Source organism: Pseudomonas kielensis (assembly GCF_014236655.1).
Taxonomy (GTDB): domain Bacteria; phylum Pseudomonadota; class Gammaproteobacteria; order Pseudomonadales; family Pseudomonadaceae; genus Aquipseudomonas; species Aquipseudomonas kielensis.
In genome coordinates this window covers 1-57,671 of record NZ_JACMYG010000026.1, presented here as the reverse complement: position 1 = coordinate 57,671, position 57,671 = coordinate 1, and the positions used below count along the sequence as shown (strand labels likewise).

The 57,671-nt window shown below is 62.2% G+C and carries 47 protein-coding genes, 1 tRNA gene and 2 pseudogenes (1 of these 50 running past the window's edge); 20 read left to right on the top strand and 30 right to left on the bottom strand.

The window, feature by feature from the left end; all coding sequences use genetic code 11:
- The 12 genes and pseudogenes from H7995_RS21200 to H7995_RS21150 form a co-directional block, all read right to left on the bottom strand.
- A protein-coding gene (locus H7995_RS21200; RefSeq protein ID WP_166591980.1) for a BCCT family transporter crosses the window boundary here: on the bottom strand, positions 1-746 show its start. The gene continues 949 nt to the left of window position 1, outside the view; only the first 746 of its 1,695 coding nucleotides appear in the window; its start codon is at positions 744-746; its stop codon lies beyond the left edge, outside the window.
- 239 nt (positions 747-985) lie between these two features.
- On the bottom strand, positions 986-2,230 hold the full coding sequence (locus tag H7995_RS21195) for an MFS transporter (protein WP_185818807.1): 1,245 nt from the start codon (positions 2,228-2,230) through the stop codon (positions 986-988).
- Positions 2,231-2,269: 39 nt separating this feature from the next.
- Positions 2,270-2,641 (bottom strand): ethanolamine utilization protein EutQ, encoded by a 372-nt coding sequence (locus tag H7995_RS21190; RefSeq protein ID WP_166591981.1) that lies wholly within the window; start codon positions 2,639-2,641, stop codon positions 2,270-2,272.
- The gene (locus H7995_RS21185; protein ID WP_185818806.1) at positions 2,638-3,966 is read right to left on the bottom strand and encodes an NAD(P)/FAD-dependent oxidoreductase; all 1,329 of its coding nucleotides are present in this window, start codon (positions 3,964-3,966) and stop codon (positions 2,638-2,640) included. Before H7995_RS21185 ends, H7995_RS21190 begins: the two co-directional genes overlap by 4 nt.
- A 10-nt stretch (positions 3,967-3,976) precedes the next feature.
- Positions 3,977-5,155 (bottom strand): FAD-dependent oxidoreductase, encoded by a 1,179-nt coding sequence (locus H7995_RS21180; RefSeq protein WP_244647777.1) that lies wholly within the window; start codon positions 5,153-5,155, stop codon positions 3,977-3,979.
- 54 nt (positions 5,156-5,209) lie between these two features.
- Positions 5,210-5,374, bottom strand: a pseudogene (locus H7995_RS28515) (rubredoxin); the annotation flags it as partial.
- Positions 5,375-5,379: 5 nt separating this feature from the next.
- Entirely contained in the window at positions 5,380-6,825 is a 1,446-nt protein-coding gene (locus H7995_RS21175; protein ID WP_166591984.1) for an aldehyde dehydrogenase family protein, read from the bottom strand.
- A 12-nt stretch (positions 6,826-6,837) separates the two neighbouring features.
- Positions 6,838-8,025, bottom strand: a complete 1,188-nt coding sequence (locus H7995_RS21170) for an aromatic ring-hydroxylating oxygenase subunit alpha (protein WP_178117416.1) — start codon at positions 8,023-8,025, stop codon at positions 6,838-6,840.
- A 238-nt stretch (positions 8,026-8,263) separates the two neighbouring features.
- Positions 8,264-9,181, bottom strand: coding sequence for a LysR substrate-binding domain-containing protein (locus tag H7995_RS21165; RefSeq protein ID WP_166591985.1), 918 nt, complete (start codon positions 9,179-9,181; stop codon positions 8,264-8,266).
- A 163-nt stretch (positions 9,182-9,344) separates the two neighbouring features.
- A complete protein-coding gene (locus H7995_RS21160) occupies positions 9,345-10,589 on the bottom strand; it encodes a saccharopine dehydrogenase family protein (protein ID WP_166591986.1) in 1,245 nt (414 codons plus the stop codon).
- Between the two features lie 27 nt (positions 10,590-10,616).
- Positions 10,617-11,714 carry a carboxynorspermidine decarboxylase gene (locus tag H7995_RS21155; protein ID WP_166591987.1) on the bottom strand — a complete coding sequence of 366 codons (1,098 nt, stop codon included), beginning with the start codon at positions 11,712-11,714 and terminating at the stop codon, positions 10,617-10,619.
- A 248-nt stretch (positions 11,715-11,962) separates the two neighbouring features.
- Complete coding sequence (locus tag H7995_RS21150) at positions 11,963-13,000, bottom strand: Ldh family oxidoreductase (protein WP_182340898.1); 1,038 nt, start codon at positions 12,998-13,000, stop codon at positions 11,963-11,965.
- Between the two features lie 131 nt (positions 13,001-13,131).
- On the opposite strand from H7995_RS21150, the gene H7995_RS21145 reads away from it, so the two are divergent.
- From H7995_RS21145 to H7995_RS21115, 7 genes are all read left to right on the top strand, one after another.
- Complete coding sequence (locus H7995_RS21145; protein WP_166591989.1) at positions 13,132-14,007, top strand: MurR/RpiR family transcriptional regulator; 876 nt, start codon at positions 13,132-13,134, stop codon at positions 14,005-14,007.
- Positions 14,008-14,020: 13 nt separating this feature from the next.
- Complete coding sequence (locus tag H7995_RS21140; protein ID WP_166591990.1) at positions 14,021-14,776, top strand: transporter substrate-binding domain-containing protein; 756 nt, start codon at positions 14,021-14,023, stop codon at positions 14,774-14,776.
- Between the two features lie 111 nt (positions 14,777-14,887).
- Positions 14,888-15,607 carry an ABC transporter permease gene (locus tag H7995_RS21135; protein WP_166591991.1) on the top strand — a complete coding sequence of 240 codons (720 nt, stop codon included), beginning with the start codon at positions 14,888-14,890 and terminating at the stop codon, positions 15,605-15,607.
- Positions 15,604-16,314, top strand: a complete 711-nt coding sequence (locus tag H7995_RS21130) for an ABC transporter permease (protein WP_166591992.1) — start codon at positions 15,604-15,606, stop codon at positions 16,312-16,314. The genes H7995_RS21135 and H7995_RS21130 overlap by 4 nt, the downstream gene beginning before the upstream one ends.
- A gap of 51 nt (positions 16,315-16,365) precedes the next feature.
- On the top strand, positions 16,366-17,607 hold the full coding sequence (locus H7995_RS21125) for an NAD(P)/FAD-dependent oxidoreductase (RefSeq protein ID WP_166591993.1): 1,242 nt from the start codon (positions 16,366-16,368) through the stop codon (positions 17,605-17,607).
- Positions 17,608-17,624: 17 nt separating this feature from the next.
- Positions 17,625-18,413, top strand: coding sequence for an amino acid ABC transporter ATP-binding protein (locus tag H7995_RS21120; protein WP_244647775.1), 789 nt, complete (start codon positions 17,625-17,627; stop codon positions 18,411-18,413).
- A gap of 110 nt (positions 18,414-18,523) precedes the next feature.
- Positions 18,524-18,976, top strand: coding sequence for a hypothetical protein (locus tag H7995_RS21115; protein ID WP_166591994.1), 453 nt, complete (start codon positions 18,524-18,526; stop codon positions 18,974-18,976).
- A gap of 11 nt (positions 18,977-18,987) precedes the next feature.
- Here H7995_RS21115 and H7995_RS21110 read toward each other — a convergent pair whose 3' ends face one another.
- Positions 18,988-19,149, bottom strand: coding sequence for a DUF2986 domain-containing protein (locus tag H7995_RS21110; protein ID WP_166591995.1), 162 nt, complete (start codon positions 19,147-19,149; stop codon positions 18,988-18,990).
- 180 nt (positions 19,150-19,329) lie between these two features.
- Positions 19,330-19,809: a VOC family protein gene (locus tag H7995_RS21105; RefSeq protein WP_166591996.1), complete on the bottom strand. Its 480-nt coding sequence runs from the start codon at positions 19,807-19,809 to the stop codon at positions 19,330-19,332.
- Here H7995_RS21105 and H7995_RS21100 point away from each other — a divergent pair.
- The 4 genes from H7995_RS21100 to H7995_RS21085 all read left to right on the top strand — a co-directional run bounded on the left by H7995_RS21100 (position 19,799) and on the right by H7995_RS21085 (position 24,560).
- On the top strand, positions 19,799-20,116 hold the full coding sequence (locus tag H7995_RS21100) for a GNAT family N-acetyltransferase (RefSeq protein ID WP_306109759.1): 318 nt from the start codon (positions 19,799-19,801) through the stop codon (positions 20,114-20,116). The two genes, H7995_RS21105 and H7995_RS21100, sit on opposite strands and share 11 nt — an antisense overlap.
- A 118-nt stretch (positions 20,117-20,234) precedes the next feature.
- Complete coding sequence (locus tag H7995_RS21095; RefSeq protein WP_185818805.1) at positions 20,235-22,361, top strand: TonB-dependent receptor family protein; 2,127 nt, start codon at positions 20,235-20,237, stop codon at positions 22,359-22,361.
- A 436-nt stretch (positions 22,362-22,797) separates the two neighbouring features.
- Positions 22,798-23,613, top strand: coding sequence for a diaminopimelate epimerase (gene dapF / locus H7995_RS21090; RefSeq protein ID WP_166593109.1), 816 nt, complete (start codon positions 22,798-22,800; stop codon positions 23,611-23,613).
- A 332-nt stretch (positions 23,614-23,945) separates the two neighbouring features.
- Positions 23,946-24,560, top strand: coding sequence for a LysE family translocator (locus tag H7995_RS21085; protein ID WP_166593108.1), 615 nt, complete (start codon positions 23,946-23,948; stop codon positions 24,558-24,560).
- Between the two features lie 184 nt (positions 24,561-24,744).
- Here H7995_RS21085 and H7995_RS21080 read toward each other — a convergent pair whose 3' ends face one another.
- On the bottom strand, positions 24,745-26,403 hold the full coding sequence (locus H7995_RS21080; protein WP_166593107.1) for an arylsulfatase: 1,659 nt from the start codon (positions 26,401-26,403) through the stop codon (positions 24,745-24,747).
- A 488-nt stretch (positions 26,404-26,891) separates the two neighbouring features.
- Here H7995_RS21080 and H7995_RS21075 point away from each other — a divergent pair, with 488 nt between their 5' ends.
- Both H7995_RS21075 and H7995_RS21070 read left to right on the top strand, forming a co-directional pair.
- A complete protein-coding gene (locus H7995_RS21075) occupies positions 26,892-27,707 on the top strand; it encodes a transporter (protein ID WP_166593106.1) in 816 nt (271 codons plus the stop codon).
- Between the two features lie 242 nt (positions 27,708-27,949).
- Positions 27,950-29,029 (top strand): HAD family hydrolase, encoded by a 1,080-nt coding sequence (locus tag H7995_RS21070; protein WP_166593105.1) that lies wholly within the window; start codon positions 27,950-27,952, stop codon positions 29,027-29,029.
- Between the two features lie 188 nt (positions 29,030-29,217).
- Here H7995_RS21070 and H7995_RS21065 read toward each other — a convergent pair whose 3' ends face one another.
- Both H7995_RS21065 and H7995_RS21060 read right to left on the bottom strand, forming a co-directional pair.
- On the bottom strand, positions 29,218-30,486 hold the full coding sequence (locus H7995_RS21065; RefSeq protein WP_185818804.1) for an OmpP1/FadL family transporter: 1,269 nt from the start codon (positions 30,484-30,486) through the stop codon (positions 29,218-29,220).
- 130 nt (positions 30,487-30,616) lie between these two features.
- Positions 30,617-31,066, bottom strand: coding sequence for a hypothetical protein (locus H7995_RS21060; protein ID WP_166593103.1), 450 nt, complete (start codon positions 31,064-31,066; stop codon positions 30,617-30,619).
- Positions 31,067-31,822: 756 nt separating this feature from the next.
- Here H7995_RS21060 and H7995_RS21055 point away from each other — a divergent pair.
- The gene (locus tag H7995_RS21055) at positions 31,823-32,086 is read left to right on the top strand and encodes a hypothetical protein (RefSeq protein ID WP_166593102.1); all 264 of its coding nucleotides are present in this window, start codon (positions 31,823-31,825) and stop codon (positions 32,084-32,086) included.
- Between the two features lie 183 nt (positions 32,087-32,269).
- Here the strand turns inward: H7995_RS21055 and H7995_RS21050 are convergent, their stop codons facing one another.
- The 3 genes from H7995_RS21050 to H7995_RS21040 form a co-directional block, all read right to left on the bottom strand.
- Positions 32,270-32,836 carry a nucleotidyltransferase family protein gene (locus tag H7995_RS21050; protein ID WP_182340929.1) on the bottom strand — a complete coding sequence of 189 codons (567 nt, stop codon included), beginning with the start codon at positions 32,834-32,836 and terminating at the stop codon, positions 32,270-32,272.
- 164 nt (positions 32,837-33,000) lie between these two features.
- Positions 33,001-37,383, bottom strand: a complete 4,383-nt coding sequence (locus tag H7995_RS21045) for a response regulator (RefSeq protein WP_185818803.1) — start codon at positions 37,381-37,383, stop codon at positions 33,001-33,003.
- Between the two features lie 46 nt (positions 37,384-37,429).
- Positions 37,430-38,587 (bottom strand): response regulator, encoded by a 1,158-nt coding sequence (locus H7995_RS21040; RefSeq protein WP_166588992.1) that lies wholly within the window; start codon positions 38,585-38,587, stop codon positions 37,430-37,432.
- A gap of 256 nt (positions 38,588-38,843) precedes the next feature.
- Here H7995_RS21040 and H7995_RS21035 point away from each other — a divergent pair, with 256 nt between their 5' ends.
- Positions 38,844-40,331, top strand: a complete 1,488-nt coding sequence (locus H7995_RS21035; protein WP_185818802.1) for a DUF3300 domain-containing protein — start codon at positions 38,844-38,846, stop codon at positions 40,329-40,331.
- Positions 40,328-41,245 carry a DUF2950 domain-containing protein gene (locus H7995_RS21030; RefSeq protein ID WP_371927777.1) on the top strand — a complete coding sequence of 306 codons (918 nt, stop codon included), beginning with the start codon at positions 40,328-40,330 and terminating at the stop codon, positions 41,243-41,245. Before H7995_RS21035 ends, H7995_RS21030 begins: the two co-directional genes overlap by 4 nt.
- Positions 41,246-41,318: 73 nt before the next feature.
- Here H7995_RS21030 and H7995_RS21025 read toward each other — a convergent pair whose 3' ends face one another.
- The 6 genes and pseudogenes from H7995_RS21025 to H7995_RS21000 form a co-directional block, all read right to left on the bottom strand.
- Positions 41,319-42,734 (bottom strand): DUF2252 domain-containing protein, encoded by a 1,416-nt coding sequence (locus tag H7995_RS21025; RefSeq protein WP_185818801.1) that lies wholly within the window; start codon positions 42,732-42,734, stop codon positions 41,319-41,321.
- A gap of 231 nt (positions 42,735-42,965) precedes the next feature.
- A pseudogene (locus H7995_RS21020) lies at positions 42,966-43,249 on the bottom strand (type II toxin-antitoxin system RelE/ParE family toxin).
- Positions 43,239-43,481 carry a CopG family ribbon-helix-helix protein gene (locus H7995_RS21015; protein ID WP_166589165.1) on the bottom strand — a complete coding sequence of 81 codons (243 nt, stop codon included), beginning with the start codon at positions 43,479-43,481 and terminating at the stop codon, positions 43,239-43,241. Before H7995_RS21015 ends, H7995_RS21020 begins: the two are co-directional and overlap by 11 nt.
- Positions 43,482-43,634: 153 nt before the next feature.
- Positions 43,635-45,638 (bottom strand): peptidase U32 family protein, encoded by a 2,004-nt coding sequence (locus H7995_RS21010; protein ID WP_182340941.1) that lies wholly within the window; start codon positions 45,636-45,638, stop codon positions 43,635-43,637.
- Between the two features lie 121 nt (positions 45,639-45,759).
- On the bottom strand, positions 45,760-46,140 hold the full coding sequence (locus tag H7995_RS21005; protein ID WP_166588996.1) for a RidA family protein: 381 nt from the start codon (positions 46,138-46,140) through the stop codon (positions 45,760-45,762).
- A gap of 135 nt (positions 46,141-46,275) precedes the next feature.
- Positions 46,276-46,350 (bottom strand) — tRNA-Gln (locus H7995_RS21000).
- A gap of 354 nt (positions 46,351-46,704) precedes the next feature.
- Here H7995_RS21000 and H7995_RS20995 point away from each other — a divergent pair.
- From H7995_RS20995 to H7995_RS20980, 4 genes are all read left to right on the top strand, one after another.
- A complete protein-coding gene (locus H7995_RS20995) occupies positions 46,705-48,078 on the top strand; it encodes a glutamine synthetase family protein (RefSeq protein WP_185818800.1) in 1,374 nt (457 codons plus the stop codon).
- Positions 48,079-48,085: 7 nt separating this feature from the next.
- The gene (locus H7995_RS20990) at positions 48,086-49,477 is read left to right on the top strand and encodes an aldehyde dehydrogenase family protein (RefSeq protein ID WP_185818799.1); all 1,392 of its coding nucleotides are present in this window, start codon (positions 48,086-48,088) and stop codon (positions 49,475-49,477) included.
- A 3-nt stretch (positions 49,478-49,480) separates the two neighbouring features.
- Positions 49,481-50,641: an iron-containing alcohol dehydrogenase gene (locus tag H7995_RS20985; RefSeq protein ID WP_166588999.1), complete on the top strand. Its 1,161-nt coding sequence runs from the start codon at positions 49,481-49,483 to the stop codon at positions 50,639-50,641.
- 146 nt (positions 50,642-50,787) lie between these two features.
- Positions 50,788-52,353: an amino acid permease gene (locus H7995_RS20980; protein ID WP_185818798.1), complete on the top strand. Its 1,566-nt coding sequence runs from the start codon at positions 50,788-50,790 to the stop codon at positions 52,351-52,353.
- Positions 52,354-52,742: 389 nt separating this feature from the next.
- Here H7995_RS20980 and H7995_RS20975 read toward each other — a convergent pair whose 3' ends face one another.
- The 4 genes from H7995_RS20975 to H7995_RS20960 form a co-directional block, all read right to left on the bottom strand.
- A complete protein-coding gene (locus H7995_RS20975; protein WP_166589001.1) occupies positions 52,743-53,195 on the bottom strand; it encodes a YMGG-like glycine zipper-containing protein in 453 nt (150 codons plus the stop codon).
- Positions 53,196-53,266: 71 nt separating this feature from the next.
- Complete coding sequence (locus H7995_RS20970) at positions 53,267-54,676, bottom strand: purine-cytosine permease family protein (protein WP_166589002.1); 1,410 nt, start codon at positions 54,674-54,676, stop codon at positions 53,267-53,269.
- A 53-nt stretch (positions 54,677-54,729) separates the two neighbouring features.
- Positions 54,730-55,470: a TorF family putative porin gene (locus H7995_RS20965; protein ID WP_182340956.1), complete on the bottom strand. Its 741-nt coding sequence runs from the start codon at positions 55,468-55,470 to the stop codon at positions 54,730-54,732.
- 115 nt (positions 55,471-55,585) lie between these two features.
- A complete protein-coding gene (locus tag H7995_RS20960) occupies positions 55,586-57,328 on the bottom strand; it encodes an amidohydrolase (RefSeq protein WP_166589004.1) in 1,743 nt (580 codons plus the stop codon).
- Between the last annotated feature and the right edge of the window lie 343 nt (positions 57,329-57,671).

The window sequence follows — 57,671 nt, the reverse complement described above, 5'->3', positions numbered from 1 at the left end:
ACCAGCAAAGAAACACAGGCGATAATACTGACCACCAGGATAATGGATAACTGCAACCCGATACTCACCGGCACATCAAACACTTGATGTAAGCCGGTATTGATCTGCGCCACACCCAAGCCCAGCGACTGGGAAACACCAAAGGCGGTGATCACCACCCCCATAATATCGACCACATGGCCGATCCAGCCGTAGATGCGGTTACCGATCAACGGATAGAGCAACGAGCGCAGCGCCAGCGGCAAGCCCCGGCGATAGGCAAAATACGCCAGGCCCAGGCCAATCATGGAAAAGATCGCCCACGGATGCAGACCCCAGTGAAACAGGGTGATGCGCATGGCAATGCTCGCCGATTCATCGGTCAAGCCTTTGGAAAACGGGTTGTCGGCGTAGTGCAGCATGGGCTCGGCAACCGACCAGAAAATCAGGCCGATGCCCATGCCGGCGCTGAACAGCATGGCGATCCAGGAGGCGAAGCTGAACTCTGGCACGTCATCGTCGGCGCCCAGCTTCAGGTTGCCAAAGCGGCTGACGGCAATGTACGCCAGCACCCCGAGTACAGCGCTGATCAGCGTAATGTAGTACCACTTGAAGTTGTACAGGATAAACCCGGAAGCCGTTTCAAACGCCTTGGCGGCTTGTTCATCTTGAACGGCACAAAACAGTACAAACAGGATCACGGCAACTAATGAAGCCACCGTCACTTTCGGATTCAAACCTTTCAACATGCCAGATTGCGCACGCATTTTATTCCCCTTTTGTTTTTGTATAAGGGTGTAGAGAGTGTTCTGGAGTCAGCCGATTGACGGGTTATTTAAACCCGAAAAACAACGCTGTTCGTCCGATGAATATTCCAGGCGTGTTTATCCTAATGACCACTGGCAAGATGGTGGAAACCCCACCCGCCTTCAAACCATTTTTCGTCACCGATTCATGAGAAAAACGCATCGATCAAAATCACTGCTGCCTTCCCTGGCGACGGCCCTCAGTCCCTTGCCAATGGCTCTACCGGCTCCGCCACCGCAACCCAGTTCGAGCTCGCCAGACCATCCGGTGTCAACGGCTGATGCAAAGGCGCATCCGGGTTCAGGTGTTGCCCGCTGACTCGCCTCTGGGTCACGCACAAGGCCAGCAGCAGCGCACATCCACCGTGGAAAAAATACAGGCTGGAGGCGCCCGCATACTCCATCAATAAACCTGCCACCAGCGGCCCGATACAGGCTCCGACGCCGAAGGTGATCAACAGCATGCCCGAGAGGGACACCCGCAAACCTGCCTCCATATTGTCGTTGGCCAAGGCCACTCCCAGCGGGTACAGGCAAAACTGCAGGAAGCCGATCGCCGCGCCAAACAGCAACACCGTGCTGAACGAGGGTGACGGATTAAACCCCAGCGGAAGACTGACCACTAGCAGCACCACCGCCACCCCACGGATCAGGCTCGCCCGGGGCAGCCGATCCGAGAGCCAGCCCAGCGGCAACTGCGCCAGCAGCCCGGCGCCGATCGTCAAGGCCATGAACTGCCCGACCTGCGCCGTGTCGAGCCCCTGCTTGCTCGCATAGATCGCCGCCAGGCCGTAGAAACTGCCATTGATCATCCCGGACACCAGGACGGTCACCAACGACTGGGGAATGCGCCGCAGGAACAGCCGCACATCAATCGCCGCACTGGGCACCACGCTGGGGTGAGCGCTGCGGGTCAGCGCCACCGGCACCGAGCACAAGGCAAACACCATGGCCACGCCCAGCAAAGCCCGAATACCCAACCCGGTATCGAGGGTCAGGGCCAACTGGCCAAGCATCATGCCGACGTAGCTGGCAACCATGTACAACGCCAGCACCGCACCCCGTTGCTCGGTGCGGGCCTGATCGTTGAGCCAGCTTTCAATCACCATCAGCTGACACATCATCGCCAGCCCCACCAGCGCCCGGAGCACCAGCCAGAACGGCAATGAATGGCTGAACTCATGGGCCAGCACCGCCGCGGCAATGATCCCGGCGCACGCCGCGTAGGTACGGATGTGGCCCACCGCACCGATCAGCCAGCGCCCGACCCAGCCGCCCAGCACCATGCCCAGGGCATTGGCGGCCATCAGGGCACCGCCGGCCGCCTCGCTCCCGCCCATGCCGCTCAAGCGCAGCGCCAGGTACGTCATCAGCAGGGTCGAGCCCAATTGCATCAACAAGCTGGCCAGGTAAAGGGCCCCGAAAGTTCGCGTCAGTCCAAGCACGGTGCGGATTCCAAGAAGTCCAAGGGAAGGAAGTTGGCGTCAGGCCAATCCGTGCAGCTCTTTCCAGTTGCCCGGGTGCACCACGTAGCCGAACAAGGCATGACCGCCATACACCAGCTCGCTTCCTTCAGGAATCCACAACACCTGGCCCGGCCTGACCTCGAACACTTCACCGTCGGCCTGTAGTTGCAGGCAGCCCTCGATCACGAAGATCACCTCGTCATACAGCACCGTCCACTGCACCTGGGCCCCTTCCCAGCGGGCAAATCCGACCCCGATGTTCGGCGACACCTCATTGCTCAGGGCGCGGGCAACATAGGCCGCACCGGGCGGCCCACCACGCACGCTGAATGTCAGGTCCTGCTGGTCGATGCACAGCACCCGTGCCTTGCCTGGGGCGCGCGGGCTCATAACTCACTCCGGCTGTTCCAGGCGGCCAGGCGAATGCGCGAGCGCACACCCAGGCCGAGAAACGGTTCCGGCGGGTTGAGCGACGGCATGCCGGTCACCGCATGGATATCGTTCAACTGAGCCGAATCGGCGCCCACGGCGAGGTCGGCGAGCAAGGTCCCGGAAATCGTGCCCCAGGCCGCACCCACACCGTTGTCGCACGCCGACGCATGCAGCCCCGGTTCCAGCTCGCCAAAGAAGTTGGTGAAGTTGCGCGAGATCGCATAGACCCCGCCCCAGGTATGGCTGAAAGGCACCTCGGCCAGTTGCGGGAAGCGCGCCAGGAACGCCTTGCGATGTGCCGCGCGCACGTCCAGGCGCATGGCATCGCTGGTGCTGCGCCCATACTTGGGCACATGTTTATAGGTATTGCGGATGATCAAGCGACGATCCTGGGTCATGCGCACCGTGGTACCGGCGTGGTCTGCCGGGGTCAGCCCCCAGTCCACCTGGCCGCCGTAGGTCGCCAGTTCGCTGTCGGTCAAGGGACGGGTCCAACTGGCGAAGGTCATCACCGGCAACAGGCGGTTACGCAGATAACCAAACTCCTGGGTGAAGATGCTGGTGCCGAGCAACACCTGCGGGGTGCGGATCAGCCCCTGACTGCCATGCAACAGCCAGCCGCCTCGCCCATCACGCTCCAGGCGCTGGATCGGTGACTCTTCCAGCAGCTCGACGTTCTCCGGCAACGAATTCGCCAGCCCGGTGACCAGCGCGGCCGGTTGCATCAGGTAGCAGCCGGGGGTGTAGATGGCGCCACTGTAATGCTGGGTGCCCAGGACGCTGGACAACTCTGCCGGCCCCACCCGGCGAAACGGCTCGCCCAGGTCGCTCATCAATCGTTCGAAGTGATCCAGGTAGGCCAGGCCACGGGCACCGACAGCACCTTGGTACTTGCCGGCATGGGACCATTGGCAGTCGATTCCACGGCTCTGCACCAGGCCTTGCAACTGAGCGATGGCGGCGCGGTTGAGCGCCAGCAAGCGCTGCTTGTGTGCCGGGTCCGGATGCTCCAGGGCAAACTTGTGGGGCAGGTCAATGACAAACCCGGAGTTGCGCCCCGAAGCCCCGTGGGCCACCCGCTGTGCATCCACCAACAGAATCCGTGCTTGCGGGTGATGCGCCGCCAGTCGGCGTGCAGCCGCCAGGCCGGCAAACCCTGCGCCGACGATGGCGAAGTCGGCCCGCTGCTCACCCGACAGGCGGGTGCAGGCGGGTTGTGGCGGCAAGGCCGCGTACCAGCCGCAGCTGGCATCGTCATGCGGCAGATTGATCGTGTTCTTCATGATTCTGGCCTCAGGCGACAGCCTGTTGGGAGTTCTGGCAGGACTGCAGCAAACGGCTGCGTTGGGTTTGCGCCTGGCGTCCGAGCAGGACAAAACCGTGCAGCGCCCCGTCGACGTCATGGAAACCGGCACTGACCCCATCCTCGGTCAGGGTGCAGCGCCATTCCCCCACGCAACCGGCCGCGGGCGGCAGCAGGCACAGCGGCGCGACCGGGGTCTTGACCGTCACGGGCATCAAGGGGTAATCGACGGCCGTCGGCCGACCGAGCAGGGTCTGGCTGAGTGCCTGGATGCCCTGATTGATCGGCGCCAGATACGGCAACAGTTGCCCGGCGATTTCGATGCAGTCGCCCAGGGCGAAGATCCCCGGCTGGGACGTCTGCAACCGCGCGTCCACTTGAATGCCCCTGCCGACGGTCACCCCGGCACTCTCTGCCAGGCTGAGGTCCGGCCGCAGCCCGACGGCAGACAACACCAGGTCGGCCTCGATGCGTTGCCCGTCGGCCAGTTGCAGGCAATAACCCTGGGCAGTCGGCTCGATGGCCTGCACGGTGTTCTGCAGGTACCAATTCACCCCCAGTTCGCTCAGGGCCTCCTGCAACTTCTGGCCGGCCTCGACCGGCAGCAGACGCTCCATGGGCCAGCGGCCGAGGCCGATGACATCGACATGCACGCCGTTGCTGGCCAGGTCGTTGGCAAACTCGCAGCCGATCAGGCCGTCCCCCAGGATGGCGACACGCTGCACGCTGCTAAGGCGCTGACGGAACTGTCGGTAGTCCTGCAAATTGTTGACGCTGAGCACGGCACTGGTGTCGCCCTCGATTGGCAAGCGCAGCGGCATCGCGCCACTGGCGAGGACCAACTGGCCGTAGTCCATCTCACCCAGGCTGGTGCTCAAGCGCCGCGCCGCACTGTCGATGCGCTGCACCTGGCAATGGGGATAAACGCGGATGTTCAGGCGCCGTTCGATCGCCATCGGCGACTCGCTGGCCAATGCCTCGGCGTTTTTGCCCTGGGACAGCCCGATGGACAGTGCCGGCTTGGAATACAGGTGCCCACAATCCTGGGTCAGCACGCGGATTTCCACCTGCGGGTCGGCTTTGCGCAATGCCTGGGCCAGACCGTAACCGGCGTAACCGCTGCCGATGATGACGATCGGCTGGGTCGGCAACAGCGCCGCTGGCGCCATTACCGGGGTAGGCGACGGCACACGGGCGATAGCGGTCGGCGCAACATGCTCGCTGATATCGAGCATCTCGAAATCCGCCTTGCCGACGTGGCATTCGGGGCACAGCCAGTCCTCGGGCACATCTTCCCAGCGCGTGCCGGCGACGATGCCATCCTCAGGCCATCCCAGCGCCTCGTCATAGATCAGGCCACAGACGATACACAGCCAAGTCTTGTACATGGCGCTCACTCCCCCGCAACCCGGATGGCTACGTTTTTGGTGCGCACATAGCTGTACAGGGCTTCCTGGCCCTTTTCCCGACCAAAACCCGACAACCCGACGCCACCAAACGGGGTTTCGATCCCACCGGCGTACCATTCGTTGACGAACACCTGGCCGGCCTTCAAGCGTCGGGTGCAGCGCATCGCCCGGCTGATGTCCTGGGTGAACACCCCGGCCACGAGACCGAACTCGGTACCGTTGGCGATGGCGATCGCCTCCTCTTCCGTGTCGAACGGGATCACCGCCAGCACCGGGCCAAACACCTCTTCCTGGGCAATGCACATGTCCGGGCGCACATCGCGGAACACCGTAGGCGCCATGAAGTGACCGGCCCGGTCAGGCAATGCCTGGCCACCGGTGGCCGCTACCGCGCCTTGCGCCACCGCACGGCGACACAAGTCTTCGATACCCGCCAACTGTCCGGCACTGACCACTGGCGTGAGGTCCGCGTCGTCCTGGCCGATCCCGACACTCAGCCCTTCGGCCATGGCGACCACGGACTCGACCACTTGCTCATAGATCTCACGCTGCACCAGCAGCCGGGACATCGCCGAACAGACCTGGCCGGCATTGAAGAAAATCCCGGACTGGACACTGGCCAGCAGTTGAACAGGATCGGCATCGGCGAAAGCGATCGCCGCCGACTTGCCCCCCAACTCCATCACACTGGGAATCGCGTGCTGGGCGGCATCACGCAAGATCGTCTGCCCGGTCGGCACCGAGCCGGTGAATACAATCTGATCCACCGCGCGGTGGCTGACCAGGTGCGCCCCGACCTCGCGACCCCGGCCGCAGATCAGGTTGACCGCGCCTCGCGGCAAGCCCGCTTTGCTGATGGCGCCGATCAGCACACACAGGCCCAACGGTGAAAGCTCAGGCGACTTGATGACCACCGCGTTACCCGCCGCCAATGCCGGGGCCAGGGAACGGGCACAGATCGAAACCGGGAAATTCCAGGGCACGATCTGCGCCGAGACGCCCATCGGGTCGTACAGGGTGAAGTCCATGTAGCCATTGCCCAGGGGGATCGAGGTGCCCTCGATCTTGTCCGCCATCCCGGCGTAATACTCGAAGTAGCGCGCCGCCTCGACGAACTCGTCCTTGGCGTCGCACAGGCGCTTGCCGTTCTCCTGGCACAGCACCCAGGCGCCCTCGTCGGCCACGGCGCGAATTTCCTCGGCGATGCGCAGCAGCCAAGTGACGCGTTGCGCCGGGCGCACTCGGGTCATTTCACCGCTGTCGGCACAGCGCCGTGCCGCCGACAAGGCGCGCTCGGCATCGGCGACGCCCGCCTGGGCAATGGTCGCGAGCAACTCGCCATTGCCCGGGTTGTGGACCTTCAAGTGCTGGGCACTGTCGCTCCATTCACCGTCGATGTAGTTGAGCCAGTGCGAGGCTATCGGATACATGGGCGCTCCTCCTCAGGCAGACGGCGTGGTGGCGAGCAACTGACGTGCAGCCCACTGGTGGAAGAAATGCGTCGGGATGTCCATTTCCGGGGAGAACGCGCCCCCTTTGTAGCCGGGGGAGAAACGGCCTTTCTGCATGCCTTCCACCGAGCTGATGTCTTCCTGGAACACCACTTTCCAGGACTCGAGAATCGCGGCGCGGCAGGCGGCGAATTCATCGCTGGTGGCCGCATCGTCACCGACATAGAACAGGCGCAGGTGCTCGATGGTGCGGCCCGGGGCAACGGGTTCAAGCTGCATGGCGAAGGCGTGATCGGCCTGGATGCCCAACAGCACGTTGGGGAAGAACGCCACGTACTCGGCGTTGCGCAGACGGTCCTGGGGCCAGGCCGGGAACTTCGGCAGGTGGGTCCCGGCGACGTCCGAGAGGTTGTAGGCGTAGCTGCCCTGGCCGGCGAAATGCTCGTCGAACAGAATGTTGTAGTGGTCTTCCAGGCGCGAGTAGGAGTTCAGGCTCGGGTGTACCCACGGCAGGTGATAGGCCTCGCAGTAGTTCTCCACCGCCAGCTTCCAGTTGCAGTTGATGTCCAGGGTGGTTTGATCCTGACCCGGACGGCGGCGCAGCAGGCTCATGCCGTCTTCGCCAAGGAACTGGGTCCAGCGCGTGGTCAGCGGGGCGAGCATGTCCTCGAGCGGCTGGGCGTCGCCCGACAGGTTGATGAACACCATGTCCATCCAGATGGCGCTGCGGATCGCTTTCAGGCCGTGCTTTTCACAGGCGAAGCGCTCGTCCTTGTGCTGGTCGATCCCGCCGACGTGCGGCGTGCCCCGCAGGCCGCCGTTGAGGTCATAGGTCCAGGAGTGGTAAGGGCAGCGAATCACCCCTTGCACCTCACCGGCCTCCTCCACCAGCTTCATGCCGCGGTGACTGCAAACGTTGTGGAATACCTGCACCAGGCCTTCGCGGTTGCGCATCAGCAGCAGGGGCAGGCCCATGAAATCGATCGGCTTGACCGAACCGGCCTTGACCAGGTCGCTGGCAAACCCGACACAGGCCCAGGTCTTGCCCATGACCTGATCACGTTCCAATTCGAAGTAGTGTTGATCGGTGTAGAACTCGTTGCTCAGCCCGGTTGCCTCATGGATCGGGTTCAGGACGGTTTCAAGGTGATGCACAGGAATTTGGCGGTTGTTGCTCATTATTGTTTTCCCCTGCTGGGCACGGTTTGGAAAGATCGGCAGGCACACTGGCCACTGTCCGTTGGCAGCCAGTTTGGGAAAACAGGAGTGGACTCGACAAACGATATTTGCGGCGCGATTCATGACTTTTAGTCATAAATTCCGGCACCTTGTTTTTTGCCGGCAAACTTGTTAATTGCAGGCGCGCGCGTATAAATGAGCAACTTTTCTTTATCGGAAAGTTTAACTTTTCCGGTTTTTAGACGGCATCTTTCGCCGCGGGAAGTTGATTCATCAGCCAACTTCTAAAGCACTTCACACTCTGGCGCATCGCCCCCCGGGACAAGGGTTCCAGCAAACAGAACTGCGCCTCGGTCTTTAATACCGCCTCCAGCGGCCGTACCAATGCGCCGGTGCGCAAAGGGTCATCGACCAGGTTCGACCAGGCCAGGGCAATGCCCTGGCCGTTGATGGCCGACTGAATCAGCATCGAGTAACTATTGATATTGATCCGGCGCTTTGGCTCGACCTTGTTCAGGCCCTGGCTGAGCAGCCAGTCGGACCAGCCGATCCAGTCCCGTTGCGGGTCATCGAGGTACAGCCAGGTCAAGCCGGCCAGGCCTTCAGGCTGGCTCAACTCCGGGTGCTGGGCCAGGTAGGCCGGGCTGCAAACCGGGTACACCTCCTCGCAGAACAAGGGGGTCACCTGCATGTTCGGCGGCGGTGTGCGGCAGTAATACAAGGCCAGGTCACAGTCGAGCCGGGAGAAATCCTTGACCTGGTCGTGGGCGATGATCCGCAGGTCGATCTCTTCGTTTTCACGCTGAAACTGGGTGACCTTGGGCAACAACCAGAGTGACGCCATGGCCGTGCTGGTGGCCACCGTGACTTGCTCGGCACCCCGCCATTGGCGTATTTCACCGGTGGCTTGTGCCACGCCCAGCAATGAACTGCGAACCGCTTCGTAATATTGACTGGCGGCCGGGCTTAGTTGCAGCGTACGGGTCGTGCGGATAAATAGGGTTTTACCCAGATAATCTTCGAGCAAACGTACCTGGCGACTGATAGCGCCTTGGGTAACGTTTAGTTCTTGCGCCGCCAACGTAAAACTCATGTGCCGCGCTGCGGCCTCAAAAGCAATCAAGCTATTAAGGGGTGGAAGTGGATGGATTCTCATGCAGGCAAGTCACGTCGTTATTGTGGTTATATGCCACTAGTCTAGCCCTTGTAATAAGCAGTGCACAGAGGGGCGACTTCCACCGGTCCTGTCCTGGAAAACAAAACGCCGCTCAATGAGCGGCGTTCTTGTGCGCGGGGCGATTACCAGGACCTGGAAGGTCTCAGGCCTCGCTGTCCCATGGACGATCGCCACGCTCATCCTTGACGCGGGTCGGCAGGCCCATCACGTCCAGCGCCTTGAGGAACGGCTCGGCTGGCAGCTCCTCGACGTTGACCATGCGTTGCACGTCCCACTCGCCACGGGCGACCAGCAAGGCCGCGGCTACCGGTGGCACGCCAGCGGTGTAGGAAATGCCCTGGCTGTCGGTTTCGGCATAGGCTTCCTCGTGATCAGCCACGTTGTAGATGAACACTTCGCGCGGCTGGCCATCCTTGGTGCCCTTGACCAGGTCGCCGATGCAGGTCTTGCCGGTGTAGCCCGGCGCCAGCGAACTTGGATCCGGCAGCACGGCCTTGACCAGCTTCAACGGCACCACTTCCAGGCCTTCGGCGGTCTTGACCGGTTGCTCGGAGAGCAGGCCAAGGTTCTTGAGCACGGTGAACACATTGATGTAGTGCTCGCCGAAGCTCATCCAGAAACGCACGTTGGCCACGCCGAGGTTCTTCGACAGGGAGTGCACTTCATCGTGGCCGGTGAGGTAGAGGTTCTGCGCGCCGACGACGGGCAGGTCGTCGGTGCGTTTGACTTCGAACATGGTGTTGCTGGTCCACTGGCTGTCCTGCCAGCTCCACACCTGTCCGGTGAATTCGCGGAAGTTGATTTCCGGGTCGAAATTGGTGGCGAAATATTTGCCGTGGGAACCGGCATTGACGTCGAGAATGTCGATCGAATCAATGCGGTCGAAATACTGTTGTTGCGCCAGGGCTGCATAGGCGTTGACCACACCCGGGTCGAAGCCCACGCCGAGAATGGCGGTGACGTTCTTCTGCTGGCATTCCTCGAGGTGCTTCCACTCGTAGTTGCCATACCAGGGCGGCGTTTCACAGATCTTGCCCGGCTCTTCGTGGATGGCGGTGTCCAGGTAGGCGACACCGGTATCGATGCAGGCACGCAGCACCGACATGTTGAGGAACGCGGAACCGACGTTGATGACGATCTGCGATTCGGTTTCGCGGATCAGCGTCTTGGTCGCTTCGACATCCATGGCGTCCAGGGCGAAAGCCTGGATATCGGCGGGCACTTTGAGGCTGCCCTTGGCCTTGACGCTGTCGATGATGGCCTGGCATTTGGAGATGTTGCGCGACGCGATAGCAATACGACCGAGTTCATCGTTGTGCTGCGCGCACTTGTGGGCCACCACCTTGGCGACACCTCCTGCACCAATGATAAGTACGTTCTTCTTCAATTTTTCTCTCTCTCCTTCTGCGCCAGCTTACGAAAGGCTGGACAAGTAATCGTCGAAACCAAACTCACGAACCAGCTCGACACTACCATCGAGTTGTTTCACTACGATGGACGGCATTTTCAGGCCGTTGAACCAGTTTTTCTTGACCATGGTGTAACCCGCGGCATCGACAAACGACAGACGGTCGCCAATGGCCAACGGTGCAGGAAACTGATACTCACCAAAGATATCCCCGGCCAGGCAGGATTTGCCGCACACCATGTAGGTGTGTTCACCCTCGCTCGGCGCCAGCTTGGCGTTCAGGCGGTAGATCAGCAGATCGAGCATGTGCGCTTCGATGGAGCTGTCGACGACGGCCAGGTGCTTGCCGTTGTAGAGGGTGTCGAGCACGGTGACTTCCAGCGAGGCGCTCTGGGTGATGGCGGCTTCGCCCGGCTCCAGGTAGACCTGCACGCCGTACTTCTGCGAAAAGGCCTTGAGGCGCGCGCAGAACTGGTCGAGGGCATAGTCTTCCCCGGTGAAGTGAATACCGCCGCCCAGGCTGACCCACTCGACCTTGTGCAGCAGGTGACCGAAGCGCTCTTCGATGGTGCACAGCATCTGGTCGAACAGGCCGAAATCGCCGTTCTCGCAGTTGTTGTGGAACATGAAGCCGGAGATCTGCTCGATGACCGCCTCGACCTTGACCGGGTCCCACTCGCCCAGGCGGCTGAAGGGACGCGCCGGGTCAGCCAGCAGGTAGTCGGAGCTGCTCACCTGCGGGTTGACCCGCAGACCGCGAACCTTGCCTTCGGACGCCTCGGCAAAGCGCTGCAGCTGGCCGATGGAGTTGAAGATGATTTTGTCGCAGTTGGCGAGCATCTCTTCGATTTCGTCGTCGGCCCAGGCCACGCTGTAGGCGTGGGTCTCGCCGGCAAATTTCTGGCGGCCGAGCTTGAGCTCGTAGAGCGAGGACGAGGTGGTGCCGTCCATGTACTGCTCCATCAGGTCGAACACCGACCAGGTGGCGAAGCACTTGAGCGCCAACAGGGCCTTGGCCCCGGACTGCTCGCGCACATAGGCGATTTTCTGCATGTTCGCCAGCAGCTTTTGTTTATCGATCAGGTAGTACGGCGTCTTAATCATTTCGAGGCCTCCGGCAAGGCTAGCCAAAAAAGGATGCGCATTGTGCCTTCACTGACTGCAGATCGAAAGAGCAGAAAGCGTTTGCACCCTGGCCGGGGCGTGGAGAGGGGTCGGTTACAACGGAGCGCAGGTCGGCGGGGTGGCGGGTTTAACCCACCAAACCGGTGGGGGGGCCAGGCGCCATAGGTGTTGAATGGACTGGCCCCATCGCGAGCAAGCTCGCGCCTACAGGTCGTAGAGCGCTTTGCCTAGCGCGCGCTCGCCAGTTCACGCAACCGTGCCAACTCGGCTGCAGGCAGGGTGATGCCTTCGGCCAGGGATTTGGCCCGCTCCTGATACCGTCGGTCGCCTGGCATGCGCTGCAGGCCGACGCCGCGCATCTGCTGCACCAGTGCTTCGCTGCGGCTGGCGAAGTGGTTGCCGGCGGTTTTGCTCGGGTCGATCACGATCAACAACTGACCGGTCCAGGGGGTTTGTGCCCCGGGGTGGTTCGACCAGTCGAACTCGAACGAGAAGTTGCCGCCGGTCAGGGCCGCCGACAACAGTTCCACCATCATCGACAGGGCCGAGCCCTTGTGTCCGCCAAACGGCAACAGCGCGCCACCGTTGAGGATCGCCTTGGGGTCCCGGGTCGGCTGGCCCAGGCTGTCGACGCCCATGCCCTCAGGCAGCATCTGGCCCTGGCGCGCGGCGATCTGCACATCGCCGTGGGCGATGGCGCTGGTTGCCAGGTCAAAGACGATCGGCTCACCACCGGCACGGGGTGCGGCAAAAGCAATCGGGTTGGTACCGAACAGCGGCCGTTGCGCGCCGTGGGGCACCACGCAGGTCATGCTGTTGACCACGCTCAAGGCCACCAGCCCCTCTTCGGCGAAGGGTTCGACGTCCGGCCAGAGCGCGGCGAAATGGTGCGAGTTACGGATCGCCAGCACCGCGATGCCGGCACTGCGGGCCTTCTCGACCAGCAAGCCGCGGGCCGCGGCCAAGGCCGGCTGGGCAAAACCATTGGCGGCGTCGACCCGGACAAACCCCGAGGCCACATCCTCCACCACCGGCACGGCCCGGCCATCCACCCAGCCGCTGGCCAGCGACGACAGGTAACCGGGAATGCGGAACACCCCGTGGCTGTGGGCGCCGTCGCGCTGGGCGCTGGCACAGTTGTGCGCCAGCACCTGGGCAACCTCGGACGAGGTGCCGTGCTGTTCAAAGATGCGCTGCAGCAACTCCGTCAGGTCGGCGAGTGCAAGGGTTTCCACTTCGGGCAAGGCGGCATTGGCGTGGGACATTCGAAAGGCTCCGGGCGAATTGTTGTTATGGGCGAACTATCCGGCCGTGACAGTTATCTGTCAAATATTGACTTTATGACAGAAAACATCCATTTTCCTCGCCAAGCGCTGAATAACAACAGGAAGCAGCCTTGAGCCAGCCCATCAAACAACGCCTTGAAAGCAGTCTGTCAACCGCCGCCGCCTCCGGCCGGGCGATTGCCAACTACATGCTGGCCAATCTTTATGAACTGCCGTTCCAGACCGCAGCGGACATCGCCGCGAAGTTGAACGTCAGTGAGTCCAGTGTCGGGCGCTTCTGCCGCTCCATCGGCTACAGCCACTTCAAAGACCTGAAAAACGACCTCAAGGCCGACCTGGGCGATGGCCCGTGGCTGGTGGGCGACCGTCTGCAGGAATTCCGCCAGCAGGCCAGCCAGGGTCCGCAGGGCCTGCCCCGCAGCTTCGAGCTGGAAGTGGCGGCCCTGGTCAAAGTCTACGAATACAGCCTGACCCCCACCTGGCACGCCGTCAGCCAGCGCCTGGCCAGCCGGCGCAAGGTGTTCGTCGCCGGGTTCCAGACCGAACGGGGCATCGCCGCCTCCATGGTGCATCTACTGCAGTACCTGCGCGATGACGTGCACTGGGTCGACGGCGCCGCCGGGCATTACGCCGACGTGCTGCTCAGCGTGCCCGCCGACAGCGCCCTGGTGGTGTTCGAAGCCCGCCGCTATTCGCGCCACGCCCTGACGCTGTGCCGCAAGGCCCGCGAGGCCGGCATCCCGGTGACGCTGGTCACCGACACCTTTTGCGACTGGGCCGAGCAGAACGCCGACGAAGTGTTCCGCGTGCCCACCGAGTTCAACCTCTTCTGGGAATCGACCGCCGCGATGCTGTCGCTGGTGCACCTGTTGGTCAACGACGTGTGCAAACAGTTGGGCCCGGAAGTGGAAAAACGTCTTGCCGCCGTTGCGCTCCTGCACAACGAGTTCGTTGGATACACATCATCACCAAGCTCAAAACAATAAATCGAGGTGCTAGATGAAACACGTCATTCGCTTTGCCAGTGCATGTGCAATGGTCCTGGCCGGGGCCTCCGGGGCGCAGGCTGAAACCCTGAAGATCGCCACCGAAGGCGCTTACCCGCCGTTCAACTATGTCGACTCGGACAACAAGCTGCACGGTTTCGATGTCGACATCGCCAACGCGCTGTGTGAACGCATGAAAGTGCAATGCAGCATCGTCGCCCAGGATTGGGAAGGGATTATCCCGGCGCTGATGGCCAAGAAATACGACGCCGTGGTCGCCTCGATGATCGCCACCGACGAGCGCAAGCAGAAGATCGATTTCACTAACCACTACTACCGCACACCGCTGTCCGTGGCCGTGCCCAAGGACTCGGACATCACCGATGCCCAGACCGATTTCAAAGGTCGCACCGTGGGCGCCCAGGCCTCCTCGACCCAGGCCATCTACGCCGAAGACCACTACGGCCCGGCCGGCGCCGACGTCAAGTTCTACCCGACCCTGGATGAAGCCAACAGTGACCTGGCCGCCGGCCGCGTCGACGGGGTGATTGCCGACAAGTTCCCGCTGCTGGCCTGGATCGACAGCGCCGGCAAGGACTGCTGCAAGATCATCGGCGATGTCAACGGCACCACGGCCGATGCATCCATCGCGGTGCGCAAGGGTGACGATGCGTTGCGCGAGCGTTTCAACAAAGCGCTGGATGAGATCGTCGCCGACGGTACCTACAAGAAGATCTCCAGCCGCTACTTCGCGTTCGACATCTACTGATCCCCTGCCCCTCAGGCCAGCCTGAGGGGCGTTCCTTGCCGACCTGCTGCACCGCGCACCCACCGGCGGTGGTGAGCGCGTGCGGGCTTAATTTACCGAGAGGGTTCGAGCATGTTCGAACATCTGTCACTGCTTTCCTTCGCCAGCGGCGGCTGGGGCTCAGCCTTGCTGGCCGGCGCCCTGGTGACCATCGTCCTGGCCCTGAGCTGCCTGCCGATCGGCTTGCCACTGGGGCTGGGCCTGGCCTTGGCCGCCCGCTCCCGGCGGCGTTGGCCGCGCGCCATGAGCACGGTGTTTGCCACCGTGTTCCGTGGCCTGCCCGAACTGCTGACCCTGCTGATCATCTACTACGGCTGCCAGATCGGCGCGCAGAAACTGTTGTCGGCGATGGGCTACGAGACTGAAGTGGCGATCAACCCCTTCGTCGCCGCCATGATCGCCTTCAGCCTGGTGTTTGCCGCGTTCTCCAGCCAGATCTGGCTGGGCGCCTTCAAGACCGTGCCCAAGGGCCAGTTCGAAGCCGCTGCCGCCCTCGGCCTGTCCCGGCGTACCACCTTTACCAAGGTGGTGCTGCCGCAACTGGTGCGCATCGCCCTGCCGGGTCTGTCGAACAACTGGCTGTCGTTGCTCAAGGACACCTCGCTGGTGTCGACCATCTCCCTGGTCGACCTGATGCGCCAGACCAACCTGGCGGTCAGCGTGACCAAGGAACCGATGTTGTTCTACACCGTGGCCTGCTTCGGCTACCTGTTCTTCTCGGCGATTTCCGGCCGTCTGTTCCAGTATCTGGAGCAGCATTTCAGCCGCCATCAACGGAGCGTGCGCCCATGAGCCTGGCTGAATTGCAGAGCCTGTTCCTCAGCCCTGATCTGCTGGAACGTTACGGTCCACGCTTCATCGACGGGCTGTTGGTGACCGCCAAACTGGTGGCCATTTCCTTCACCCTGGGCGCCCTGCTCGGCCTGCTGATTGCCCTGGCGCGGTTGTCGGGCAACCGGTTTCTCAGCCGTTTTGCCGGCGTCTATGTGTACTTCTTCCGTGGCTCGCCACTGCTGGCCCAGCTGTTCATGCTGTATTACGGCCTGGGTTCGTTCAAAGGTTTCTGGCAGGACGTCGGCCTGTGGTGGTTCTTCCGGGACGCCTGGTTCTGCACCCTGCTGGCGTTCACCCTGAACACCGCGGCCTATCAGGCAGAGATCCTGCGGGGCAGCATCCTGGCCGTGGCCCAGGGCCAACGCGAAGCCTGCAACGCCCTGAGCCTGTCGCGCTGGACCACCTTTCGCAAAGTCATCCTGCCGCAATCGCTGCTGGTGGCGATCGGTCCCCTGGGCAACGAACTGATCCTGATGATCAAGGCCAGCGCCATCGCTTCGCTGGTGACCATCTACGACTTGATGGGGGTGACCAAACTGGCCTTCTCGCGCAGTTTCGACTTCCAGATCTACCTCTGGGCCGCGGTGCTGTACCTGCTGATTGTGGAAGTGGTGCGACGCAGCCTCAAAGCCCTGGAAGGCCGCCTCGGCCGCCATTTGCAGTAAACCGGTTTTTTCTCGGGCTGCCGTGGCCGCCCCAGCATCAAGGATCTACCCATGCATTGCCAAACCATTGTTCTGGGCGCCGGGATTGTCGGCGTCAGTACCGCACTCCAGCTACAGGCCCGTGGCCGCCAGGTGGTGCTCATCGACCGCCAGCAGCCGGGCAAAGGCACCAGCCACGGCAACGCCGGGCTGATCGAGCGTGCCAGCGTGATCCCCTATTCCTTCCCCCGCGAGCTGACGAGCCTGTTGCGCTACGCCCGCAACCAGCAGTCGGACGTGCGCTACAGCCTCAAGCACCTGCCCAAGGCCGGTCCCTGGTTGCTGCAATACTGGCGGCATTCCGGGGCCAAGGGCCTGGCCACCGCGACCAAGGCCATGCTGCCGCTGGTGGAGCGTTGCGTCAGTGAACATGACCTGCTCTCGACGCCAGCCGGCATGGACCATCTGATCAAGGCCGGCGGTTGGGTCGAGGCCTACAGCTCGATCCCGGCTTTCTTCAAGGCACAGAAGGACGCCGAAGCACTGCAGCGCTACGGCCTCAATTACCAGGTGCTCGACCGCGACGAACTGCGGGCGCGGCAACCCGGCCTGCACAGCAGTGTGATCGGTGGCATCCACTGGCTCGACCCCAAGACCGTCAGCGATCCCGGTGGCCTGACCCGTGGCTATGCCGAGCTGTTCGTCGAGCGCGGTGGCGTGTTTGCCCTGGGCGACGCCCTCTCCCTGCGCCAGAGCGAGGGTAAATGGCAGGTGCAGACCGAGCAGGGCCTGGTGATCGGCGACGAAGCCGTGGTCGCACTCGGCCCGCAAGCACGGGGCGTCTTCGAACCCCTGGGCTACAAGATTCCGCTGGCGATCAAGCGCGGCTATCACATGCACTATGCCGCCCTGCCGGGCAGTTGCCTGCAACAACCCTTGCTCGACCCTATCGGCGGTTACGTGCTGGCGCCGATGGTGGGCGGGGTGCGCCTGACCACCGGGATCGAGTTCGCCGACAGCGACGACCCGATCAACGAAATCCAGTTGCGCCGCTGCGAAGCGCTGGCGCGCACGTTCTACCCGCTGGGCGAACGCCTGGACGCCGAACCCTGGCTGGGTCGCCGCCCGTGCCTGCCGGACATGTGCCCGGTGATCGGCCCGGCAGCGCGGCACCCGGGCCTGTGGTTCAACTTTGGCCACGCCCACCATGGCCTGACGCTCGGCCCGGTCTGCGGCCGCTTGCTGGCCGAAATGATGACCGGCGCCACCCCGTTCACCGACCCTGCCCCTTACAGCGCCGAGCGCTTCCATTGATTGCCGGAGACCCGACCATGCCTGCCCTCTCTGCCCGTATCGATACGCCGCTCGCCGTGCAACCCGACACCCGTAAAGTGGTGGTGGATATCGCCGCCCTGAACAAGTTCTATGGCGCCTTCCATGTCTTGCACGACATCAACCTGCAGGTACGCGAAGGCGAACGCATCGTCTTGTGCGGGCCCTCCGGCTCCGGCAAGTCGACCCTGATCCGCTGCATCAACCGCCTGGAAATCGCCGAGAAAGGCCGCATCCTGGTCAACAACACCGACCTGTCCCAGAACACCCGCGAGGCGGCCAAGGTGCGCAGCGAAGTGGGCATGGTGTTCCAGCATTTCAATCTGTTCCCGCACATGAGCGTGCTCGACAACTGCACCCTGGCGCCGATCTCGGTGCGCGGCCTGAGCCGCAAAAAGGCCGAGGAACTGGCCGAGCATTTCCTGCAGAAAGTGGGTATCGCCAGCCAGGCCAGCAAGTACCCCAGCCAGCTCTCCGGCGGCCAGCAACAGCGCGTGGCCATCGCCCGGGCGTTGTGCATGGAACCGAAAATCATGCTGTTCGACGAGCCCACCTCGGCGCTCGACCCGGAGATGGTCAGCGAAGTGCTGGATGTGATGGTGAAACTGGCTGGCAGCGGCATGACCATGCTCTGCGTGACCCACGAGATGGGCTTTGCCCGGCAAGTGGCCGAGCGCGTGCTGTTTCTCGACGGCGGCCAGATCATCGAGGACGCGCCACCCGAGGACTTCTTCAACGCGCCGAAAAGCCCACGGGCCAAAGCCTTCCTGGCGCAGATCGTCCATTGACACAAACGGGGCCCGCAGCGTGCTGCGGGCCCCGTCTGACGAACGTCAGGCGACTATTGGGCCATACCCGCTAATCTCCCATAGTGCTTCTTCAGCACTGGAGGTTGGTTATGAATCCCAGACACCCACTGGTCGCCCTGCTGGTCTGCGCGAGCCTGTTTGGCTGCAGCACTTCATCCGAGCACGGGATCAGCATTCCCCTGGCGGCTACCCGGCACAACGCCGGACAAATCGCCAACACCACCCTGGCCAATTGGGACCAGAAGACCGGGTTCGACTTTTTCATCAGCGGCGTGCCCACCGGCACCTCCCTGCCCCTGCGTATCTACACCTTCATCCATAAGGGCAGTTGCCAGCAGCCGGGCCCGGTGGCCTATGCGATGAACAGCCAGGTCACCACCGAACGCGCCGCCGTCACCGGCTGGACCTTTTCCAGAACCGCCCCCATCGCCCTGCCGGAATTGCTGGCCGGCCAGTACTCGATCGTCGTGCGATCGGCACCGGAGGACGGCAACCTGGACCTGTTCTGTGGCGACATTCCCCAGAGCGGCACCGTGAAGTAATCGGGGCGCGATCAGCTCTCGGCCGGGCTGCCGGAATCCTGGCTGGCTTGCGCTGCCAGCTTCAAACGGTCGGCCTTGCTGATGTACTTGTCCTTGTTGACCGGCGCCAGTTTGGCGCTGGCCTTTTTCGCGTGAGCTTTTAGCAACTGCTTGATCTTTTTACGGCGGTTCATGGTGTTCTACTCAGGGTGACAATGGCGCGATGGTAGCAGCTAACGGTCTTGAAGCAGGACCCCATGGCGCGTCCTGGATGCAGGACACTGGACACGTACAGAAATTAATCCTGTAGGTGGCCGCCATGAGACCGTTGGGGGCCAGGACAGTCGGCCTGCCCTGCCCCCGGTTGACGCGGGTTAACCCTTGATTGCAGCCTCAATGGCCGCGACATCGATTTTGCCCATTTCCATCATCGCGGCGAAGGCACGCTTGGCCACCGCTCGATCGGGGTGAGTGAACGCCGCCGTGAGCACCCTGGGGGTGATCTGCCACGACAGTCCCCAGCGGTCCTTGCACCAGCCGCAGGCGCTGGCCTCGCCACCGTTGCCGACAATCGCGTCCCACAGGCGGTCGGTTTCGGCCTGATCGTCGGTCGCGACCTGGAACGAAAACGCCTCGTTGTGCTTGAACGCCGGCCCGCCGTTCAATCCCAGGCAAGGGATGCCCATCACATTGAACTCCACCGTCAACACATCGCCCTGCTTGCCAGCCGGGTAGTCGCCGGGCGCGCGATGCACAGCGCCCACCGTGCTGTCCGGGAAGGTCTTGGCGTAGAAGGTCGCCGCGTCCAGGGCATCGCCGTTGAACCACAGACAGATCGTATTCTTGCTGACCATTTTGTTTCTCCAGAATTGGCACAGACCGGTTCATTCTAGCTGCACTGTTCAATGGCAGGCGCGCGCCGACTCCACCAGCGGGACTGCGTTCTGGCTGGCCCTCGAGGACGAACGAGCGCTGGGCCTGATCGGCATGTGGGTGGACGCGGTGAAATCCCGCGCACAGGAACAAGGCCATGGGCGGGTGTTCCTCGATGTCGCACCGGACAACCACCGCGCGGCGAATTTCTACCTCAGGCAGGGTTTCGTCTTCATCGATGAGTGCCCCCACTGGCCTGTCACCCGCAGATTCTGGTCCAGACCATGATCTGGCAGGCAAACCACTGAAATTCAGGGTAAAAAGCCGCGTTTGCATGTGTTTCCCGGAGGCTGCCCGGCGTCGCAGTTCTTTACTGCCCGCCCCCTTTTCGTCTGGAGTTCACCCGATGCCCGCGTCCAAATCCTTGCCCACTGCATTACTGGGCCTGGCCCTGGCCTGTCCGGCCATGGCCGAGGCGCAGGGCCTGGAGTTGGGCCAGGTGCTGATCGGTGCCGAGGAGCGCAGCGGCGAAGACGCCTCGGTGGAGGACGCCAAGGCCCGGTTGGCCCAGGTGCCCGGTGGCACTAACGTGGTCGACCTGCGCCGCCCGCTCCAGGGCCGGGTGGCCAGCAACCAGGATGTGCTGGCCTATCAGCCCGGGATCTACGCCCAGTCCGCGGGCAACGAAGGGGTCAAGATCTCGATCCGTGGTTCGGGGATCAACCGCGCTCCCGGTGCCCACGCCTCGGGACTGTACGCCATGCTCGACGGCCTGCCCCTGACCGGCCCCGGCGGCACCCCCTATGAACTGCTCGAACCGCTGTGGCTCAACCGCGTGGAGGTGCTGCGCGGCGCCAACGGTTTCGACCGGGGCGCCCTGGCCCTGGGCGGCGCCATCGACTACGTCAGCCACACCGGCTATGACTCACCGCTGTTGCAGGTGCGCTACGGGATGGGCAGCCACGGCTACCAGCAGCGCCAGGTCAGCTCCGGCCAGGTGCTGGGCGACTTCGATTACTACCTGGCCGTGACCGATGCCCGCTCCGATGGCTATCAGGATCACACCGCCAGCGACAGCCAGGGCTTCATCGCCAACCTCGGCTACCGCTTCAACCCGAACCTGGAAACCCGCTTCTACCTGCGCTACCGCCAGACCGACAACGACCTGGCCGGGCGGGTCAGCAAGTACTCGATCGAGCACGACCCACGGGCCGCCAACCCCGCCTACGTGGCGCGCGACGATCGCCGCGAGCAACCGGGCAGCACCTTCATCGGCAACAAGACCACCTACTACATCGACGACGATTCGAGCATCCAGACCGGCCTGGTCTACCACGACTACCCGATGGACCTGCGCGAAGGACTGAACCGCCTGAAAGTCGCCTACAGCGATGTCAGTGGCACCTTCGACTACAAGCGCCGCGACACCCTCTGGGGCCTGGAAAGCCAGAGCACCCTGGGCCTGCGCACCACCAAACACCTGCCCAACGCCGGCGCCAGCGAAGAAGTGCGCATCCCCATCGGCAACACCGCCGGCTACGCACCCGGCACGCCGATGCGCGACTTCACCTACCAGGGATCGGACTCCGTGCTGCACGCCGGCAACGACCTGGAAATCGCCGACGACCTGTGGCTGACCACCGGCCTCGCCGCCCTCTACACCCGCCGCGAAAGCGCCGTCACCTACCCCGAGGAAGGCGGCAAGACCAGCCTGCACCACTGGGACTACGCCGCCCGCCTGGGCCTGCGCTACCAACTGACGCCCGGCCTGCAAGTGTTCGGCAACCTCAGCCGCTCGGTGGAAGCGCCCCACCCCTGGTCGATGATCTACAGCTCCAACATTCGTTTTCCGAAAGACAGCGGCGCCGCCACCGGTACCCAGCGCGCGCCGATCGAACTGCAAAACCAGACCGCCACCACCCTCGAGCTGGGCGGGCGCGGCGACGCCACCCTCGGGCAATGGAGCCTGTCCTGGTACTACGCCCAGGTCCGCCATGAACTGCTCTCCGTCCTGCCGGACGCCAACACCATCACCCCCTACGAACTCAACGCCAGCCCCACCGTGCACCAGGGCGTGGAAGCCAGCCTGCAAAGCACCCTGTGGGCATCGCCAACCGGCGAGCAACTGAGCCTGCGCCAGAGCTACACCTTCAGCGACTTCCACTACCGCGACGACGACCACTTCGGCGACAACCGCCTGCCCGGCCTGCCGATGCACTACTACCAGGGCGAACTGCGCTACGACTGGCCCCTGGGCTTCTTCGCCGCCCTCAACACCCAACTGGTCTCCAAAGTCGCCGTCGACTACGCCAACAGCGAATACGCCGACCCCTACGCCCTCTTCGGCGCCACCTTGGGCTACAACGCCCCCAAGGGCGACTGGCAAACCTGGCTGGACCTGCGCAATTTGACGGATAAACGGTACGCGGCGACGGTTACGCCGGGGTATGACGATAAAGGGTTGGATGCGGCACGGTCGACGCCTGGGGAGGGGTTTGGGGTTTATGCGGGGGTTTCTTGGAGTTTGCGGTGAGGGGGAAAGATCAGTGGAGGGGCAGCTAGCGACCCACAGCGGCCGTTGATGGGAGGCAGCTATCGGCCGATTCTGTTGAAAAAGTCGGTACTTCCAGACTGCCCACGTACTGACTGCTCAACATGCCTTTTTTGCGCGTCGCTATGCGAAATCTGAGCCGCGAATCCTCTGCTCAACGTGAAGATTTCAATCTCAAGCGCATACTTCTCTACCGTGGAAACCATGGCCGACTTTTTCAACAGAATCGGCCAGTAGCGGACGTTGGTGGCCCGATTTTATCGGCCATTAGCAGCCGCTTACGAAGCAAACACAACAATGGTCCGGTCTGCCAGACTTATTTGCCTCATTAGCTTCCACACAGCTTGCTAATGTCACGCGAGTCGGGATAGATCGTTTTCAAACCTCAACTCATCATGTGTAGTCGCCAGGTCTATTTATGCCGCTGAGTTTTCATAAAATGCACGCCAATGGCGATGATTTCGTTATCGTGGACTCGCGAAACTCACCCAATCCAATCACAAGCAATTTGGCTCGGAGAATGGGAGATCGCAACCGAGGAATCGGCTTCAATCAACTCGCTGTGATGCTCGATTGCGATGATGCAGATGCGCGTTTGGTGTTCTGGAATGCGGATGGCTCACCGCTGGACGCTTGCGGCAGCGCAACGCGGGGGGCGGCAGATATGCTGATGCGCGAATCCAATATGACTTCGGTAGCACTGCGAACCAACCGTGGCCTACTGACTTGCGAACGTACTTCAACCGGCGCTATTTCCGTCAATATGGGAAAGCCGCTTTTCAACTGGGTGGATATTCCTCTGGCTCTTGAAATGGATACTTCAGTGTTGCCACTTGCCGGTGAACCAACAGCATGCAGCATGGGAAATCCGCACTGCACCTACTTCGTGGATGACCTGACAGCCGTTGAAATAGAGACGATTGGACCAGCAATTGAAACCAACCCCTTGTTTCCCCTAAGGACGAACGTGCATTTCGTCCGGATCATTGACCGAGCGCGCATTCGGTTGCGTATTTGGGAGCGCGGTGGGGGTATTCCGCTGGGTTCAGGCTCCTGCTCTTGTGGCGCCGCCGTTAATGGAATTCGTCGTGGCTTGTTAGACCGTTGCGTTGAGGTTGAATGTGACGGCGGGGCTGTGACGGTTCAATGGGATGGCGTGGGACCGGTCTTTCTCACCGGGCCGGTGGAGACGATTTATTCCGGAACAATCATGGATACTCTGTTGAAAGTTTGATTTTAGACAGGACAGCATGAAGGGCTGCAATGGGTCGTTTTCAGCCGGTCGCGACAGACAGAAATCGGCCAATTGCGGGCACTGGAGGCAGCACACATCCGTCCTTATCAGCGAAGCATTCCTCGCATGGCCATAGCGATCCCTGATCGCGTCATCGCCGGGCAAAACGTACCAGCGTACCTAGCATAAAAAGTCACTGTATCGGAGTTTATTGTGGAATCTGTGTCTGACTGTCGGCCCCTTCGCTCGCTAGCATTGATGCTCTCGCGGCGAAGAACGTGATGAAATCTTCAACCAGGCACTGATACCGACCAGCGCCAAGAGGGATCGAAATGTTCGACAGTACCGCGGTGCTCACTGTTTTCTGGGTTTATCTGGCGGGCGTAGTGATTCCGGGGCCGAACTTCGTCGCCGTTGTTCACAAGGCAGTAGCTGCCACACGTGCAGAGGCGCTGGCCTTAGTCGCCGGTATAGTGACCGTGAACCTGCTCTGGTCTGGCTGTGCGATCACAGGACTGGGCCTTGTGTTTGCAGCCTTCCCATGGGCGGTACTGGTTGTGAAAATAATGGGGGCTGCGTACCTGATGTGGTTTGGCGTACGTCTGATCGTTAAAGCAGGCAAGCATCCCGCCCTACGGCCTTGCGAGGGCCCGGCTGGCAGCGCCCGGAAATCTTTCTTTCAGGGTGTCGTTACCAACATCGGCAATCCTAAATCCATAGCCTTCTACGCCGCCGTCTTTTCAGCAGCAGCCCCCGCCCACCCCTCGGTCAGCACCTTCGTCTCAATGCTGGTGGTTGTGGTGGTCGTTTCGCTGGCCTGGTATGGACTGGTTGCGGTGGCTTTGTCGCAACCAAAGATTTCCTCGGCGTATCAGAATGCTAGGAAAGTGATTGATCGCCTGTGCGGTGGTCTGATTCTGGGCCTGGGAGTACGACAGCTGACCTGAGTATTGAATCGACCGCAAGACGTGTGGAGATTCCACCATCGGCCAGAAGCGGTCGGTCGTGACCGTCTGCGTTCGACCCACAGCAGCCATCGGTGACTGCTAAAGAACTCCAGATTGCCACTACTCGTGACGTCATATTGAAGTGGCGACCTCTGGTGAGGCCGCCCTTTTCCAGCTGATGTGGTCAGTTGCCCGCTGGCAATGGCAAGTTGATGCCTTCTTTTTTTAGGGTGTCACGCACGTATTGGAATTTCTGGTACTGCGATAGCTCGATCGGCCCGTCGTAACCCATACTTTGCAATTTCCGTGGTGGGTAATCGACGTAAGTTTTCATCAGTTTTATGATCGCGCCGGTAATCGGCACCATCGTCCAGGTACGTTCGGTAAAGTTGTTCATGAAGAGGTCATAACGCTCTTGCGGGTCTTGCCACAAGTCAAAGACCTGCGGCACGGTGGCCACATATTTTTCGGCGCCTTTCCATCCCAAGTTAGTGTCCACCGCCAAGCCACCGGTTTGCGCGCCATCATCGCCGCGCAGGTTGAATACAGCCTTATAGTTTCCAACACGGGCAGCGCCCGGGGATAATTCGTTCTCGGTGAAATAGAACCATTCCTTGCGCGGAGAAGGGCCACTGCCAGTGAGTACCGGGGTCATGTCGTAGCTGTCGAAGATGATGGGCTGGCCTTCGCGATCTTTTTCCGGCAGCTTCACGCCAGCGACAGAAGCGAAAGTCGCCATCAAGTCCAGGCCACCGAGCATCTCGTGGTTTTTGGTGTCTGGCTTGATCTTGTCTGGCCAGACGGCAATTGCCGGTACTCGGTTGCCGCCTTCACGCACCGTGCCCTTGGTCCCACGGAACGGGGTGTAGCCGGCGTCGGGATAGACATCCTGCCAAGCTCCGTTGTCAGTGGTGTAAACCACCAGGGTGTTCTTATCCAGGCCGAGTGCCTTTAGCTTGTCCATGATGCGGCCGATGTGGGTATCCAGTTCGACGATGGAGTCGGCGTACTTGGACTTGGACATGGACTTGTGAACGAACTCCGGTGCCGGCATGTTTGGCTGGTGCACTTTCATGAAGTTGACGTTGATGAAAAACGGCTTGTCCGATTTGGCCGCCGTGTCGAGAAACTCCAGGGCGGCTTTTTCGACGTAGTTATCAAAGAACGGAATGCCGACGACGCCGGGTTTGCCGTCTACGACAGGCGTGTCCACGTACTGGCCATTGACCTTGAATTCTTCGATCGGTTTTTCCCCCGCCTTGCCGGATAACGCGCCCTTGGTGACCCGTTGAAACATCTCCCGGGTTTCCGGATCCATGTCCGGGAACCAGGTCGGGTCAGCGTAGGTGTAGGCGTTGAGGTGGTACAGGCCTACGTACTTCATCACGTCATAACCTTGCGCATTGGGTAACGCATAATCTGCTTCGCCCAAGTGCCATTTGCCGGTGAAGTAGGTGTCATAGCCCCCGGTTTTCAACACCGATGCCAAGGTCCACTCGGCTGCGGGCAAGCCGCCGCCCTGGCCCTGAAAGGCTACGGTGGTCATGCCGCTGCGATTGGGAATACGCCCCGTTTGCATGGCTGCCCGACCAGGCGTGCAGCTGGGTTGCGCATAAAAAGAGTAGAAAGTGACGCCCTCTGCCGCCAACTCATCGATGCTGGGTGTCGGCATGCCCCGACCGATCCCACCGCCGTAGGGGCCCAAGTCGCCATAGCCAGTATCGTCGGAGACGATAAACAGAATATTGGTCTTTTCCGTTTGAGCCGCGTGGGCAAATCCGTTCAATGACAATAGTGCAGCAAACACGACAGACAGCTTGAAACGATCCGATAGCTTGTCCATACCAGCAATCCTCGTTGTTTCATTGTGTTGGCAACCTGGTGATGAGTGCACAACTACATTGACACTTGGTGCGTTGACCACCGAGTAATTAGCCTAGGTACTGCGTACAGAATCATTTCCCCTTCCTGCATGACCATGCACAAGTTAAGGCGCAGGATACAGTCTAGTGCGGTTTTTCAGGTGTGCGTGGTAAGTGCTCTCGCTGTATCAATAGACGCTTTTTGAAGAGACCATCTTCTGTTTTGGTCTAATAAAGTTTTGGGACACTCCTTTCAATGGGGGAAATTTCGCCCCGATGAAGAGGGGCTATTGATCGATGGCTCAACGGAGCGTTAGTTAATACGAATTAATCCGACTGACCGGAGATAGTTTTCCCCGATGAACATCTTTTAGATACCTGATCTAAGCTCATTGGCGGCAGGGTCACCCTCAGCTTTATCACCGCGACACGACAACCCAAACTCTCAATTTCGAGAAAGGAGTTGGAAATGAACAATGGCATTCGACTTGTTCCTTTCATTACCTTTGCGGTGGTATGGCCCGAAATCAGCCTCGCCGCCGATAGTCAGGCCGAGTTGGCCAAGCAAACGCTAAATCCCGTTGCCGCGCTTTACAGTTTGCCGATTCAATACAACTGGAACCAGAAACTCGGACCCAGCGGTGACGGCTACCAAAGTGTCACCAACATCCAGCCAGTGCTGCCCTTCAGCATCAATGACGAGTGGAACCTGATCTCCCGTACCATCCTGCCGATCATTGACCAGCATGGTCTGGTACCTGGCGGCCAGGCGGACAAATCCGGTACGGGGGATGTGACCCAGAGCTTCTTTTTTTCACCCAAGCAGCCGACTTCCAGCGGTTGGATTTGGGGCGCAGGACCGGCCATTCTGGTGCCGACCGGCAGCGATGAGCTTTTGAGCAGTGAGCAATGGGGGTTGGGCCCCACGGTGGTCTTGCTCAAGCAGCATGACGGTTGGACCCGTGGCATTCTCGCCAATCACATCTGGTCGGTGGAAAACAGCCCGCCCGATGACAAGGACAAGGTCAACGCGACTTTCCTGCAGCCTTTCTTCAGCTACACCACCCACACTTACACCACCTTCGGAATTAACACCGAATCCACCTATGACTGGCAGACACGCGAATGGTCAGTGCCAATCAACCTTTTCGTTACCCAGTTGTTCAAGGTCGGCCATCAACCCATGACCCTGCAAGCAGGACCACGTTATTGGGCAGATAGTCCTAAAGATGGTGCTGAGGGCTGGGGATTCCGGGTGGCGTTTACACTGTTGTTTCCCAAGTGAGTGCCAAGTTTCAATGGACCATGTAAGCGCCTGGTTTTGGCCGAGCTCTGCTTGCTGCCACTGTCAGCTTTGGATGGAAGACTTTCGCGACAGGCAGGCTATCGGGTACTCCATACGATTGCGGAAACTGCACATACTACCAAAACATCTACACTGGACTCCCAACTGACTGCTGTAGTCATCAACAGGGTGAGCAGGCAAGTACCACCAACGACTTACCAAATCAGCCATAGGTAGACATCATGAAACTCATGATCTTGGTGCAGCGTACTTGGAGCTCCGTAACTTCTGATAAGCGCCCTATCTCCCACGTCAGGCGACGCTATGGCTCACCACTAACGATATTAGGGTTGAGCCTGATAGCTTCAACGGCAGTGTTCGCTGCAGACCCTCTAGCGTCCTGGAATGAGGGGCCGGCCAAGCAAGCCATCGTTGAATTCGTCAAGGCGACCACCCAGGAAGGTGGTACTCAGTTCGTGGCGCCAGCAGAGCGCATCGCGACGTTCGATCAGGACGGCACGTTGTGGGTCGAGCACCCTGCCTATGGTCAATTGTTCTATTGCCTGAGTCGCGTGCCTGCCGCCGTCGAGGCGAAACCTGAGCTGGCTCAGGTCGAACCGTTCAAGACAGTGTTGTCGGGGGACCATGCCGCCATGGCGAAACTGACCCTTGATGACTATCTGAAAATTGCCATGGTAACCCTGAGCGGCATGCCCACGGACGAGTTCAAGCAGGAAGTCCATGCCTGGCTGGCCAAGGCCAAAGACCCTCGCTGGAAGCGCCCGTTTACCGAGTTGACCTACCAGCCGATGAAGGAAGTCATGCAATACCTGCGTGACAATGGCTACAGAACGTACATCGTCACCGGCGGTGGACAGGATTTCGTTCGCGCCTATTCCGAAGAGGTCTATGGTGTGCCTCCCGAACAGGTCGTCGGCAGTGCCGGGACCACCGAGTATGGCTACGACAAAAGCGGCAAACCGCAGCTAATCAAGCAACCCAAGATACTGCTCAACGACAACGATGCCGGCAAGCCTGAGAACATTTACCTGCTGGTCGGCCGCCAACCCAATGCAGCCTTCGGCAATTCCACTGGTGACAGGCAAATGCTGGAGTACGCCAAGTCCGGCAAGGGTGCCCGCCTAGCGATGCTGGTCCTGCATGACGACGCCGAACGTGAGTACGCCTATGGTCCTGCGCAAGGACTACCGGATACCAAGGTGGGCACCTTTACCGAATCCTTATATACCCAGGCGACAAATGACGGCTGGACTGTGATAAGCATGAAAAAGGACTGGAAGAAGATTTTCGCATTCGAGTGAAATGCAGCTGTAGTTGAATTCCGTTAGGCGATAGCAGCCAATCATGAAGGGCTGCTTTTGGCCGATTTCTGCCTGTCGCCACCGGCGGCAGCCGACCCATTGCGGACATTCATTTCTGCCTCTACAGAGGGATTCAGGGCTCAAAATGCGATTCATGGATTGAATCATCATTTTTCGATAGCGGAACTTCAGAAACGCCACGTCATGTTGCCGGTCAGGGCTTGAATCCAGGCATCGTCGAACTGACCGGAGACTCGGTTGCCCGAGATCGACTTGGTCTGGTCCACCGGCATGTCGCCGAGCCAGACCATGGCCCAACTGACGTTGATGTCGGTGTCTTGGTTCAGAGCATAGGTGGCGCCTGTGGCGATGCGCCAGGACTCGCCCATAGGTACGATCACGCTGCGTTTGCTATCGGAGACAGCGCTGCTGTCGTAGGCCACGCCGACATTCCACAGCCATTGCTCGGAGGCCTGGTACTGCGCGCCAAAGGACAGGTGCCAGGTGTCCTTGAAACCGGCATCGACCGATTTCGACTGCGCGCCAAACGCCGTGGTGTCGACCTGTACGCCGATCTCACCGAATTCCGACCAGTCCTGCCAGTTGGCCGAGGCCAGCAAGGCCCATTGCCGGTCCAGTTGCTGGAACAGGCTGAGGGTTACGGTCTGCGGCACAGTGGTGTCGAGTTTGGTGTTGGTGTCGTTGATGCGTTCCAGCAAACGGCCGTCGCCTTTCACATCCAGCTGGTCTTCGAAGTCCAGGTCGACTTTGCTGGTGTAGGCCAGGCCAATGCGGGTGCCGGATTGCGGGGCATAGATCACCCCGACGTTGGCGCCATAACCCCAGGCACCGTCCTTGTACTTGTACTGACCGTCAGCGCGATCGGTGAAACCGAAGGGAGAGCGGTCGATGGCGGTTTGCGCCTGCAACATGCCGTACATGGCCTTGACGCCAACGCCCACCGACCATTGCTCGTTGAAGCGATACGCCACGCTGGGTACCAGGGACAGACCCAGCAGGCTGGAGTTCTGCGCGAAGTAGCGGCCGGACCAATCGTTGTCGTAGTTGACCGCCAAGCCGAAGTCGCCGTACTGGCCGAAGCCGACGCTCCAATGTTCATCCAGTTCATGGCTGATGAAGAAACTGCCACCGGGGATCGGGTCGAGGGCATTGCCACTGCCGCTGCCGGCCACATTGCTGCCAGCGTCGCGATCGAAGCTCAGGTCGCCATACAGCACTTGCAAGCCGCCGGTGATCTGCGTGCCCCGCAGGTAACTCATACCCGCCGGGTTACTGGCGATGGTCGCTGGGCCTTGGGCCCGGGCGGCGGCACCGGCGTTGGCCAGGCCAGCGTTATCGGTGCCGATTTCGTAGAGCATGATGCCGCCGGCCCAGGCTTGCTGGCAGCACAGCGCGAGGAACGTACAAGCAGGCAGGGCAGTGGTTTTGGTTGGCATGGTTAACCTCTAGCCGTGTTTTGTTGGTGTATGTAACGTTAGGATTACAAACTGAATAAATACCAACCATGAACGCGGTGAACACAATCGCCACAAAGCGCGACTCAACTTAAAAATGACTACCGGCGGTTCATCGAGTCGCGTGCGCAATATCGCCGCAGAAAATATCGGCGCTGCCATCCTCGGGTGAAGTACGCACGACAACGGCGTACTTGCCGGAAAGCAGGTCTGGCATTGTGATGGGCGCGCTTCTGTAAAAGGTCCATCCACCGGTGCCTGCATTGGGTTCGGTGTTGACCTTATCGTTCATTGCGTACGCGACTGGCCCGGGTTGCTGGCAACTGCCTTTGTTGATGAAGGTGTAGATGCGCGGCGGCAGGATGGTCCCGTTTGGAACGCCGGTAATGTAGAAGTCAAAGTTGGTTTTATTACCTTCGCCCGTCAATGTAGTCGTGGCGGTATGACCAGGGTTTTTATGGGTCGCTGCCAACGGAAGATTCATTGATTGGTGTGAGGAGTTGATGCAGCCGAAGAGACTTGCGGTAGTCAATAGCACTGACAGGGGGAGACGGAGTTTCATTGCCAACCTCCAATACTGGAAGAAGTGCGGTGGGGGACTATTGGGTATAGCTCAATAACGTCGCTGTGCGTTCTTGAACGTCTACTTTTATAGCCCGTTAAATCCCTGAAGCCCCCCGGTTTATCAATCAGACGTTGTGAGCTCGCATGCTCACACGCTTGAGCACCTGCAAGTAGGTGGGTGGTTGCGGCACGATGCCGCGCTGGAGCAAAAGTGAATGCAATTTAGGCAACCGGAAATAAGGCGCTGACACCATCAGATGATGCTCAATATGAAAATTGACCCGGATCGGCGCCACGCAAGCGCGGGCGATCCAACACGGAATGTGTGATTCGGGTACTGAGCAGTACGTCCGGACTTGATTCCAGGCAGGCATGCTCCGCGATGGAGCGGATGCGTCTCACTGATCGAACAGACCTGCTGGCAATTGGCGGCTGCGAAGGACTATGCGTCGAATTGCGTCCCGAAAGCCTTCAGCCACAACGTGACCATCCCGCGTAACCCGCAATCCGGTCAGCCAACCGGCCAGAAAGAAGAAAGGGACAGATTTATTTTCTGTACGTTTGACCGCCCGCTTCTGGCCGTTTCCCGCCCGTCACGACAAACGCCTCCCACCTTGTACACCCCCCAACATCGTCCTATCGTTAATCCCCTCGGAGCACCTTTCAAATCGCGCGGCACAACAGCCCCAGTTAACCGCGTGCGGTAAGGAGGTTGGGGCAAGACGTGATTAGATTCAGTGCAAGGAGAATGCTCATGATCCGCAGGTACTATCTAACCGCCCTGACCGCCCTGGCCCTTGCCGTTGGCGGCTCCTGGGTGTCGACACAGGTTTTCGCCACCGATCAGGCTGATCAGCGACAGGAGTCGCGCGATACCAAGCAGGAGGGGCGTGATGCTGCTCGGGAAACCAAGGAAGCCTGCAAGGAAGGCGACGAAAAGAGTCGCGCCGATTGCCGCCAGGACAAGCGCGACACCAAGCAAGACACGCGCGATACGGCGCGTGATATCAAGTACTAGTCAGGTCCACCTCCCCCTGCGCTTCGCTGTGGGGCCAGGACAGGTTGTTGCGGTTGCGCGGCGTGTTGATGACAGCGCCGCGCGCTGCATCCGCAGGTTCAGGCAATCCCGACCAGGGCAGTGCATGTGCGGACGGCACTCGCGCACTTCGCCATGGGTTAGCTGACGCGTTGCCCAACGCGCTCAAGCGCAAGCCTCAACCACCCTCAGCCAAGGCCAGCGTTCCTGATAGCTCTGCGCCTTCTGCGCAAACAATGCCGGCTTGGGGTTTTTCGGGTTGATCCGCAACAATCCCTGCTCCGTGTCGCCCAGCCCATGGGGGGCATAGAGTTCGCCGGTGGTGATGTCCAGGCCGATGCAGGTGCCGGCGATCAGGTAGCGGTCGACGCCGTCTCGGGTGGAGTGCAATTGCGGATAATCGCTGCCGAATCGCTGGCGGTACCACAGGTGGACGCGGGCCTGGTTCTTGAATTCGATGTTGACGTCGAGGTCGTGAAACAGCTGGCGGCCCGCCTGGATGACCTGGTCTTCGGCTTCCCAGGACAGGTCGGGGTCGAAGTAGAAGATGTCGTAGTCCTTTACGCCCCAGTCGAGGGGGCGTTGGGCCTGTTGGTTCCAGATGGCCTGGAACAGGCAGCCGGCGGTGAGCATGCATTGGTTCAGGCCGAGTGCGGGCAGGCGCGCGGTGATGAGGGCGTTGACGGGGTTGGCCAGTGCCACCTCGAGCAGGGTTTCGGCCGTCAGTTCCATGTTGATCCTTTTTTTGGGTGGGGCGCCGGGGCTGGGGATAGCTTAGCGTTGGGGGGGAATAGTTGCATGGGGGTGTGTTGATGAGTTGAGCAGTAGCACGATCTGTAGCAGCTGCCGCAGGCTGTTGCTACAAACGCTCGCGGTCGCCATGCAGATGGTTAGCTCTAGAGGTTTTCGAGGAGCTCCAAGGCTTGGTCGAAGTCGTAGGATTGGGCTTGTTGCATCACTCGATTCAACTGCTCGGCCACTCGTGGGCCTGATGCCAGTCCTTGCAGGGTGTGCAAGGCGCTCAGGGCCTGGGCGTCGCTTTCGGCCAGCAGGTCGCGGACGTGGGCCAGTTGGGTGTGCCATTCGCTGCCCGGTGGAGGCGCGTCGACGGCGGGTGCCTCGTTCAGCGAAGACAAGCCGGCCAGCAGCGGGGTCAGGTGCTGTTCGACGGTCGTCAGGCGTTCGGCCAGGTCCTGTTCGCTGGCACCTTCCAGGCACGCTTGCTCCAGGGCGCCGGCAGCTTGGGCCAGGGCGCTGGCGCCGATGTTGCCGGCGGTGCCGCGCAAGGTGTGGGCGAGTCGCGCTGGCGCCGATGAATCGGCCTGGTTGCGCGCGGCGTGGAATTCGGCGGCAAAGCCTTGTTGGCTGGCGTGGAATTTAGCCAGCAGGCGCAGGTAGAGGTCGGTCTTGCCCATGCAGGTGGCGAGGCCGGCGTGCAGGTCGATCCCGGGCAGGCTGGCGGGCAGGCTCGTGGTGGTTGCGCTGGCTGGGGCCACCTCGGCCGCAGGCGTACCGCGCCCTGGGCGCGGGTGTATCCACTTGGCCAGGGTGGCGAACATCTCGTCGATGTTCAGCGGTTTGCTGATGTGGTCGTTCATGCCGCAGGCCAGCGCCCGCTCGCGGTCCCCGGCCATGGCGTCGGCGGTCATGGCGATCACCGGCAGGTCGGCCCAGCGCGATTGCTCGCGGATTTTGCCGGTGGCGGTGTAGCCGTCCATCACTGGCATCTGGCAGTCCATCAGTACGCCATCGAAGTCTGAGTCACGCTGCAACTGTTCCAGCGCTTCGGCGCCGTGGACGGCCAGGCACAGTTCGATCCCGGCGCTCTCCAGCAACTCACACGCCAGCTCGCGGTTCAGTTCATTGTCTTCCACCAGCAGCACCCGGGCGCCCCGCAGGCTGGCGATGGCGCTGGCGCTCTGGCCGGAGCGCTCGCTGGCCCGGGTGTCGACCTGGGGCGCCTTGCCGAGCACCGTACCCAGCGCTTCGAGCAGGGTCGAGGGGGTCACCGGCTTGGTCAGCACCACCGGCAATTGAATGCCGTTGCGGCTGGCTTCTTCGCGGGCTTCCTCGCGGCCAAAGGCGGTGACCATGATCACCGAAGGGGTTTGTGCCAATTGGGCAGCATGCATCTGCAGCACTGCCTCCACCCCATCCATGCCGGGCATGCGCCAGTCCATCAGCACCAGGTCGTAGGGCAGCTTCCGGGCTTCGGCGTCCACCAGCATGGCCAGGGCCGCCCGGCCGCTCTGCGCGACGTCGACTTCCACGCCAAAACTGCGGGCCATGGTCGAGAGGATTTCCCGCGCGCTGGCGTTGTCGTCGACCACCAGCACCCGGCTGCCAAGCAGTTCATCGGCAGTCAGCATGCGCCGCACATGGCTCTCGCGCTGCAGCCCCAGGCTCACCTCGAAGTGAAAGGTCGAGCCCTGACCCGGCTCGCTTTCGACCCAGATGTCGCCCCCCATCAGCTCCACCAGATGCCGGGAAATGGCCAGGCCCAGGCCGGTGCCGCCGTATTTGCGGGTGGTGGAGCTGTCTGCCTGGCTGAAGGGCTGGAACAGGCGCGAGCACTGCTCGGCGCTCATGCCGATGCCGCTGTCACGCACCCAGAAATGCAGCTGCGCCTGGTCTGCGGTTGCACTGCGCAGCTCCACGCCCAGCACGATCTCGCCGTGCTCGGTGAACTTGGTCGCATTGTTGCCCAGGTTGACCAGCACCTGGCCCAGGCGCAACGGATCGCCGATCAACGCGGTGGGCAGTTCGACGGCGGTACTGAACAGCAGCTCCAGACCTTTGTCCTCGGCCTTGAGGCCAATCATGTTGGCGAAGCCGTCGAGCACGTCTTCGAGGTGGAAGGGAATCTGTTCCAGGTGCATCTTGCCGGCCTCGATCCTGGAGAAGTCGAGGATGTCGTTGATGATCCCCAGCAGGCTTTCCGCCGAGCGATGGACCTTTTCGATGTAGTTGCGCTGGCGGTGGTCGAGCTCGGTGCGCAAGGCCAGGTGGCTCATGCCGATGATGGCGTTCATCGGGGTGCGGATCTCGTGGCTCATGGTCGCCAGGAAGTCGCTCTTGGCCCGGGTCGCCTCTTCTGCCGCTTCCCGCGCGCGCTGCACCTGGGCCTCGGCGAGCTTGCGGTCGGTGATGTCGAAGTACCAGTTGGCCCCCATGCCCCGCTCCCCCTGGCTCAGGGTCACGGTCGACACCAGCACCTCGAAGCGCTCACCGTCGGTGCGCTGCAGGCTGGCCTCGAAGTTGAGCACCGCCCCTTGCGCCGCCGCGGCGAGAAAGCGCTGGTGGGCCTCGGGCTCGACCCAGAACTGACTCAGGTCGCTGCCCTGCAGTTGCTCGAACTGGCTGGCGAACAAGCGGTCGAACTGCGGGTTGCTGTAGGTCGGACGGCCATCGGCGTCTTTGATCAGCATGGCCACCGGGCTGCTGTCGAGGACCGCGCGCAACTGGATCTCGCTGGCCTTGAGCGCCGCCTGCAGTTGCCGGCGCTCGCTGACATCGCGCACCGAGGCGCACACGCACAGGCCGCTCCCTTCCAGGCTCGGCAAGCGTGACAGGCTGATCTCGGCGGAAAACAGGCTGCCGTCCTTGCGCACGCCTTGCAGGTCTTCGAGGTTGGCGCCCATCTGCCGGGTGTCGCCCTGGGCCATGAAGCCGTCGCGCAGCGCCACGTGACGTCCGCGACTGGCCTGTGGCACCAGGCGTTCGATGGCCGCGCCGATCAACTCGCCGGGGGCGTAGCCGAACAGTTGATCCAGCTGACGGTTGGTCCTGAGGATATGCCCGCCATCGTCCACCACCAGCATGCCGTCGGGCGCCGCGTCGATGATGCCGCGATACCAGGCTTCGGTCGCGCGCAGTGCCCCTTGCTGGGCTTCCAGCGCCTGGGCCTGTGCCTCCAGTTGCAGCGCCTGTTGCGCCACTTCGCTGGCCTGGCGCCGGGTTTGCGCCAGCAGGGTCTTGACCGCCTCGTTACGCTCCATGATCGCCATGGCCGCGGCCAGTCGTGGCGTGGCCTCCTGCAACAGCAGCCATTGGCGCTCGTCCAACGGTTGCAGGCTGGCCAACTCGAACACCCCCAGCAGGCGCTCGCCATGCACGATCGGTTGCAGCAACAGGCAACTGGCCGCCACCTCCCCCAGCGGTGAGTGCAACCGCCAGTATTGCGGCGGCAACGTCTGCAACTGCCGCGCCTGGCGATCCACCGCACACTGGCCCAACAGGCCGTCGCCGAAGGGCACGTGATCCTTGGGCGGGTGCTCGGAATCGGTGGCGTAACCGCCCATCAGCAGCAGCGTGTCAGCGTCCTCCGGGGCGCTGTACAGCACCGCCTGGCAGATGCCGTGCAGGCTGGCGATGTGCTGCAGGAATACCTGCGCCAGTTCGTCCGGGGTGTCGGCCTGCTGCAAGTCGGCCTGCAACTGGGCGGTATGGCCTTTGATCCAGCGCTGGCGCTCCAGTTGCTGGGACTCGGTCTGCAGTTGGGCAATGGCCCGTGCCAGGTCCCCGGTTTCGTTGTTCAGGTCCGTGTGGGGAATCGGCTGGTCGAGCTGCCCGGCGGCCAGTTGATCCACCGCCACCCGTACCCGATTCAGCGGGTTGCGGATCGACTGGCTGGCCAGCCACGACAACAGCAACGCCAGCGACAAGCCACCGAACAACAGGATGTAGGTCAGCAAGGTGCTGCGTTCGGCGTACTCGACAATGTCCTTGGCCGTGTCGCGAATCGAGGCTTCCTTGATTTGTGCGATGCCGTACAGGTGGCTGTCGGCCTGCCGGGCGATTCTCTGGAATTCGCTGCTGTTGAGCAGCATCAACGCCTGGTTCTGCCGGCCCTGGTCGATCAAGGCAAACGCCTGTTCGCTGTAGCGCTGCAACTGTTGCAGCATCAGGTCGATCTCGGCCAGGCGCGCGAGGTTCTCCGGGCGCATGAGGGTGACCTTGGCCTGGGCCAGCGCCAGTTGCAGGCGTTGCCGGGTGTCAGCCAACTGCTGCAGGGCTTCGACGCGGATCTGCGCGCTGTCGGTGCCCACGGCACGCTGCAGGATTTGCATCAGATGGGGCAGTTGCACCCGCGCTTCATGCAGGTGCTCCATGCCGACCAGTTCCTGCAGATAGAGGTTTTGCATGTCGTGCTTCAGCGATTGCTGAGTGCGCAGGCTTTGCACGCCGAGCACCAGCACCAACAGCAGCAACGCGGCGAATCCCAGGAGCAGTTTGTGCAGCAGCGTGAGACGCTCGAGCAGGGTGCGAAATCCAGCCATTACCTATCCTCGTGAACCTGATCGAAAAAGCCCCGCTCTCGCGGGTTCAAGGCGTCTGCCCACTACGTTGCAGGGCTGCCAACTGGACGGCCATGTCCTGGTCGGTGTCGGCGAAACGCTGGGCGACCCCCTGGAACTGTTCCTTGCAGGCCAGGAAGGCATCGCAGATGTCCGGGTCGAAGTGGCTGCCGCGGCCCTGCGTGATGATCTCGACCGCCTGCTCATGGGGCATCCCCGCCTTGTAGACCCGCCGGCTGATGAGCGCGTCATAGACGTCGGCCACCGCCATCAACCGGGCGCTGATGGGGATAGCGTCCGCCACCAGCCCCTCGGGGTAGCCGCTGCCGTCCCATTTTTCCTGGTGGCTGTAGGCAATCTCCTTGGCCAGGATGAGGAAGTCGGCGCGTATGCCCAACTGGTCCTCGGCGTGCTGGATGGCGTCACGCCCAAGGGTGGTATGGGTCTTCATGATCTCGAATTCTTCCGGGGTAAAACGACCCGGCTTGAGCAGGATATGGTCGGGAATGCCGACCTTGCCGATGTCGTGCAGGGGCGCCGACTTGAACAGCAGTTCGATGGTCGCGGCGCTGAGAAAGTGGCGGAAACGCGGGTGATCCTGCAGGTACTCGGCCAGCACCTTGACGTAGTGCTGGGTGCGGCGGATGTGGTTGCCGGTTTCGTTGTCGCGCGTCTCCGCCAGGGAGGCCATGGCCTGGATCGCCACGTCCTGGATGGCGATGACCTCGCGGGTGCGACGCTGCACTTCCTGTTCCAGATAGTCGTTGTGATCGCGCAGGAAGTCGGCCGCCGCCTTGAGCTTGAGTTGGGTATCGACCCGCGCCAGCACCAGTGCCGGCCTGATCGGCTTGGTGATGTAGTCCACCGCGCCCAGCTCCAGGCCAAGGATTTCGTCCTCGGTGCCGGCCATGGCGGTGAGGAAAATGATCGGAATCTCCCGGGTACGGGGATCATCCTTGAGTCGCCTGGCCACTTGATGCCCAGACAGCCCAGGCATCATCACGTCCAGCAGGATCAGGTCCGGCAGCGAGTCGCCCTGGAGCAGGCGCAAGGCTTTTTCGCCGCTATTGGCGACCTTGACCCGGTAGCGATCCTTGAGCAGGTCGGTCATCAGCAACAGGTTGTCGGGGGTGTCGTCGACCACCAGCAAGGTCGGCCCCGTGTATTGACTCGGTTGGCTATTCATCGCAGACCGCCCCCTGTACCAGACATTGGCATCCCCAGGCGGCATTTCCAGCCCGGCGCTGGAAAGCGTAGTTGCAGTTATGCGCGATTGCCGAACCGTTTCACGCAGGAAACAACCGGAGTTTCCTGGCAGTTTTTCAGGCTTTGCTACTATTAGCGGACGGCCTCGACACCGACGCCTGCGGCTTGCACAGTCGGCTGACACTTCCCCGGTTTTGATTCACCCCTCTCAACCTGCCTGAGCCCATGGAGTTGCAATGCGCATTCCATTCATTTACGCGTTATCAGCCGTCCTTTTTGTCAGTGCAGCGGCCAGCCAGGCACAAAGCGTGGATACAGCCGCCAGCCCTCCTGCCAGCAGCGCCGCTGCGGCACCGGCCACCGCGCCAGCCAAGGACCCGGTGTTTACCCAGGAGCAATTGGACCAGATGCTGGCGCCCATTGCCCTGTACCCGGACCCACTGCTGGCCCAACTGCTGATGGCCAGCACCTACCCCGGGGAAATCGCGGAGGCGGTGACCTGGTCCAAGGCTCACCCGGACGCCAAGGGCGATGACGCGGTCAAACAGGTGGCGAGCCAGCCGTGGGACCCGAGCGTGCAGGCGCTGGTCGCGTTTCCCCAGGTCATGGTGACCCTGGGACAGGATCCGGTCTGGGTCCAACGCCTGGGGGATGCCTTCCTGGCTCAGCCCGACGATGTCATGGAAGGCGTGCAACGCTTGCGTCGTCAGGCACAGACCGCCGGCAACCTGCAGAGCAACCAGTACCAGAACGTCACGGTCCAGGCCGCAGCGCCAGCGCCGGCCGCCAGCACCAGCAGCTCCGCGCCCGCCCCGGCCAGCAGCACCTCGACCATCATCATCCAGCCCGCCGACCCGCAGGTGGTGTACGTCCCCACCTATAACCCGACCACCACTTACGGCACCTGGCCCTACCCGGCTTCGCCGCCGGTCTACTATCCGCCGCCACCCGCTTACTACCCGGGTTCGGCCCTGATGGCCGGGCTGGCGTTCGGTACCGGTGTGGCGATCGTCGGGGCGTTGTGGGGCGAATGTGACTGGGACGATAACGACATCGACATCGACGTTGATCGCTACAACAACATCAATGCCAACAACCGCATCACCAACAATCAGAACAAGTGGCAGCACAACGCCGCGCACCGCAATGGCGTGCCCTATCGCGACAACCGCAGCCGCCAGCAATACGGTCGCCAACTGGACGGTGCCACTCAGCGTGAGGCCTACCGCGGGGACAATGCCCAGCGCGCCCAGGCGCGGGAAAAAGCCCGCACGTCGATGGACAAGCACGGTATCGAACGCCCCGCCACCAGCAACCGCGAAGCCCGTGACCGGGTGCGCGACGCCCAGTCCGGCGCCACGGCGGGCAACCGCATGCAGGCCGGTAACGAGCGGCCCCGCACCACGGACCGAAGCCAGGGCACGCCCAGGACCACCCGCGACAATCAGCAGCCGAGGCAGCAGAACCCGCAGGTCAACCAGCGCGACCAGCGTCCCGCACAAGCACGGCAAAGTACGCAAAAACGCCCGGCCGCGACCCATCAGACCGGCGCGCGCAACAATGCCTTTGCCGGCGCGCGCTCACCGTCCCAGGTCAACGCCCAAGCCAATCGTGGCCGTGCCAGCCAAGTTTCCGCGCAGCGCCCCAGCGCCTCGCGAGCCGCAGGCCATCAAGTCAGTCGACCATCCAGCGCACCCGCGCGCCAACGGGGGAGCCGTCGTTGAATAACCATCCTCGCATCAAGCCATTTACCGGCCGGCTCCTGCACGCCCTGGCACTGACTGCCGGCCTGGCGTGGTCGTGCCTGGCCAGCGCGCAGCAGGAATTTGCCACACCGGAACAGGCCGCCCAGTCATTCGTCGAGGCGCTGGGCAGCAAACACGCCGATCACGAACGCCTGACGGCGTTGCTGGGCAACGAATGGCGCAGTTTCATCCCACGCGAAGGCACCGAGCGCCAGGACGTCGATGCCTTCATCAAGCAGTACCACGAACAGCATCAGATCGAGAAAACCGGCGACGACAAGGCACTGCTGTCGGTGGGCAGCAACCATTGGACGCTGCCGATTCCCCTGGTCAAAAGCGCCAACGGTTGGCGCTTCGACATCAAGGCCGGCAGTGCCGAAATCCGGGCTCGGCGCATCGGCCGCAACGAACTCTCCGCCGTGCAGGCGGCGCTGGCCTATCACGATGCGCAGATGGAATATGCGTCAATCGATCGCGACGGCGATGGCGCCCTGGAGTATGCGCAGAACCTCTTCAGCACCCCGGGCCAGCACGACGGGCTCTATTGGGCAGACGATGACAGCGGTCAGATCAGCCCGCTGGGCCCCGCGTTCGGCAAGACCGTCGGCGGCGAGGACTGGCACGGTTATCACTTCCGCATCCTGCATGGCCAGGGGCCTTCGGCACCGGGTGGGGCCTACAGCTACCTGATCGGCGACAAGATGAGCCGGGGTTTTGCCCTGATCGCCTGGCCGGCGAAATACGCCGACACCGGGGTGATGAGTTTCATGATCAGCCATGACGGCCAGGTGTTCGAAAAAGACCTGGGGCCGGACAGTGAGAAGCTGGCCCAGGGGATGACCCTCTTTGACCCGGATGACAGCTGGAAGGAGGTCAGTGCGGAGCAAGATTAACGCGCTTAGCGGCCTGGTCCGGTGTCGTCAACGTCCCCCCCGCTGGGGCCGGGCGCAACATCAGTGCCGCGCCTCACTCCTCCTCTCTCAACGCGATGATCCGCCCGGATTTTTCGGCGGCCAGCAGCGTCCCATGGTCGGCGTCATTCTGATCGGCATAGGCGATGGCAAATTTGCCGATGGCCTGGTCGAAGGAGTCGGTCTTGCCCAGGTAACCACTGATGAGCGCCGCATCGCCGGATTTGGCGTGGGCGCGCGCCAGGGTCAGGCCGCACCACTGGGCGTACATTTTCATCCGCGCGGCGGATATGCCTTCGATGGGCGCGGACATTTTCATGTCGCGTAGCTGGCGTACAAAAAAACAGCGACCATTCTGGCTGCGGGTCCAGCCCAGGAAAATGTCGCTGGAGGACTGCATCAGGCGCTGCCCGGTGACCACCCGCTGGCCCTGGTTGTCGTAGTTGCTCTTGCCGGCATAGGGCGCCAGGACCGAGGGACAGGCCTCCTTGAACTGCAGGAGCAACGGGTGATTTTCCGCAGAAAAGAACAGACCGACAAAACAGTAGGTGCCGACGCTCCCAATGCCCACCGCCTTGACCGCAATGTCTTCCAGGCGGTATCGATCGAACAGCACGCGCCGTTCATGGGGCAGTGACAGTCGGTAGTCCTGCAGCGCCAGATGGACGTTGCGCCGGAATCCCTTTTCATTCACATGAAACAGGATCGGCGGCTGATCGATCAGGCGCCGCCGCCCTCCCACTTCACCGCTGATCTTGGGGTAGAGGTAATCGCCGACCCGCATCCTGGCCTTGGCGACCACCTGCTCGCGGATTTTCTTGATTTGCGCATTGGGCGCCATGTCGATGATGGTTTGCGCGTCCAGGCGGTCATACCAGACATCCAGCGGGTTCATCTTGGAGAACCTGCGCAGATTCTCGCGGTAGGCACCCACGCAGCCGGCGGCGATGGCTCGCGCCTCTTTGTCGCCCAGGTCGTTGTCGCGCGCGGCCACGGCAAAGCTGATGGCCAGGCGTTTGACATCCCACTCCCAGGGCGCGGGCAGGGTTTCGTCGAAGTCGTTGATGTCAAAGATCAGGTTGCGCTCAGGGGTGGCGAACAAACCGAAGTTCATCAGGTGGCAATCGCCACAGGCCTGGACCTGGATACCGGTTGTCGGGGTCGCCGCCAGGTCATGGGCCATCAACCCGGCAGAGCCGCGCAGAAAGGTGAAGGGACTGCGCAGCATGCGGCCGTAGCGCACCGGCACCAGGTTGGGCAGTCGATAGCGGTTGGATTCTTCGAGCAGCTCGATGGCGTCCCGCTGCTTGCGCACGGGCTTCCACTGGGCGTGTTGCCCATGGGGCAGACGCTCGCGCAACAACGCGCCGGCGTACAACCGTTCTTTGCGCGACTGAAAGACCCGTTCGTCTCTGGTGTCTTCCGACGGCTCTGGGTTGCGGGCCTCAGGCCGGTTTTTTGGCGGGGGCATGTCCGCTCCTCTGCTCAACGAAGTCTGATTCGCTTGGGCACAGGACCTGGCAATTCGACTGTTCCGTCAGCCCGCAGAAAACCGGTGCGGTGGTAGGCTGGAAAGCGCCAAAGCTAATGGTTCAAGCGTAGCAGCTCTTATCCTCGGTGCTGCATGGTGGGGACACATTCAACAGGTAGCCCTTCGCAGTAGCGACAACGAAGCGACAGGACGGCTCAGATCTCACCGACGTCACCACTTGGAACGTGGGCGCTGCCGTGTGTGGAACACGCCAAGAACTTGAAGGCGATCACCGCGTATTCGATAGGGATCAGATAGGACCAGTTGGGCACCGCCCATTCACGTGTGTTTCTGACCCGGCCTTTACGGCCCATGGCTGGAAGCCGGGCCAGTTTGTCGACGCTGGCGAAGACAGCATCGGAAAAGTCGTTGGCAGCCTTGGGATTTTCAAGGGCAATGTAGCTAGCTTCGTCTTCCACGTTCTTGAGGGCTCTTTCCAGCCACTCAACCCGCACTGTTGCTCCAGCGGCGAGCGCGCATCGCTGCTACCTGGTCATCGGTGGCAAATTTGCCCTCGTCTGCTTCTTTTACCGCCAATTCGATCTGTGCAGTCAGCGCGCGCTCATGCGCGATGTAATCGCGAAGAACGTCCATAGCCAGATAGCTCGCGCTTTGCCCGTTGGTCTTGGCCAGATCGGCGAGGGAGTTTGATAGGTCTTCCGGCAGGATCAGGGATATCCCGGTCATGGCAGCCTCGATGGTGGACATTTGTTGGGCATCTTACACCGTCAACTGCTGGCTTGAAGCCGCAGACCGCCGAGAGGTGTATCTCGAAGTGAATCTGCTCCCTCTTTGCCTGACGGGCGAACGTGACGCCTTGGCATCACGTTCGCTCGGCACTCAGTGCGGGGCGCGGACGATGGTCTTGAGCAGGTCCGCCGGGCTGATGTGCCCGACCACCTGCTGCTGTACACCGCTACCCGGCTGCGGCAGGTCGAGGATGTGGCCCTTGATCTTGCCGACCACGTGCATCTCGCAGGGTTTGCAATCGAACTTCAGGGTCAGCACTTCGTCGCCGTGGATCAGTTGCATCGGCGCGACCTTGGTGCGCACGCCGGTGACGCCCTTGGCCTGTTTCGGGCACAGGTTGAAGGAGAACCGCAGGCAATGCTTGGTGATCATCACCGGCACCTCGCCGGTCTCCTCGTGGGCCTCGAAGGCCGCGTCGATCAGCTTGACCCCATGGCGATGATAGAAGTCCCGGGCTTTCTGGTTGTAGACGTTGGCCAGGAACGACAGGTGGGACTCCGGGTACACCGGCGGCGGGCTCGTCTCGGCCTTGCGTCCACCCCTGGGGTGGGCGTTGACCCGGGCGGCGGTCAGGGCGTCGATGACGTCGCGGCGCGCCGCCTTGAGCTGGGAGTTGGGGATGAAGTAGGCCTGGGGCGCATCCAGCTTGATCGCTGCCGCGTGGTACTGGGTGGTGCCCAGTTGACCGAGCAGGTCGCGCAGTTGCTCCAGGGCCTGCTCAGGTTTGTTGGCGACGCCGAACGGGCCTTCGAGGGCGACGCTGGCACTGATGCCCTCCTCGCTGGTGGCCGTCAGTTCCAGGCGTTCCTCACGCAGGTGCACGTTCCAGTCAACACCCACCCGGCGCTCGGCGGAGGTCTTGAGCAGGGCTTGCTGCCAGTTGTGGTCCAGGTTGCGGTTCAGCGGGTGATTTGGCCGGACCTTGTACAAGTCCGCAGGCATCTCGTTGGGCTCGACGCGGTAGCGGTAGCGCTTCTCGCCGTCCTCCTCGAACTCGCCCTTGGCCTCGGCGATGTTGGCGCGAAAGCCCACCACTTCGCGCTTGATCAGCACGTTGAGGCCGTCGCCGTTGGACAGCGGCTCCTGGGTGACCACCTGCAAGTCGCGCTTGCCGACTTTTTCGACGATGCCCACCGGCAGGCCGGTAAAGGTCGGCGTGTCGAAGGCGCCAATGTCGATCTTGCGGTCGCTGACGAAGTAGTCGGTGCTGCCACGGTGGAAGGTCTTTTCCGGGTCCGGCAGGAAGAAGTGCGCGGTGCGGCCGCTGGAGGCGCGGGCCAGGTCCGGGCGGTCTTCGAGCACATCATCCAGGCGCTGGCGGTAGTAGGCCGTGATGTTCTTCACGTAGCCCATGTCCTTGTAGCGCCCCTCGATCTTGAACGAGCGCACGCCGGCTTCCACCAGGGCGCGGATGTTGGCGCTCTGGTTGTTGTCCTTCATCGACAGCAAATGCTTCTCGAAGGCGACCACACGACCCTGGTCGTCCTTGAGGGTGTACGGCAGGCGGCAGGCCTGGGAGCAGTCGCCCCGGTTGGCGCTGCGACCGTTCTGCGCATGGGAGATGTTGCACTGGCCGGAAAAGGCCACGCACAAGGCGCCATGGATGAAGAACTCGATCGCCGCGTCAGTCTCGTCGGCAATCGCGCGGATCTCTTGCAGGTTCAGCTCGCGCGCCAGCACCAGTTGGGAGAAACCTGCCTGGTCGAGGAACTTCGCCCGGGCCAGGGTGCGGATGTCGGTCTGGGTGCTGGCGTGCAGCTCGATCGGCGGGATATCCAGCTCCATCACCCCCAGGTCCTGGACGATCAGCGCGTCGACGCCGGCGTCGTAGAGCTGATGGATCAGCTTGCGGGCCGGCTCCAGCTCGTTGTCGTGCAGGATGGTGTTGATGGTGGTGAACACCCGGGCATGGTAGCGCCGGGCAAATTCCACCAGGCCTGCGATTTCGCTCACTTCGTTGCAGGCGTTGTGCCGCGCACCAAAGCTTGGGCCACCGATGTACACGGCGTCGGCGCCATGCAGAATGGCCTCGCGGGCAATGGCGACATCGCGGGCGGGGCTGAGTAATTCCAGATGATGTTTAGGCAGGGACATATTTTTTTAGTCGACTTGTCACGGTAGGTGCGCATTGTAGCGGCGAATCACCTGGGCGGCACCCGTGCGCTGCCCGGTGGCGGCCATTGCCTGGGCAAGGCCGCCGTCCGAACCCGCCGACTCAGGCCTTGGCGGCCATCGCGGTGACTTCCACGCGCATGCCTTCAACGGCCAGGGCGGCCACGCCCACGGCGGCGCGGACCGGCCATGGCTTGGCGAAGAAGCGCTGGTAGACCTGGTTGAACGCGGCGCGGTCGGCCATGTCGGTGAGGTAGATGGTCAGGTGCAGCACCCGGTCCATGGAACTGCCGGCCTTCTCCAGTGCGACTTTCAGCGCCTGCAAGGTGCACTCGCTCTGCGCCACGATATCGCCCAGCTCCAGGCTGCCGTCGGCGCGGGTAGGAATCTGGGTCGAGACCAGCAGGCCAGCGAAACCGGCAACGTCGGAAGAGATCGAATCGGCGTCCGGATCGGGAATGAAGGTCAGGTCTTGATTAGCCATGGGGTGCTCCTGCATGAGGGGATAAAAGTCCCGCAGTCTACCGCCCCCGCTGGAAAAAAATCCCAGGCACGGAAAAAACCGCGTCACGGCCCAGGCCGGCGCAGCAGATTTTACGAGACAGATTGCTTTGGAAAATGGCAGGGGCGGCTGGATTCGAACCAACGCATGGCAGGATCAAAACCTGCTGCCTTACCGCTTGGCGACGCCCCTGTAGATGTAGCGACGAGTGCTGGGCACTCACTTGCTGAACCCTTGCACCACGATGACCGTGTAATGGCCAGTGCAAGAATGCGCGGAAATTTACCAAGTTTGTTCGAGTCTGGGAAGCTTTTTTTTAACAAATTTGTTTGAAAACAGCTACTTGCTCATAAGTCATGGCGGTTACCGGCCCTGCGGGGCAGTTTTCTCCCGCTTTTGCTCGGCCAGACTTGCACTTGGCGACAGTCAGCTAAGCTTTGAGCAGCTCATTGCACACGATGCTCATGCTGCAGGTTTGGGGTTTTCTGGAGAGCGTCTGCAACGGCTAGTCAGACTGCCCACCTCCTTGCTGCAGGATTTGTCGTGATGACCGAGCCTCTCTTAAGCTTCGAAGCACTCAAGCGCGCCGCTGCCAATGGCGAAATCGATACCGTGCTGGTGTGCATGGTCGACATGCAGGGCCGTCTGGTGGGCAAGCGCTTCCAGGTCGAGTTCTTCATCGACAGCGGCCACGAAGAAACCCACTGCTGCAATTACCTGCTGGCCGACGACATCGACATGGAGCCGGTGCCCGGGTACGCGGCCGCCAGCTGGAGCAAAGGCTACGGCGACTTTGTGCTCAAGCCCGACATGAGCACCCTGCGCCGCGTGCCGTGGCTGGAATGCACGGCCCTGGTGCTGTGCGACGTGCTCGACCATCACCACCGCCAGGACCTGCCCCACAGCCCGCGGGCAATCCTCAAGAAACAGGTCGAACGCCTGTGCCAGCGCGGCTACACCGGCATGTTCGCCTCGGAACTGGAGTTCTACCTGTTCGACGAGAGCTACGAGGCCATCCACCAGCGCAACTACCACCAGCCGAAAACCGCCGGGCACTACATCGAGGACTACAACATCCTGCAGACCACCCGCGAGGAGCCGGTGCTGCGGGCGATCCGCAAACACCTGCAGGCCTCGGGTATCCCCGTGGAAAACTCCAAGGGCGAATGGGGGCCAGGGCAGGAAGAGATCAACATCCGCTACGCCGATGCCCTGACCATGGCCGACCACCACGTCATCATCAAGCACGCCTGCAAGGAGATCGCCCAACTGCAGGGCAAGGCGATCACCTTCATGGCCAAGTGGCGCTACGACGCCGCGGGCTCCAGCAGCCACATCCACAATTCGCTGTGGGACAAGAACGGCAAGAAGCCGCTGTTCTTCGAGGCCAAGGCCGAGTTCGGCATGTCAAAACTGATGCGTGCCTGGGTGGCCGGGCAGCTCAAGTACGCCAACGACATCACCTGTTTTCTCGCGCCCTACATCAACTCCTATAAGCGCTTCCAGGCCGGTACCTTTGCACCCACGCGAGCCGTCTGGAGCCTGGACAATCGCACCGCCGGCTTTCGCCTGTGCGCCGAGGGCAGCAAATCGATCCGCATCGAATGCCGGATCGGCGGGGCCGACCTCAACCCCTACCTGGCCTTCGCCGCCCTGATTGCCGCGGGCCTGGCCGGGATCGACGAGCAGCTCGAACTGGCCCCGCCCTTCGAGGGCGATGCCTATGTCGACAGCCATTTGCCGGAAGTCTCCAAGACCCTGCGCGAGGCCTGCGCCGCACTCAAGGGCTCGGGCATGTTGCGCGAAGCGTTTGGTGACGACGTGATCGACCATTACGTGCACACCGCCGAATGGGAGCAGAAAGAGTACGACCGACGGGTCACCGACTGGGAACTGCAGCGCGGCTTCGAGCGCTATTGAGACCGCCATGACTTCCACTATCCAGCTGATTTCCCCGGTCGATGGCCGGGTCTATGCCGAGCGCCAGCGCGCCGATGCCGGGCAGATCGAACAGGCCCTGGCCAGCGCCGCCAGCGCCCAGGCACTGTGGAAGCGCCGCCCGCTGGATGAACGTGCGGCGCTGTGCAGCGCCGCCGTCGACGCGATGCTGGCGATGCAGGCCGAGATCGTCCCGGAGCTGGCCTGGCAGATGGGCCGCCCGGTACGTTTTGGCGCGGGTGAGCTGCGCGGCTTTGCCGAACGGGCCCGGCACATGATCGCGCTGGCGCCGCAGGCATTGGCGGCGGTCGAGCCTGAACCGATCGCCGGGTTTCGCCGCTGGATCAGTCGCGAGCCACTGGGTGTGGTGCTGGTGGTCGCGCCCTGGAACTACCCCTACCTCACCGCCGTAAACAGCATTATTCCGGCGCTGATGGCGGGCAACAGCGTGATCCTCAAGCACGCCTCGCAAACCCTGCTGGTGGGCGAGCGTTTTGCCCAGGCCTTTCGCCGCGCCAATCTGCCCGAAGGGCTGTTCCACAACCTGCTGCTCAGCCACCTGGATACCGCGCAGATGATCGCTGGCGGCCGGGTGCAACGGGTCAACTTCACCGGTTCCGTGGGCGGCGGCAAGGACATGCAGCGGGCGGCCGTCGATACCTTCATCGGCGTCGGCCTGGAGCTCGGCGGCAAGGACCCGGCCTACGTGCGCGCGGACGCCAACCTCGACCACGCGGTGGAGAACCTGGTGGACGGCAGCTTCTTCAACTCCGGGCAAAGCTGCTGCGCCGTCGAGCGCATCTATGTCGCTGCCAGCCTCTACCCCGCCTTTGTCGAACGGTTTGTCGCCCTGACCCGCCAGTACGTGCTGGGCAACCCGCTGGACCCCGCCACCACGCTGGGCCCGATGGTCACGCCACAGGCCGCGGATTTTGTCCGCGGGCAAATCGCCCAGGCCCTGGCCCAGGGTGGCCGGGCCTTGATCAACCCCGAGGATTTCCCCGCCGACGTGCCAGGCAGCGCTTACCTCGCGCCCCAGGTCCTGGTGGACGTCAGCCATCGGATGGCGGTGATGCGCGACGAAAGTTTTGGCCCGGTGGTCGGCATCATGCCGGTCTGCAGCGACGACGAGGCCATCGCCCTGATCAACGACAGCCCGTTCGGCCTCAGCGCCTCGATCTGGACCCAGGACCTGGCCGCTGCCGAACAACTGGGCCACGCGATCGACACCGGCACCCTGTTCATGAACCGCTGCGATTACCTGGACCCGGCCCTGGCCTGGACCGGGGTCAAAGACAGCGGGCGCGGCGTCACCCTGTCGAGCCTGGGCTATGAGCACCTGACCCGCGCCAAATCCTTTCATCTGCGCCACGAGATCTGAACCATGAGCCTGACGGGAAACTGGAACTACCCCACCAGCGTACGCTTCGGTGTCGGGCGCATCGCCGAGCTGGCCGACGTCTGCCGCAGCCAGGGCATCCAGCGCCCATTGCTGGTCACCGACAGCGGCCTGGCCCGGGCGCCGATTACGCTCGCAGCGCTCGACGCCTTGCGCGCGGCGGGCCTCGGCGTGGCGCTGTTCAGCGACCTCAAGCCCAACCCGGTGGAAGCCAATCTGGCCGGTGGGTTGCAGGCCTGGCGCACCGGCCAGCACGATGGGGTGATCGCCTTCGGCGGCGGCAGTGGCCTGGACATGGGCAAGCTCATCGCCTTCATGAGTGGCCAGAGCCGGCCGGTCTGGGATTTCGAAGACATCGGCGACTACTGGACCCGCGCCGACGCCAGCCGCATCGCCCCGATCATTGCCGTGCCCACCACCGCCGGGACCGGTTCGGAAGTCGGCCGGGCGGCGGTGATCATCGATGAACGCAGCCACACCAAGCGCATCATTTTCCACCCGAAAATGATGCCACGGGTGGTCATCAGCGACCCGGCCCTGAGTGTCGGCATGCCGGCCAAGGTCACCGCCGGTACCGGCATGGATGCGTTTGCCCACTGCCTGGAAGCCTACTGCGCCCCTGGCTTCCACCCCATGGCCGACGGCATTGCGGTAGAAGGCATGCGCCTGGTGGCCGGGGCCCTGGTCCGCGCTGTGCGCACCCCGGCGGACCTCGAAGCGCGGGCCAACATGCTCGCGGCCGCCGCCATGGGCGCCACCGCCTTCCAGAAAGGCCTGGGCGGCATGCACGCGCTGTCGCACCCGGTGGGAGCGCTGTACGACACCCACCACGGCATGACCAACGCCACGTTCATGCCCTATGTCCTGGCGTTCAACCGCCCGGCCATCGAGGAACGCATCACCCGCCTGGCCGCCTACCTGGGCCTGCCCTCCCCCGGGTTCGACAGCTTCCTGGCGTTCGTCCTCAAGTTGCGCAAGGACATCGATGTGCCCCATACCCTGGTCGAACTGGGGGTGGACGATCGCCAGGCCGACCTGATCGCCGACATGGCCGTGGTCGACCCCTGCGCGGGGGGCAATCCGCTGCCCCTGACCCGCGAGGGTGCGGCGCAGATATTCGCCGCGGCCTACCACGGCCGCCTCTAGAGCAATCACCTGGCCCTGGCCCGAGCGCGGGCCGGGACAGGGTTTACCCAGCAGTCACAGGAGCAGTACGACAAGGGGTTGAAAGCCATGCCATCCGGTGCTGTCAGCGCGGGTGGACGCGTATCAAAACCTGAAGGGGCACCGACATGAAACCCGCCAGCCAGTCCGACACCAGCACCCCCCATGACGACGACGTCAAGATGCTGCACAACATGGGCTACGCCCAGCAGCTCTCGCGACGAATGGGGGTGTTCTCTAACTTCGCGATTTCCTTTTCGATCATCTGCATCCTCTCCGGCGGCATCAACTCCCTGGCCCAGGGCACCTCGGGGGCGGGCGGTGCGGCGATTGGCATCGGCTGGCCGATTGGCTGCCTGATCTCCGGGGTGTTCGCCCTGGCCATGGCGCAGATTTCCTCGGCCTACCCCACCGCAGGCGGGCTGTATCACTGGGGCTCGATCCTGGGCAACCGCTTCACCGGCTGGCTGACCGCCTGGTTCAATCTACTGGGGCTGGTGACCGTGCTCGGCGCCATCAACGTCGGCACCTACTACTTCTTTTTCGGCGCCTTCGGACCGGCGCTCGGCATGGAGGACACCACCACGGTCAGGGTGATTTTCCTGGCGCTCCTCACCGGCCTCCAGGCCCTGTGCAACCACCTGGGCATTGGCCTGACGGCACGGCTCACTGACTTTTCCGGCTACCTGATCTTCACCACGGCCCTGGCGCTGACGATCGTTTGCCTGGTCTCGGCGCCCAGCTATGAGTTCGCCCGGCTGTGGACCTTCGGCAACTATTCCGGGGCGGCCGGCGGCAGCGTCTGGCCTGAAGTGTCGAATACCTGGATCTTCATGCTCGGCCTGCTCTTGCCGATCTACACCATCACCGGCTACGACGCCTCCGCGCACACCTCCGAAGAGACCCGCAACGCGGCCATGTCGGTGCCCCGGGGCATGGTGATGTCAGTGGTCTGGTCGTTGTTGTTCGGCTGGGTCATGTTGTGCTCGTTCGTGCTGCTGTTGCCGAGCCTGGACGAAGCGGCGAAACAGGGCTGGAACGTGTTTTTCTGGGCCATGGACACCCAGGTCAATCCCAACGTCAAACTCGCGCTGTACGTGGCGATTTTCATTTCCCAGGTGCTCTGCGGACTGGCCACCGTGACCTCGGTGTCACGCATGATCTTCGCCTTCTCCCGGGATGGCGGCCTGCCCTTCTCGAGAACCCTGGCCGCTGTCTCGCCGACCTTTCGCAGCCCGGTCGCCGCGATCTGGACCGGCGCCACCCTGGCGGTGCTGTTCGACTGGGGCTCGTCGGTGATCTCGATCGGCGCCACCCCGGTCTACACCATCGTGGTCTCCTGCACGGTGATCTTCCTGTTCTTCTCCTTCATCATCCCGATCGTGCTCGGCCTGATTACCTACGGCACCGCGAAGTGGCCGACCATGGGCCCCTGGAACATGGGACGGGGCTGGTACTCGCTGTTTGCCATTGCGTCGATCATCTCGATGGCGGTGATCTTCATCATCGGCATCCAGCCACCGAACGATTGGGCGCTGTACATCACCATCGGCTTCCTGATCCTCACCGCCATCGTCTGGTTCGGCTTCGAAGCCCGACGCTTCCAGGGCCCACCGATCGGCGACATGATCAGCAAACGCCAGGCGCAAATCGCTGAGGCCGAAGCGGCGCTGAACAAAACAACGGGAAGTTAAGCCGGGCAAGTCACCGTGGGAGCGAGTCTGCTCGCGATGGCGGTGTGTCAGGCGCCATCGATGTTGAATGGGCCGGCCTCATCGCGAGCAAGCTCGCTCCCAGAGTGTTTTTGCCTGCCAACAGATCTCGCGCACACCCACAATGACATCCCAAAGAAATTATCCAGCCAGGACAAGCAGGCCGGCCGGCAGGCTGAGCGAAGGTGCAGCGAAGCAAACCGGAGGCGATGCCCCCGGATGGATACCGTAGCGAGGGGCCGAACGCCTGGGGCAAGCGCTTTTTTGGTGGGCCTGTCTCCTGGCCGCTGACCACCCGACAGGGGGATGAGTGACATCCTCGGGGGCTTCATGAACCCCCAAGGATGTAGGTGAATGCGCGATGACAACCATCAAGGCGTGACCTGATACCCCTTGCCCTGCAGGCAACTGGTATAGGCGGTGGAACTGGTCGAAGCGCTGGTCTTTTCCTGCTCCCGGCGCTCCTGCCGTTGCCGCGAGCCCCCCACTACCACGCCCGCCGCTGCGGTCTGCTTGGCGCGGTCTTGACGATAGTCCTGCTTCACATCGTCGTCGACCCGGTCGTAGATCTCGTCGTGCTGATTGCCGCGCACCGCGGCCCCCGTCGCACCGGCCGCGGCCCCCACGGCGGCGCCGCGCAGGCGCCCCCCGGACGTCGAGTTGGTGCTCGCGCTCTGGCTGGCCGCCACGTTATGGCATTCACTGATATCGAGCTGGGTTTGCTGCGCGCTTTGGCCTTTTGTCGGCACCACCGTTTCCGCCCATCCCTGGGTGCAGGCAATCGACAAGGCAGCGCACAGGCTAATGGATGACAACCTTCTCATGATGAACTCCCACAGGCCGTTGCACCGGCTCGGTGCAGTCAATCCAGTGTAGATCACCCACGGTTACTCTCCTAAACCACCGGCCGCTGCGGCACTACCGCCAGGGCCGTCGACCTGGCCAGCAGGTAGTAAAGGATGCCCGGCACCAGCAGCCCGACGATCCAGGAAATGTCCACCCCACCCAACTGCGCGACCATCGGCCCGGAATAGAAGTGAGTGTCGACAAACGGCAACTGGATCAACACGCCAATCACGTAGACGCTGATGCCCAGCACGTTCCAGCGCCCGTAGCGGCCTGCGGGGTCGGACAGGGCCGGGATGTCGTAGCGCTCCTTGTTGATGAAGTAGTAATCCACCAGGTTGATCGCGCTCCAGGGGGTGAAGAAGGTCAGCAGGAACAGGATGAAATACTTGAACGCGTTGAGGAACGAGTACTGCCCCAGCAGCGCCAGCGTGGTGGACGCCGCGACAATCAACAGCACGAACACCATGCGGTGCCGGGCCGTCAGCTGCAGGCCACTGCGAAAACCACTGATGATGGTGGCCACGCACATGAAGCTGCCGTAGGCGTTGAGGGTCGAGACGGTGACCTTGCCGAGCACCACGCTCAAATACAGCAAGGAGGCGATCACGCCGGTACTGCCCAGGCCGACGATGGTCGCCACCTCGTGCCCACGAAAACCGGCCCCCGCCAACGCCACGGCGAACACCCCCAGGACCATCGACGCCTGGGCGCCGAGCACGGTTCCCAGGCCGACGGCGGTGAAGGTTTTCCAGGACGAGGTGTTGCTCGGCAGGTAGCGCGAATAGTCCGCCACGTAGGGACCAAAGGCGATCTGCCAGGAGGCCGACAGCGACACCGCCAACAGAAAAGTGCCCCAGGCAAAGTGGCGGTTCTCCAGGAGCAGGCCGATGTCATTGAGGGTCAGCAGCCGGGTGAACAGGTACACAAAGGCAATGATCCCCAGCACACTCGCCACCTTGCCCACCAGGTGGATCACCCGATAGCCGAGGATCGTCAGAAAGGCGATGCACGCGGCAAAGATCAGGATCCCGGCGCTGTCGCTCACATGGATCAACTGGGCAATCGCCTGCCCCGACAGCACCGCGCCCGTGGCGCTGAACCCCAGGTACATCAGGCACACCAGGACAATCGGGATGGCCGCGCCATAGACCCCGAACTGCACCCGGCTGGAGATCATCTGCGGCAGGCCCAGCTTCGGCCCTTGCGCCGCATGCAGGGCGACCACCGCCCCGCCCAGCACCTGGCCGAGCAACAGGCCGATCAGCGACCAGAAGACGTCGCCACCCAGCACCACCGCCAGGGCCCCGGTGACAATCGCGGTAATCTGCAGGTTAGCCCCCAGCCACAGGGTGAACTGGCTGTAGAGGCTGCCATGGCGTTCGGATTCGGGGATGTAGTCGATCGAGCGGATCTCGATCAGTGGATTGCGCTTGGAACTCTCGATGACCTGGGTCATGAACGGCTTTTCCTTGAAGGAACGGACACTGTTGTTGTTATTGCGGCGTCGACTCAGAACGCCTTGCTGGCACTGACCACGACGGTGGCCGTGCACAGGTCGTCATAGCCATACCAACTGGCACACTCGCTTTTTTTCAGGTTGGTGTCGACATAGCTCAGGCCCCAGGTCACGCCGACGAACTCCCGACTGAGCTTGGCCTCCCATTCGTTGTAGGCCGAGCGCCCGTTGCCGTTGGTGGCCAGGAAGGCTTCATCCTTGGTGTCGTTGCGCCCCAGGCGCAGGTCCAGGCTCAGCTCGGCCGGCAACACCAGGGTGTAGCCCAGGTAGGCATACAGGGTGTCCTGGTCTTCGCCAAACACATTGGGCGTGTCGTTGGAGTAATAGGCCCCCACCTTGACCCCATACAGGTCAAGGATGGCGTAGACCTCACTGAGGTTGAATTGGCCCTCCTTCGGGTAGTCGTACTTGACGTAGCCCAGGTCCAGGCTGATGGCATCGCTGGCCTGCCAGAAGTAACCGGCGTAGTACTCCACTTCCTGGCGGGTCTTGTAGTCATAACCAAAGTCCACATTCGAGGTCCAGGCGCCCAGGTACAGGCCGCTGCTGTGCTGCAGCGTGGCGCCGAACTGCAGCGCCGGGTCGCCAAGGGTCTGGGAGATACCACGGCTGCGGTAGTCGCTGACAGCGGTCAGGCTCATGTCCAGGCTGAAGTCATCGTTGAGGGGCAACGCCTGGCTGGTGATGGGCAACAGGACCAGGCTGGCCAGGGCAAAGCGTGAGAGTGCGTTCATGGAAAACCCTTGTTGTTATGAGTGTGCGGGTTATTGCAGGCACGGCGTTGCCGGCGCCTTGTGCTGCAAGGCGCCCGGCGGTTTGCGGGATCGCTGGGTGGAGGGATGACGCGGGTCAGGACGCGGGGGCGTAGACCTGCTTGCCGGCGAAAAAGGTCTTCAGGACCCGGGTGTCGAACAACTCGTCGTCAGAGACCTTGAACACATCGCGGTCGAGAATGATCAGGTCGGCCTGCTTGCCCGGCGCCAGCGAGCCGATCTGTTGCTCCAGACGCAGAGTCTTGGCGGCGTTGAGGGTATAGGCGTAGAACATGCTCTGGCGATCGAGGCTCTCCTTGGCATTCAACACCCCCAGCGGGCCTTTTCGGGTACTGGCCTGGGCGATGGCGTTGAACGGATTGGGGCTGGACACCGGCCAGTCACTGCCACCGGCAATCACCGCGCCGGCGTTATGCAGCGAGCGGGCGGGATACTGGTAACCGTAGGCAAACGCACTGATGTAAGGCTTGACCAGTTCCACCGTGTACGACTCGCCAGTGGCCCACAGCAGTTGCATCGAGGCGATCACCCCCAGTTGCTTGAAGCGCGGGAACTCCTTGGGGTTGACCAGTTGCAGGTGCGCGATGCTATGGGGCACCGGCGTCGGGCTGAGTTTGCGCGCGTAGGCCACGCCATTCAGGGCTTCACGCACCGCACGGTCACCGACCGCATGCATGTGCAGGATCCAGCCGCGCTTTTCCGCCGCCACCACCAGTTCACCGAAATGCTCCGGGTCGATCAGCAACTGGCCATTTTTATGGCTGTTCTTGAAGGGCACGATGACGGCCGCCGTCTGCCCGGGAAACTCGAGAATGCCATCGGCAAACACCTTGATCCCGGGGAACGTCAGGTTGGGTACACCCTCGAACTGTTTCATCACCGTGGCCAGGACTTCCAGGTCCTGGGGACGGCTCTTCGGATTGGTCAGCATCAAGGCCGCGACGTGGGCACTGAGTTCGCCCTTTTCAGCCAGCGCGCGGTACAACGGCAGGACCCCGGTACTGTCGGCCGTTGCCTTGAAGTCGAACAGCGAATCGTCGCTCCCCGCATTCGCCGCGGCGTCCATCCAGGCAGTGACGCCATACTGGTTGTTGATTTTGACCGCCTCGCGGGCGGCCTTGAGCATGGTCTCCTGGCTCGGTGCAGGGATTTCGTTGCGGATTTTGTCCCAGCGCGATTCGGCGAAATAGCCGTTGGGGGTGAAGTCCGCCTCATGCCCGACAAAACTACGGTCCTGCTCCGACAGGCCTTTGACCAGCGCGGCATCGATCTTCAGGCGCTTGAGCATGGCGTTGTTGGCCCAGCCGGTATGGCCGTCGATACCGCTGAACACCAGCGGCTGATCGGCCCAGCGACCCTGATTGAAACGCTGGCCCATTTCGCGGGCTTTGTCCCAGTAGGCCGAACTGGTCCCGGCAATGCTGATCACGTCGCCGGCCCGGGCACGCCCGGCCTGGTCCTGCTCGATGATCCATTGTTCCAGCTCCGCCAGCGGCTTGACCTCGTCCTGCAGGTTGGCACCCATGCTGTCGAAGGCCGCTACCACCGGGTGGCTGTGGGTGTCGATCAGCCCCGGCATCAGCACCTTGCCCGCCAGGTCGATGCGTTGGGTATTGGCGTCGGCCAGGGCCTGGATCTCGGCGTCGCTGCCCACTTGCAGGATCTTGCCATCTTGCACCGCCACTGCCTGCGCCAGCGCCTGGCCGGGCTCTGCGGTGAACACCTTGCCGTTGAACAGCACCAGGTCAGCCGCGGCCATCGCCGGTACCGCCGTCAGGGCCAGCGCAGCGGCCAACAGGTTGGGAATCAATCGTTGCATCGGGACGCTCTCTTGTTGTTATCGGGCTGGCATCACCCTATAGAACACCAGCGCAGAACGGACCTCTACAAATGAGGGGGGGTACGCAGGACAACCCCAGACCCAACCCGTGGGAGCGGGCTTGCTCGCGATAGGCATAGGTATCTACACAACTGTGGTGCGACCAGGATGTTGGATTAGATCGAGTACATATCCATTTCTTCGGTAACGGCCTCCTATGGTTCCGCCTGACGTGAACTGCCCCCCAAAAGTAAGCAAAAGGCTCTTGCCCCACCACTTGGCACCTCGCTTAGGCTCGGTGTTCCCTCACTCCGGCTTGAATCCGTGGGCCGCCGCCACGCGC

Bases quoted from the DNA above. Each gene is read 5' to 3' on its own strand.
- H7995_RS21155 (WP_166591987.1), bottom strand. From the start codon at position 11,714: ATGATTAAGACGCCGTACTACCTGATCGATAAACAAAAGCTGCTGGCG.
- H7995_RS21050 (WP_182340929.1), bottom strand. From the start codon at position 32,836: ATGGAACTGACGGCCGAAACCCTGCTCGAGGTGGCACTGGCCAACCCC.
- H7995_RS21125 (WP_166591993.1), top strand. From the start codon at position 16,366: ATGCATTGCCAAACCATTGTTCTGGGCGCCGGGATTGTCGGCGTCAGT.
- H7995_RS20975 (WP_166589001.1), bottom strand. From the start codon at position 53,195: ATGAGAAGGTTGTCATCCATTAGCCTGTGCGCTGCCTTGTCGATTGCC.
- H7995_RS21115 (WP_166591994.1), top strand. From the start codon at position 18,524: ATGAATCCCAGACACCCACTGGTCGCCCTGCTGGTCTGCGCGAGCCTG.
- H7995_RS21065 (WP_185818804.1), bottom strand. From the start codon at position 30,486: ATGCCAACCAAAACCACTGCCCTGCCTGCTTGTACGTTCCTCGCGCTG.
- H7995_RS21140 (WP_166591990.1), top strand. From the start codon at position 14,021: ATGAAACACGTCATTCGCTTTGCCAGTGCATGTGCAATGGTCCTGGCC.
- H7995_RS21015 (WP_166589165.1), bottom strand. From the start codon at position 43,481: ATGACCGGGATATCCCTGATCCTGCCGGAAGACCTATCAAACTCCCTC.
- H7995_RS20960 (WP_166589004.1), bottom strand. From the start codon at position 57,328: ATGCAACGATTGATTCCCAACCTGTTGGCCGCTGCGCTGGCCCTGACG.
- H7995_RS21045 (WP_185818803.1), bottom strand. From the start codon at position 37,383: ATGGCTGGATTTCGCACCCTGCTCGAGCGTCTCACGCTGCTGCACAAA.
- H7995_RS21085 (WP_166593108.1), top strand. From the start codon at position 23,946: ATGTTCGACAGTACCGCGGTGCTCACTGTTTTCTGGGTTTATCTGGCG.
- H7995_RS21175 (WP_166591984.1), bottom strand. From the start codon at position 6,825: ATGTATCCGATAGCCTCGCACTGGCTCAACTACATCGACGGTGAATGG.
- H7995_RS21185 (WP_185818806.1), bottom strand. From the start codon at position 3,966: ATGAAGAACACGATCAATCTGCCGCATGACGATGCCAGCTGCGGCTGG.
- H7995_RS21180 (WP_244647777.1), bottom strand. From the start codon at position 5,155: ATGGCGCCAGCGGCGCTGTTGCCGACCCAGCCGATCGTCATCATCGGC.
- H7995_RS21035 (WP_185818802.1), top strand. From the start codon at position 38,844: ATGCGCATTCCATTCATTTACGCGTTATCAGCCGTCCTTTTTGTCAGT.
- H7995_RS20995 (WP_185818800.1), top strand. From the start codon at position 46,705: ATGACCGAGCCTCTCTTAAGCTTCGAAGCACTCAAGCGCGCCGCTGCC.
- H7995_RS21170 (WP_178117416.1), bottom strand. From the start codon at position 8,025: ATGAGCAACAACCGCCAAATTCCTGTGCATCACCTTGAAACCGTCCTG.
- H7995_RS21010 (WP_182340941.1), bottom strand. From the start codon at position 45,638: ATGTCCCTGCCTAAACATCATCTGGAATTACTCAGCCCCGCCCGCGAT.
- H7995_RS21130 (WP_166591992.1), top strand. From the start codon at position 15,604: ATGAGCCTGGCTGAATTGCAGAGCCTGTTCCTCAGCCCTGATCTGCTG.
- dapF (WP_166593109.1), top strand. From the start codon at position 22,798: ATGCCGCTGAGTTTTCATAAAATGCACGCCAATGGCGATGATTTCGTT.
- H7995_RS21060 (WP_166593103.1), bottom strand. From the start codon at position 31,066: ATGAAACTCCGTCTCCCCCTGTCAGTGCTATTGACTACCGCAAGTCTC.
- H7995_RS21080 (WP_166593107.1), bottom strand. From the start codon at position 26,403: ATGGACAAGCTATCGGATCGTTTCAAGCTGTCTGTCGTGTTTGCTGCA.
- H7995_RS21150 (WP_182340898.1), bottom strand. From the start codon at position 13,000: ATGTCCCACGCCAATGCCGCCTTGCCCGAAGTGGAAACCCTTGCACTC.
- H7995_RS21005 (WP_166588996.1), bottom strand. From the start codon at position 46,140: ATGGCTAATCAAGACCTGACCTTCATTCCCGATCCGGACGCCGATTCG.
- H7995_RS21165 (WP_166591985.1), bottom strand. From the start codon at position 9,181: ATGAGAATCCATCCACTTCCACCCCTTAATAGCTTGATTGCTTTTGAG.
- H7995_RS20965 (WP_182340956.1), bottom strand. From the start codon at position 55,470: ATGAACGCACTCTCACGCTTTGCCCTGGCCAGCCTGGTCCTGTTGCCC.
- H7995_RS21070 (WP_166593105.1), top strand. From the start codon at position 27,950: ATGAAACTCATGATCTTGGTGCAGCGTACTTGGAGCTCCGTAACTTCT.
- H7995_RS21055 (WP_166593102.1), top strand. From the start codon at position 31,823: ATGATCCGCAGGTACTATCTAACCGCCCTGACCGCCCTGGCCCTTGCC.
- H7995_RS20990 (WP_185818799.1), top strand. From the start codon at position 48,086: ATGACTTCCACTATCCAGCTGATTTCCCCGGTCGATGGCCGGGTCTAT.
- H7995_RS21040 (WP_166588992.1), bottom strand. From the start codon at position 38,587: ATGAATAGCCAACCGAGTCAATACACGGGGCCGACCTTGCTGGTGGTC.
- H7995_RS21025 (WP_185818801.1), bottom strand. From the start codon at position 42,734: ATGCCCCCGCCAAAAAACCGGCCTGAGGCCCGCAACCCAGAGCCGTCG.
- H7995_RS21105 (WP_166591996.1), bottom strand. From the start codon at position 19,809: ATGGTCAGCAAGAATACGATCTGTCTGTGGTTCAACGGCGATGCCCTG.
- H7995_RS20970 (WP_166589002.1), bottom strand. From the start codon at position 54,676: ATGACCCAGGTCATCGAGAGTTCCAAGCGCAATCCACTGATCGAGATC.
- H7995_RS21135 (WP_166591991.1), top strand. From the start codon at position 14,888: ATGTTCGAACATCTGTCACTGCTTTCCTTCGCCAGCGGCGGCTGGGGC.
- H7995_RS20985 (WP_166588999.1), top strand. From the start codon at position 49,481: ATGAGCCTGACGGGAAACTGGAACTACCCCACCAGCGTACGCTTCGGT.
- H7995_RS21095 (WP_185818805.1), top strand. From the start codon at position 20,235: ATGCCCGCGTCCAAATCCTTGCCCACTGCATTACTGGGCCTGGCCCTG.
- H7995_RS21190 (WP_166591981.1), bottom strand. From the start codon at position 2,641: ATGAGCCCGCGCGCCCCAGGCAAGGCACGGGTGCTGTGCATCGACCAG.
- H7995_RS21120 (WP_244647775.1), top strand. From the start codon at position 17,625: ATGCCTGCCCTCTCTGCCCGTATCGATACGCCGCTCGCCGTGCAACCC.
- H7995_RS21075 (WP_166593106.1), top strand. From the start codon at position 26,892: ATGAACAATGGCATTCGACTTGTTCCTTTCATTACCTTTGCGGTGGTA.
- H7995_RS21110 (WP_166591995.1), bottom strand. From the start codon at position 19,149: ATGAACCGCCGTAAAAAGATCAAGCAGTTGCTAAAAGCTCACGCGAAA.
- H7995_RS20980 (WP_185818798.1), top strand. From the start codon at position 50,788: ATGAAACCCGCCAGCCAGTCCGACACCAGCACCCCCCATGACGACGAC.